Origin of the sequence: Spirillospora sp. NPDC048911 (assembly GCF_043198015.1) — a bacterium.
Classification (GTDB): Bacteria; Actinomycetota; Actinomycetes; order Streptosporangiales; family Streptosporangiaceae; genus Spirillospora.
The window spans coordinates 155,857-213,251 of record NZ_JBICUD010000003.1; the positions used below are offsets into that span (position 1 = coordinate 155,857).

Annotated in this window: 48 protein-coding genes, 3 pseudogenes and 1 CRISPR repeat array (1 of these 52 running past the window's edge); of the genes and pseudogenes, 27 read left to right on the forward strand and 24 right to left on the reverse strand. The window is 69.1% G+C overall.

The genetic code is table 11. The features are described from left to right. Positions 1-57 precede the first annotated feature (57 nt). Positions 58-1,359: direct repeats of the CRISPR family, unit length 37 nt; unit sequence GTTGCGATCCTCACCGGTCCCGGAGGGCCGGTGCTGC. Between the two features lie 124 nt (positions 1,360-1,483). After that, entirely contained in the window at positions 1,484-1,624 is a 141-nt protein-coding gene (locus ACGFNU_RS14940) for a hypothetical protein (RefSeq protein WP_392593786.1), read from the reverse strand. A gap of 127 nt (positions 1,625-1,751) precedes the next feature. Then, positions 1,752-2,480: pseudogene (locus ACGFNU_RS14945) on the reverse strand (IS256 family transposase); the annotation flags it as partial. A 45-nt stretch (positions 2,481-2,525) separates the two neighbouring features. Here ACGFNU_RS14945 and ACGFNU_RS14950 point away from each other — a divergent pair. The 3 genes from ACGFNU_RS14950 to ACGFNU_RS14960 all read left to right on the forward strand — a co-directional run bounded on the left by ACGFNU_RS14950 (position 2,526) and on the right by ACGFNU_RS14960 (position 5,847). Then, positions 2,526-3,317 carry an IS30 family transposase gene (locus tag ACGFNU_RS14950; protein ID WP_392593788.1) on the forward strand — a complete coding sequence of 264 codons (792 nt, stop codon included), beginning with the start codon at positions 2,526-2,528 and terminating at the stop codon, positions 3,315-3,317. A gap of 543 nt (positions 3,318-3,860) precedes the next feature. Further along, positions 3,861-5,312 carry a group II intron reverse transcriptase/maturase gene (gene ltrA, locus ACGFNU_RS14955; RefSeq protein WP_392593789.1) on the forward strand — a complete coding sequence of 484 codons (1,452 nt, stop codon included), beginning with the start codon at positions 3,861-3,863 and terminating at the stop codon, positions 5,310-5,312. 181 nt (positions 5,313-5,493) lie between these two features. Then, a complete protein-coding gene (locus tag ACGFNU_RS14960; protein ID WP_392593790.1) occupies positions 5,494-5,847 on the forward strand; it encodes an IS30 family transposase in 354 nt (117 codons plus the stop codon). A gap of 29 nt (positions 5,848-5,876) precedes the next feature. On the opposite strand, the pseudogene ACGFNU_RS14965 reads toward ACGFNU_RS14960, so the two are convergent. The 4 genes and pseudogenes from ACGFNU_RS14965 to ACGFNU_RS14980 form a co-directional block, all read right to left on the reverse strand. Further along, positions 5,877-6,331, reverse strand: a pseudogene (locus ACGFNU_RS14965) (transposase); the annotation flags it as partial. Positions 6,332-6,522: 191 nt separating this feature from the next. Further along, positions 6,523-8,307, reverse strand: a complete 1,785-nt coding sequence (locus ACGFNU_RS14970; RefSeq protein WP_392593791.1) for a tyrosine-type recombinase/integrase — start codon at positions 8,305-8,307, stop codon at positions 6,523-6,525. Positions 8,308-8,531: 224 nt separating this feature from the next. After that, positions 8,532-11,246 carry an ATP-dependent RecD-like DNA helicase gene (locus ACGFNU_RS14975; RefSeq protein ID WP_392593793.1) on the reverse strand — a complete coding sequence of 905 codons (2,715 nt, stop codon included), beginning with the start codon at positions 11,244-11,246 and terminating at the stop codon, positions 8,532-8,534. After that, on the reverse strand, positions 11,243-11,719 hold the full coding sequence (locus ACGFNU_RS14980) for a hypothetical protein (RefSeq protein WP_392593794.1): 477 nt from the start codon (positions 11,717-11,719) through the stop codon (positions 11,243-11,245). Before ACGFNU_RS14980 ends, ACGFNU_RS14975 begins: the two co-directional genes overlap by 4 nt. A 245-nt stretch (positions 11,720-11,964) precedes the next feature. Here ACGFNU_RS14980 and ACGFNU_RS14985 point away from each other — a divergent pair, with 245 nt between their 5' ends. Then, on the forward strand, positions 11,965-12,609 hold the full coding sequence (locus ACGFNU_RS14985) for a class I SAM-dependent DNA methyltransferase (RefSeq protein ID WP_392593795.1): 645 nt from the start codon (positions 11,965-11,967) through the stop codon (positions 12,607-12,609). Between the two features lie 380 nt (positions 12,610-12,989). Here the strand turns inward: ACGFNU_RS14985 and ACGFNU_RS14990 are convergent, their stop codons facing one another. Further along, positions 12,990-13,193, reverse strand: coding sequence for a DUF397 domain-containing protein (locus ACGFNU_RS14990; protein WP_392593796.1), 204 nt, complete (start codon positions 13,191-13,193; stop codon positions 12,990-12,992). A 42-nt stretch (positions 13,194-13,235) separates the two neighbouring features. Further along, a complete protein-coding gene (locus tag ACGFNU_RS14995; RefSeq protein ID WP_392593797.1) occupies positions 13,236-14,108 on the reverse strand; it encodes a helix-turn-helix domain-containing protein in 873 nt (290 codons plus the stop codon). Between the two features lie 320 nt (positions 14,109-14,428). Here ACGFNU_RS14995 and ACGFNU_RS15000 point away from each other — a divergent pair, with 320 nt between their 5' ends. The 6 genes from ACGFNU_RS15000 (at position 14,429) to ACGFNU_RS15025 (ending at position 20,034) form a co-directional block, all read left to right on the forward strand. Beyond that, positions 14,429-15,115, forward strand: coding sequence for a hypothetical protein (locus ACGFNU_RS15000; RefSeq protein WP_392593799.1), 687 nt, complete (start codon positions 14,429-14,431; stop codon positions 15,113-15,115). A gap of 135 nt (positions 15,116-15,250) precedes the next feature. Beyond that, positions 15,251-15,427: a hypothetical protein gene (locus tag ACGFNU_RS15005; RefSeq protein ID WP_392593801.1), complete on the forward strand. Its 177-nt coding sequence runs from the start codon at positions 15,251-15,253 to the stop codon at positions 15,425-15,427. 578 nt (positions 15,428-16,005) lie between these two features. Further along, positions 16,006-17,307, forward strand: a complete 1,302-nt coding sequence (locus tag ACGFNU_RS15010; protein ID WP_392593803.1) for a hypothetical protein — start codon at positions 16,006-16,008, stop codon at positions 17,305-17,307. A 173-nt stretch (positions 17,308-17,480) separates the two neighbouring features. Further along, a complete protein-coding gene (locus ACGFNU_RS15015; RefSeq protein WP_392593804.1) occupies positions 17,481-17,876 on the forward strand; it encodes a class I SAM-dependent methyltransferase in 396 nt (131 codons plus the stop codon). A 399-nt stretch (positions 17,877-18,275) separates the two neighbouring features. Then, a complete protein-coding gene (locus ACGFNU_RS15020; protein ID WP_392593806.1) occupies positions 18,276-18,815 on the forward strand; it encodes an RNA polymerase sigma factor in 540 nt (179 codons plus the stop codon). 64 nt (positions 18,816-18,879) lie between these two features. After that, complete coding sequence (locus ACGFNU_RS15025; RefSeq protein ID WP_392593808.1) at positions 18,880-20,034, forward strand: hypothetical protein; 1,155 nt, start codon at positions 18,880-18,882, stop codon at positions 20,032-20,034. 581 nt (positions 20,035-20,615) lie between these two features. On the opposite strand, the gene ACGFNU_RS15030 is transcribed toward ACGFNU_RS15025, so the two are convergent. Beyond that, a complete protein-coding gene (locus ACGFNU_RS15030) occupies positions 20,616-20,951 on the reverse strand; it encodes a hypothetical protein (RefSeq protein ID WP_392593810.1) in 336 nt (111 codons plus the stop codon). Between the two features lie 303 nt (positions 20,952-21,254). Here ACGFNU_RS15030 and ACGFNU_RS15035 point away from each other — a divergent pair. Next, a pseudogene (locus ACGFNU_RS15035) lies at positions 21,255-21,994 on the forward strand (IS5 family transposase). Positions 21,995-22,524: 530 nt separating this feature from the next. Next, the gene (locus ACGFNU_RS15040; protein ID WP_392593812.1) at positions 22,525-23,259 is read left to right on the forward strand and encodes a class I SAM-dependent methyltransferase; all 735 of its coding nucleotides are present in this window, start codon (positions 22,525-22,527) and stop codon (positions 23,257-23,259) included. A 170-nt stretch (positions 23,260-23,429) separates the two neighbouring features. On the opposite strand, the gene ACGFNU_RS15045 is transcribed toward ACGFNU_RS15040, so the two are convergent. Both ACGFNU_RS15045 and ACGFNU_RS15050 read right to left on the reverse strand, forming a co-directional pair. Next, a complete protein-coding gene (locus ACGFNU_RS15045; protein WP_392593813.1) occupies positions 23,430-24,098 on the reverse strand; it encodes a response regulator in 669 nt (222 codons plus the stop codon). Continuing rightward, positions 24,086-25,294, reverse strand: coding sequence for a sensor histidine kinase (locus ACGFNU_RS15050; RefSeq protein ID WP_392593815.1), 1,209 nt, complete (start codon positions 25,292-25,294; stop codon positions 24,086-24,088). The genes ACGFNU_RS15045 and ACGFNU_RS15050 overlap by 13 nt, the downstream gene beginning before the upstream one ends. A 228-nt stretch (positions 25,295-25,522) precedes the next feature. Here ACGFNU_RS15050 and ACGFNU_RS15055 point away from each other — a divergent pair, with 228 nt between their 5' ends. The 7 genes from ACGFNU_RS15055 to secY all read left to right on the forward strand — a co-directional run bounded on the left by ACGFNU_RS15055 (position 25,523) and on the right by secY (position 33,019). Further along, positions 25,523-25,762: a hypothetical protein gene (locus ACGFNU_RS15055; RefSeq protein WP_392593817.1), complete on the forward strand. Its 240-nt coding sequence runs from the start codon at positions 25,523-25,525 to the stop codon at positions 25,760-25,762. Beyond that, positions 25,759-26,538 carry an ABC transporter ATP-binding protein gene (locus ACGFNU_RS15060; RefSeq protein ID WP_392593819.1) on the forward strand — a complete coding sequence of 260 codons (780 nt, stop codon included), beginning with the start codon at positions 25,759-25,761 and terminating at the stop codon, positions 26,536-26,538. Before ACGFNU_RS15055 ends, ACGFNU_RS15060 begins: the two co-directional genes overlap by 4 nt. Positions 26,539-26,541: 3 nt before the next feature. Further along, positions 26,542-29,067 (forward strand): FtsX-like permease family protein, encoded by a 2,526-nt coding sequence (locus ACGFNU_RS15065; RefSeq protein WP_392593821.1) that lies wholly within the window; start codon positions 26,542-26,544, stop codon positions 29,065-29,067. 213 nt (positions 29,068-29,280) lie between these two features. Further along, entirely contained in the window at positions 29,281-30,138 is an 858-nt protein-coding gene (locus ACGFNU_RS15070; RefSeq protein WP_392593823.1) for a helix-turn-helix domain-containing protein, read from the forward strand. Positions 30,139-30,240: 102 nt separating this feature from the next. Continuing rightward, complete coding sequence (locus ACGFNU_RS15075) at positions 30,241-31,059, forward strand: SAM-dependent methyltransferase (protein WP_392593825.1); 819 nt, start codon at positions 30,241-30,243, stop codon at positions 31,057-31,059. Between the two features lie 136 nt (positions 31,060-31,195). Beyond that, on the forward strand, positions 31,196-31,675 hold the full coding sequence (locus ACGFNU_RS15080) for a hypothetical protein (RefSeq protein WP_392593826.1): 480 nt from the start codon (positions 31,196-31,198) through the stop codon (positions 31,673-31,675). Between the two features lie 66 nt (positions 31,676-31,741). Continuing rightward, entirely contained in the window at positions 31,742-33,019 is a 1,278-nt protein-coding gene (gene secY / locus ACGFNU_RS15085) for a preprotein translocase subunit SecY (RefSeq protein ID WP_392593827.1), read from the forward strand. Here the strand turns inward: secY and ACGFNU_RS15090 are convergent. Beyond that, entirely contained in the window at positions 33,016-34,386 is a 1,371-nt protein-coding gene (locus ACGFNU_RS15090) for an SPFH domain-containing protein (RefSeq protein WP_392593829.1), read from the reverse strand. The genes secY and ACGFNU_RS15090 overlap by 4 nt on opposite strands. A gap of 158 nt (positions 34,387-34,544) precedes the next feature. Between ACGFNU_RS15090 and ACGFNU_RS15095 the strand changes: the two genes are divergently transcribed. Next, positions 34,545-35,603: an NAD-dependent epimerase/dehydratase family protein gene (locus ACGFNU_RS15095; RefSeq protein WP_392593830.1), complete on the forward strand. Its 1,059-nt coding sequence runs from the start codon at positions 34,545-34,547 to the stop codon at positions 35,601-35,603. A 15-nt stretch (positions 35,604-35,618) separates the two neighbouring features. On the opposite strand, the gene ACGFNU_RS15100 is transcribed toward ACGFNU_RS15095, so the two are convergent. The 10 genes from ACGFNU_RS15100 to ACGFNU_RS15145 form a co-directional block, all read right to left on the reverse strand. Further along, the gene (locus tag ACGFNU_RS15100) at positions 35,619-37,064 is read right to left on the reverse strand and encodes an aldehyde dehydrogenase family protein (protein WP_392593832.1); all 1,446 of its coding nucleotides are present in this window, start codon (positions 37,062-37,064) and stop codon (positions 35,619-35,621) included. 32 nt (positions 37,065-37,096) lie between these two features. Further along, positions 37,097-38,176: a C45 family autoproteolytic acyltransferase/hydolase gene (locus ACGFNU_RS15105; protein WP_392593834.1), complete on the reverse strand. Its 1,080-nt coding sequence runs from the start codon at positions 38,174-38,176 to the stop codon at positions 37,097-37,099. Then, entirely contained in the window at positions 38,173-38,826 is a 654-nt protein-coding gene (locus ACGFNU_RS15110; protein ID WP_392593835.1) for an FMN-binding negative transcriptional regulator, read from the reverse strand. Before ACGFNU_RS15110 ends, ACGFNU_RS15105 begins: the two co-directional genes overlap by 4 nt. Before the next feature lie 13 nt (positions 38,827-38,839). Continuing rightward, entirely contained in the window at positions 38,840-39,838 is a 999-nt protein-coding gene (locus ACGFNU_RS15115; RefSeq protein WP_392593837.1) for a P1 family peptidase, read from the reverse strand. Continuing rightward, positions 39,835-40,584 carry an ABC transporter ATP-binding protein gene (locus ACGFNU_RS15120; protein WP_392593839.1) on the reverse strand — a complete coding sequence of 250 codons (750 nt, stop codon included), beginning with the start codon at positions 40,582-40,584 and terminating at the stop codon, positions 39,835-39,837. The genes ACGFNU_RS15115 and ACGFNU_RS15120 overlap by 4 nt, the downstream gene beginning before the upstream one ends. Continuing rightward, positions 40,581-41,567, reverse strand: a complete 987-nt coding sequence (locus tag ACGFNU_RS15125; RefSeq protein ID WP_392593841.1) for an ABC transporter ATP-binding protein — start codon at positions 41,565-41,567, stop codon at positions 40,581-40,583. Before ACGFNU_RS15125 ends, ACGFNU_RS15120 begins: the two co-directional genes overlap by 4 nt. Beyond that, positions 41,564-42,394, reverse strand: coding sequence for an ABC transporter permease (locus tag ACGFNU_RS15130; RefSeq protein ID WP_392593843.1), 831 nt, complete (start codon positions 42,392-42,394; stop codon positions 41,564-41,566). The genes ACGFNU_RS15125 and ACGFNU_RS15130 overlap by 4 nt, the downstream gene beginning before the upstream one ends. Further along, positions 42,394-43,359 carry an ABC transporter permease gene (locus ACGFNU_RS15135; RefSeq protein ID WP_392593845.1) on the reverse strand — a complete coding sequence of 322 codons (966 nt, stop codon included), beginning with the start codon at positions 43,357-43,359 and terminating at the stop codon, positions 42,394-42,396. The genes ACGFNU_RS15130 and ACGFNU_RS15135 overlap by 1 nt, the downstream gene beginning before the upstream one ends. A gap of 3 nt (positions 43,360-43,362) precedes the next feature. Further along, complete coding sequence (locus ACGFNU_RS15140; protein ID WP_392593847.1) at positions 43,363-44,973, reverse strand: ABC transporter substrate-binding protein; 1,611 nt, start codon at positions 44,971-44,973, stop codon at positions 43,363-43,365. 70 nt (positions 44,974-45,043) lie between these two features. Then, the gene (locus ACGFNU_RS15145; RefSeq protein ID WP_392593849.1) at positions 45,044-47,002 is read right to left on the reverse strand and encodes a primary-amine oxidase; all 1,959 of its coding nucleotides are present in this window, start codon (positions 47,000-47,002) and stop codon (positions 45,044-45,046) included. Positions 47,003-47,123: 121 nt separating this feature from the next. On the opposite strand from ACGFNU_RS15145, the gene ACGFNU_RS15150 reads away from it, so the two are divergent. From ACGFNU_RS15150 to ACGFNU_RS15165, 4 genes are all read left to right on the forward strand, one after another. After that, positions 47,124-48,119, forward strand: coding sequence for a LacI family DNA-binding transcriptional regulator (locus tag ACGFNU_RS15150; RefSeq protein WP_392593851.1), 996 nt, complete (start codon positions 47,124-47,126; stop codon positions 48,117-48,119). Between the two features lie 491 nt (positions 48,120-48,610). Next, complete coding sequence (locus ACGFNU_RS15155) at positions 48,611-48,928, forward strand: acyl carrier protein (RefSeq protein WP_392593853.1); 318 nt, start codon at positions 48,611-48,613, stop codon at positions 48,926-48,928. Between the two features lie 83 nt (positions 48,929-49,011). Continuing rightward, the gene (locus ACGFNU_RS15160) at positions 49,012-50,559 is read left to right on the forward strand and encodes a long-chain-fatty-acid--CoA ligase (protein ID WP_392593854.1); all 1,548 of its coding nucleotides are present in this window, start codon (positions 49,012-49,014) and stop codon (positions 50,557-50,559) included. Continuing rightward, positions 50,556-51,458 carry a BTAD domain-containing putative transcriptional regulator gene (locus tag ACGFNU_RS15165; RefSeq protein ID WP_392593856.1) on the forward strand — a complete coding sequence of 301 codons (903 nt, stop codon included), beginning with the start codon at positions 50,556-50,558 and terminating at the stop codon, positions 51,456-51,458. Before ACGFNU_RS15160 ends, ACGFNU_RS15165 begins: the two co-directional genes overlap by 4 nt. Positions 51,459-51,534: 76 nt before the next feature. On the opposite strand, the gene ACGFNU_RS15170 is transcribed toward ACGFNU_RS15165, so the two are convergent. Both ACGFNU_RS15170 and ACGFNU_RS15175 read right to left on the reverse strand, forming a co-directional pair. Beyond that, complete coding sequence (locus ACGFNU_RS15170) at positions 51,535-52,374, reverse strand: thioesterase II family protein (protein ID WP_392593857.1); 840 nt, start codon at positions 52,372-52,374, stop codon at positions 51,535-51,537. Positions 52,375-52,376: 2 nt separating this feature from the next. Further along, positions 52,377-55,451 (reverse strand): type I polyketide synthase, encoded by a 3,075-nt coding sequence (locus ACGFNU_RS15175; protein WP_392593859.1) that lies wholly within the window; start codon positions 55,449-55,451, stop codon positions 52,377-52,379. A 149-nt stretch (positions 55,452-55,600) separates the two neighbouring features. Between ACGFNU_RS15175 and ACGFNU_RS15180 the strand changes: the two genes are divergently transcribed. The 3 genes in view from ACGFNU_RS15180 to ACGFNU_RS15190 are tightly spaced (at most 7 nt apart) and all read left to right on the forward strand, a layout consistent with a single transcriptional unit that may run on beyond the window. Continuing rightward, positions 55,601-55,801, forward strand: a complete 201-nt coding sequence (locus ACGFNU_RS15180) for an MbtH family protein (protein ID WP_392593860.1) — start codon at positions 55,601-55,603, stop codon at positions 55,799-55,801. Positions 55,802-55,808: 7 nt separating this feature from the next. Beyond that, the gene (locus ACGFNU_RS15185) at positions 55,809-56,213 is read left to right on the forward strand and encodes a phosphopantetheine-binding protein (RefSeq protein ID WP_392593861.1); all 405 of its coding nucleotides are present in this window, start codon (positions 55,809-55,811) and stop codon (positions 56,211-56,213) included. Continuing rightward, positions 56,210-57,395, forward strand: the beginning of a protein-coding gene (locus ACGFNU_RS15190; protein ID WP_392593862.1) for an amino acid adenylation domain-containing protein. It continues 1,976 nt past the right edge of the window; the window shows 1,186 of its 3,162 coding nt (coding positions 1-1,186); it begins with the start codon at positions 56,210-56,212; its stop codon lies off the right edge, out of view. Before ACGFNU_RS15185 ends, ACGFNU_RS15190 begins: the two co-directional genes overlap by 4 nt.

The following is a 57,395-nucleotide window of genomic DNA, read 5'->3' on the forward strand; positions in this document are numbered from 1 at the left end:
CGGAGGGCCGGTGCTGCCCGAAGCGTCGGTATTCGAGCCGTTCCGGTGGCTGGCGGAGTTGCGATCCTCACCGGTCCCGGAGGGCCGGTGCTGCCCGAAGCGTCGGTATTCGAGCCGTTCCGGTGGCTGGCGGAGTTGCGATCCTCACCGGTCCCGGAGGGCCGGTGCTGCCCAAACGCCGTACCCTCGCGCCGGCGGCCGAGACGGGTTGCGATCCTCACCGGTCCCGGAGGGCCGGTGCTGCCTTAAACGCGCGGCCGAGCTGCGTCGGCAGGCCGACGTTGCGATCCTCACCGGTCCCGGAGGGCCGGTGCTGCCCCTTGGGCTTCTTGGCGGGCGCGGCCACCTTGTTCGTTGCGATCCTCACCGGTCCCGGAGGGCCGGTGCTGCGCGGACGTCGACGGGGTCGAACTCCTCGGCGCCGTAGTTGCGATCCTCACCGGTCCCGGAGGGCCGGTGCTGCGCCTGCTGCAGGTTCATGCTCCGCTCGCGGAACTTGTTGCGATCCTCACCGGTCCCGGAGGGCCGGTGCTGCCGATCAGCGGACCATGGTCAGGATCCGCGGCACGACGTTGCGATCCTCACCGGTCCCGGAGGGCCGGTGCTGCCCGGACGGAACCGTTCACGCTGCGTGGACCGACGATGTTGCGATCCTCACCGGTCCCGGAGGGCCGGTGCTGCGCGTACACGCCGCGCAGGAAGCCTTGGGGGGCGGCTCGTTGCGATCCTCACCGGTCCCGGAGGGCCGGTGCTGCCTCCAGAAGGTTTCGGTCGACGGGTGGACGGCCGACGTAGTTGCGATCCTCACCGGTCCCGGAGGGCCGGTGCTGCCCACACCCACATGCCGGACAGGTAGCCGGCGCGCGGGATGTTGCGATCCTCACCGGTCCCGGAGGGCCGGTGCTGCCCGAGAATCTCGGCGACCTTGGCGAGCTCCACTGCCGAGTTGCGATCCTCACCGGTCCCGGAGGGCCGGTGCTGCCCACGAACATGCCGCGAACATGCCATGCACAGGCAAGTTGCGATCCTCACCGGTCCCGGAGGGCCGGTGCTGCCCGATCATGCCGACACCCCCTTGGAGGGCGCGGAAGTGGTTGCGATCCTCACCGGTCCCGGAGGGCCGGTGCTGCGCTCCCCAAGGAGGAGGGTCTCTACCCGTCCCCCGAGACGTTGCGATCCTCACCGGTCCCGGAGGGCCGGTGCTGCCACCGCGTCGGGGCGGAAAGATAGTCACTGCGGTCGTCAGTTGCGATCCTCACCGGTCCCGGAGGGCCGGTGCTGCCTCACATACCTGCACCTGGAGCGGCAGGTCGCCAGCGAAGGTTGCGATCCTCACCGGTCCCGGAGGGCCGGTGCTGCGGTCTATCACCAGGGAAAAGCACCGCCTGAACCATACGCGACCACTACCTCACCGCAGATTCATCACCCTTTGACTGTTTTCCACTTCGGAGCCCCAGGCGTGTCGCGTGCGCAATTGAGGTTCCTAACCAAAGCCATCAAGAACCTCTACACCGTCGCCGCCAACGTCCGCACCATGCTCCGCGAAGCCACCACCGCAGGCGAAGCCAAATTCATCCAACGCCGCACCGACCGCTACCAACTCGACCCTGACCTCATCGACCAAGCCCTCATCCACCTTCAGAAGGCCATCATGTATGACCCATTCACACGAACCCGGCCTCCCCAGTCGGGACTGTCAACTTAACGGCTGATCTTGGTGGTTGAACGGTCAGTGGACGGCGGGGGGCCAGGCGGCCCTCGAAGGCGACTTGGAAGGCGTTGAGGGCCGGTTTCCACCGCTGGGTCCAGCGTTTGCGGCCCTTGCCGGTGGGGTCCAGGCTCATCAGGGCCATGTAGATGCACTTGAGGGCGGCTTGCTCGTTGGGGAAGTGCCCGCGGGCGCGGACGGCCTTGCGGATGCGGGCGTTCACCGACTCGATCGCGTTGGTCGAGCAGATCACCCGGCGGATCTCGGCGTCGAAGGCAAGGAACGGCACGAACTCGGCCCAGGCGTCCTCCCACAACCTGACGATCGCCGGATACTTGCCTCCCCAGGCCTCGGCGAACTCCAGCCACCGCTCCATCGCCGCCGACTCGTTGACAGCGGTGTAGACAGGCTTGAGCGCACGGGCGATCTTGTCCCAGTCCTGGCGGCCGGCGTAGCGGAACGAGTTGCGCAGCAAGTGGACCACGCACGTCTGCACGACCGTGGCCGGCCAGACGGCCTCCACCGCCTCCGGCAGCCCCTTCAGCCCGTCACAGACCAGCATCAGCACGTCGGCGACGCCCCGGTTCTTCAACTCGGTGAGCACATGCAGCCAGTATTTGGCGCCCTCACCACCGTCACCAGCCCAGATCCCCAGAATGTCGCGGTGGCCCTCGACCGTCACGGCCATGACCACGTAGATGGGGCGGTTGGCGACCTGCCCATCCCGGATCTTGACGTTGATCGCATCGACGAACAGCACGGGATAGACACGGCAGTATCTAGCGAACGTCGCGAATCCTGACCAGAGGAGATCGCGATGCCTAGATGGGCGTGGAACAAGGCTGCGCCGGAGGCCAAGCAGCGCTACTTCGAACTGATCCGGCAGGGCTTGTCCGGCTCGAAGGCGTCGCTCGAGGTCAGCGTGTCGTTGAGCTGTGGGTCGAACTGGTTCATCGACGCTGGCAGCGTGTCGATGATCGAAAAGCCGATTAGCAGTCGGTACTTCAGCCAGGACGACCGCATCGAGATCGCCGACGGCCTGGCGGCCCGCGAGCCGGTCAAGTCGATCGCCTCACGGATCGGTAAGACCCACCAGAGCGTGTACCGCGAGATCGCCCGGAACAAGAAGCCCGACGGCACCTACCAGCCGTGGTACGCACACAACCAGGCCTACCTGCGGCGTGCTCGCGTCAAGGAACACCGCGTCTCGGCCGATGATCATCTGCGGGATGTGATCGCCGCCAGCCTCGCCAAACACTGGTCCCCAGGCCAGATCAGCCGCTGGCTACGCAGGCGCTGGCCCCACCGGACCACTTGGCACCTGTGCGCTGAGACGATCTATGCGGCCGCCTACCGCGGCCTGTTCGGACCGATCGACCGCCAGATGCTCCGCACCGGACGCACCTACCGTCACAAGCGCAGCCGGGGCCGCAACCGCGACGGTGCACTGCGGCAGCTGACCAACATGCGCTCCATCCACGACCGCCCCACGATCGTGGAAACCCGCACCCAGATCGGCCACTGGGAAGGCGACCTCGAGCGCCACGAGGCGCCATGTAACCGAGCGGAGGTGGAAGGACTCCGCCGCTGCGCTGTCGCAGCAGCGTAGCGAAGCTGGGGGCAGGCTGATCCAGGAAACGCTGGTGAGGCTGGTGAGCAGCCCCGACAACGACGGGACGGGCCAGTACTACCGGATGGTCCGGGTCCGGCAAGCGAGACGGGAAGGTGGACGAGAGGAACCAGCGTTGTCACGCCCCTTAAGTTTCCCGCCAGCTCGAAATCCGGTGGATCTGGGCTGGATCGCGGTGCGCACTCGTCCCTCATTACGGGCGGGGAACTCCCGGGCCGGTTTCAGGTCGCCGGCAGGGAGGCCACGGTGAAGGTCTGCGGCGTAGTCGTGGCGATACCGCAGGGGCATAGCTGGCCACCTCACCCGACGACCGGTTCATGGTGAACGTGGGAACTACCCCCGGGTTCCCGTCTCCGTCCGGGCTTTCCAGGCTGGGCGGAGCGGGTTGGCGCGTTGTCCGCCGACGATCTGGGGGGTGGGGCGGAGGGCCCGTAGTAGTCCGAGCCGGGGAAAGCCCGTGCACATGGCGAAGGGGTCCAGCGAGTTCATGCACGCGAGGCACTGCAAGGGACGGAGACGCTGGTGAATACCGGTGAACCGTGGCCCGACCCGTTCTGGGCGGGGCGACGGGTACGACGGATGCAGGCCAAGCTGCACCAATGGGCGACCGAAGATCCCGGTCGTCGGTTCGATGATCTGTTCAACCTCATTCATCACCCGGACTTCCTCGCGGTCGCGTGGGAGCGGGTGAGTGGCAACAAGGGCGCACGCTCGCCGGGCGTCGACCGAGTCATCCCGGCCGACATCTCCAGCGAGGCCGACGTCACGGCGTTTCTGAACAGCACGCGCGAGCAGCTCAAGGCCCGCGCGTTCGCCCCGCTGCCGGTCCGGGAACGCATGATCCCCAAGACCGGCTCACCGGGGAAGTTCAGGCGCCTGGGCATCCCGTCCGCGATGGACAGACTCGTGCAAGCGGTTCTTGTGCTGGTGCTGGAACCGATCTTCGAGGCGGACTTCAAGCCGGTCAGCTACGGTTTCCGCCCGAAGCGACGGGCTCAGGACGCGATCGCCGAGATCCACGCCTTCGGCTCCCGGAACTATCACTGGGTGTTCGAGGCCGACATCACGGCGTGTTTCGACGAGCTGTCGCACTTGGCCATCCTGGACCGGGTGCGGCGGCGGATCGCAGACAAGCGGCTCCTTTCCCTGGTCAAGGCCTTTCTGAAGGCGGGCATCATGTCCGAGGCCGGGCAGGTCCAGGGGACAGCATCGGGCACGCCACAAGGAGGGATCGCCTCGCCGCTGCTGGCGAACATCGCTCTTTCGGCGCTGGATGAGCATTTCTGCGCCAAGGACGAGCACGCCACGAGGTGGCAGCGAGAAAAGCACCGCAAGAACGGCGGAGCCCACTACCGGATCATCCGCTACGCGGATGACTTCGCGATCATGGTATGTGGGACCAAAGCTCACGCGGATGCTCTCTGGGAAGAGGTCGCCGACGTTCTCGCCCCGCTGGGTTTGCGTTTGTCGGAGTCCAAGACCCGGGTGGTCCACCTGGACGAGGGGTTCGACTTCCTGGGGTTCCGCATCCAGCGGCGCACCAAGAAGGGTACGAACAAGAAGACCGTCTACACCTACCCATCGAAGAAGGCTCTGCTTTCGGTGATGGCGAAGGTGCGGGCACTGACGAACAGATCACGACACCTGACGCTCGAAGCTCTGCTGCGCCAGCTCAATCCGGTGCTGCGGGGATGGTGCACCTACTTCCGGCACGGGGTCTCGAAAGCGACCTTCCACTACCTCGACTCCTACGTCTGGTTTCGGGTCACGGCATGGCTCCGCAAACGACATCTCGGGATCACCTGGAAGGAGCTCTACCAGCGGTTCCTGACCGGCAGGCCAGGCAACCGCCCGGCAGAGAAAGGGATCGTCATGTTCGACACCATGCAGGTTGAGGTCACTCGCTACCGATGGCGCGCGAACAACATCCCAACACCATGGACGAGCATTCTGGAGGCCCCCGCCTCCAGCTGACACGGGGACTCGTGGAGCGCCGGATGCGCGGAGACGCGCTCGTCCGGTGCGGAGGGCGGGCCGGGGAAACGGACCGGGAGAAATCCCGGAACCGCGCCCCGGCCCGACCCCTACATCATCGGTGCCGGCCAGCGCTCCGCGATCGCCACCCTGGTCGAGCGCAAGACCCCGTCTCACCATCTTGGTCCCGATCCGCGGCGACCACACCGCCCAACGCGTCGGCGATGCCCTCATCACCGTCCTCGCCCGGCTGCCCGCATCGCTACGACGGACCCTGACCTGGGACCAGGGCAACGAGATGTTCCACCACGAACGCATCGAGACCGCCGCCGACATCCGCATCTACTTCGCCGACCCGCGCTCGCCCTGGCAGCGCGGCAGCAACGAGAACAAGGGAACCGACCTCGGCCAGGCCACCGACCAACAGATCCGCCACGTCGCCGACGAACTCAACGACAGGCCACGTGCCTGCCTCAATGACCGCTCCCCAGCACAGCTCGTGCGACGATGGCGACATCAACTCATGACCACCTAATTCGCAACGATCGATGGAAACCGCCCACGGTCCAGCGGCCGGTTCTGCCACTCGGCCATCCCGTCCATGACCTTGTCGGTGATGGTGGAGATGGTCTGCTTGGACACCGACGCGCCGTACACCTCGGCCAGGTGCGCGCTGATTTCCCCGTGCGTCAGCCCCTTCGCGCTCAGCGACAGCACCATCTCCTCCACCCCGACAAGCGGCGCTGCCGCTTACGCACGATCTGCGGCTCGAACGTGCCCGCGGTATCGCGTGGCACCCTCACCTGCACCGGACCCACATCGGTCAGCACGGTTTTGCCCCGAGTGCCGTTGCGGCTGTTACCGCTGTTGCGCCCTGCCTGGTCGTGCTTGTCATAGCCGACGTGGTCGGTGATCTCGCCCTCCAACGCCGACTCCAGCACCCGCTTGGTCAGCTGCTGCAGCAGGCCGCCCTCGCCGGTCAGCTGCAGACCTTCACGGCGGGCCCGATCCACCAGCATCGCGATCAGCTGCTCATCACTGGCCGTGCCCTCCACCGGATCCGCCGGGGCCTGCGGCTGGCTGTCCACCTCACGCTCGTCCACGGGCGAGGACTCCACGACGGTCTCGATCATCTGACATCACTTTCCTTGATCATCAGATCCGCCGTTAGTTGTACAGACCCCCCAGTCGTTGCGTCTTGGCTGGTCCATCAGGTTCCGCCCTCGTCCGGCGGTGCCGCCGACCGGCGTGGGCGGAGCAAGCCGTCCAGTGAGGTGGCCATTCCAGCGTCGATGTCCGGCACGAGATGGGAGTAGATCGCGCTGGTGACGGTCACGTTGGCGTGGCCGATGCGTTTGGAGACCGACTCGATGCCGTGCAGCGGGATCAGGGCGGTGACGTGTGCGTGGCGGAGCCGGTGTGGGCTGGGGTCCTTGGACAGTCCGCGCTGGCGCGCGATCGCTTTGACCTTGCTCCAGCGGTGCTCGTGGAAGTTCGCGTTCCGCCAGAGCCAGCCACCCCGGTTGCCGGGGGCGGGGAAGAGGAGATCCTTTGGTTTGCGGCTCGCCATCCGGGCGACGAGGATCTTTGCCGCGTCGACGCCGATGGCGATCGTCCGGAAGGCGTTCTCCGATTTGCCCTCGACGGTGGCGATGTAGGGGCGGCGATGCTCGTCCTCCCTGACCACCTGGGCGATGGTCAGCAGCCCGCCTGTGATCTCTCCCTGGTCGTCCCGGTGGATCCACACGTCGCAAGGGCGGAGTGCGGTGAGCTCGCCCCACCGGATTCCGGTGCCGAGGATGAGCGCGGTGACATCCCCTGTGTCAAGGTCCACCGCGTACGCGCAGTCCACCCACGCTTGAAACTCGTCAGTGTGAAGGACGTGATGAGCCTTGATCGGGCGGCCCTTGCGCGCGGGGAGCTTGACCCATCGGCATGGGTTGACGCCGCAGTAGCCCCGGAAGATCGCGTACTCGAAGACCGGAGCGATCAGCGTGCCGTGGATGTTAATGATCGTTTTGGGGGCGTAGTGCCTCTTGGTCTTCTTGCCGTAGGTTTTGGCACGCATGTGATGGACCCAGGCCTGCCAGATATCAGCGTCGACGCATTCGTCGATTGGCAGGCGGCCCAGCGGGCCGGCTACAGCGCCTCCTGGTAGCACCACCATCGCGGGTGCGATGTGAGACTCGTAGGCCCGACGGTACTCCGCCAGCGTGCGGGGTTCGGCGTCGACAAGGGTGGCCAGGTACTCCGCCAGCACCTTGCCGAAGGTCGGCATGACGGTCTCGGGCTCTTCGGCCGCAAGCAGCTTGTGGCCCCGGCAGCCCTTCGGATAGCCCTCCGGGCGTCGCTGCCCAGCTAGCTGCACCAACGCGGCGAAGTTGAGGGCGTCGGTCTCGGAGTCGCAGGTCTCGCTGTCCGTGCGGCCCGTGCTGAGTCCGCACTCGCGCCAGCGAACCCGCCATGTGACCTTGCCTGACTTACTTGTACGGCGGTCGATCGTTGCCACTGTTCCCCATTTCGGGTCGTGGCTTGCCGTCTCCCCACGGCTCCCCGGAAGCCTGGTGTGTCCACCGTGCGTCCATGACCTTGATACACAAATGGCCGTCAACCTGCCAGTGCAGGTCAGCGGCCATTTGATCTTGTGGAGGTGGCGGGAATCGAACCCGCCTGCCCTCGTAGCGCGGGGGATCTCCTGGATACCGAACTTGGAAGGTCCAAAATCCCGGGTCCCACGCCAGCGAGGAGGAAAGGGCCAACCGTCGATCTCGGCGTAGAACGACCAGACATCGAAGTCCTTAACGCCATTACTTCCGTTCACGTAGTGCAGCGCGGCCCCCTGGCACAGAGCACGACATAGAAGACGGCCGGAGTACCGGCCGGAGCCTCGCGGATTGCGCCGGAACAGCTCCGCCTCGGCGTCAGCGGCCAACTCTGCCAGACGCAGCAGGTCCTCCCTATCGATCGGCGCCAGCGACCGATCCAGATTCTCCACGGACACTCCGGCATCCTGCCGCACGAAAAGACCGATTCACCAGTCGTTCAGTATGCACTCGATGGTCGACCGGACAGCGCACATCCCGTCCGGCCATCAGCTGAGCCCGACATGCGGCATGAGCGGATGTTCCTGCTGGTGAACGTCGCAGTGACGTCCCCGTCCTAGGCTTCGTACCTCGTCCTTCCAGTGTCCACTTGTGCCCTGCCTGCGTGCTCCTTGACTCACGGAGAACGCCGAGGTCCAGCGACTGGTGTAAGTGCACGGCGGCTCGACAGGAGCGCGACGTCTTTCGGGCTCGTGCTCCGCTGAAGACTCTTCAGCACAGACTGCTGGGTCTCTGGTGTCCAGAAAATCTTGAGGCTCTCCCGTGCCCGAGTGACGGCCGTGTAGAAGATGCTGTGTGTGATGTCGTCCTCGTTGGCGTCGGTGATGACGATCTTCACTGAGTCGTACTCGAGGCCCTGCGCCTTGTGGATTGAAACGGCGTAGGCGACCTGGAAAGGCACGGAGGTGTTGAGCGAATCGTCGTCCTCATCGCTGATGTCGTGGTCGTAGACGGAGAAGCGCACGGTCGAGCCCTCCACCCACTCCAACTCTCCGCCGCTGACGTCGACCTCGGTGAGCGGCCGATCCAGCTCGACATCGAACCGGATATGGCCTGGGGCGTCGTCGATGTCGACGATCCGGCCCTTCAGGTTGTTGTAGATCACTGGCCGGAACCGCTCGGTCTCATGAAACAGGACAGGATCGCCGACCTTGTAGGTGGAGACACGCCAGGACGTCGCCGGGTTCGGGTTGCCGCTCTGAAGGAAGCGGTTGAGGTTGTTGATGCCGTACAGCCCGTCGTAGTTCAGGCACAGGATGATCTCGTCCTGGCGCTGAGGCTCGAACAGAGACTTGTCGAGCACGGTCGAGTAGCCGTTGCGGGCGATGGCCTCGGCGATATCGTCCTCGAGGTTACGCACCTTGCCCCAGAAGCCCAGGAGCGACTCGCTGGTAGTTCGGAACGGCGTCGTCAACTCGAACACCGAAGTGCTTGGGATGAACGAACGGATGATGCTGAACCAGTTGCCGAACTGGATCGACTCGATCTGGTAGACGTCGCCGACTAGGACAAGCAACTTGAAGGACGTCTTCTCCAGCACCTTGAGCAGGTCAGCGTTGCTGACGGTGCTGCACTCGTCGATGACCAGAACGTCGTACTCCAGATCCGAGGCGGTCTGGTAGATCTGGCTGCTGATCGTCCGGATGGTCGAGCCCTGAGCAGTGACCCTGCGCTTAAGGTTGTCGATCGCCGGGTTGGTGTGAGCCAGGAAGAGCTTGGTCTTGTCGTTGAAGTAGTTCGCGATGTGATCGACCATCGTTGACTTGCCGGTGCCGGCCGCGCCGTAGACCAGGGCCACCTTCGACTGACTGAACAGGCGCTTGAGCGCGTCCCTCTTGGCCTCGTCGTCGATGCCGCGAGGCGCCTCGTCCAGCCAGCGCTCGACGGCTACGGTGTAGCCGTCGATTCCGGACGAGGCATATTTCTGGAGCTTCTCGACGATGGCGACAGTGCCGTCCTCGTCGCCGCGGACGAAGACGTGGCCCTTGTCCTGCACCAGTTGGCGCCCGGTGTGCTTGTAGTAGAGCAAGCCGTTGTAGGTGGCGATCAACTTGCCGACGTCTCCGAACTCCTCGAGATCGGCGACGGACGTGTAGAGCATTCCGTGGCGGTCGACATTGTTCCGCACTCGCCGAGCGAGCAACTCGTGATTTCGGCCGGTCGTGTCAAGGCTCTCAACGAGGTCCCAGTAGCGCGGGTTGTGTCCCGGTAGCGAGGTGCAGAAGGGCATCTGGTCGAACGGGATGCAGCCGTAGAGCAGGTTCAGCTCGGACAGACGGCCGCAGCTCTCCCAGTTGTGCTGCGGCCTGAGAACCTGGTTGTGCATCCGAAGCATGAGGTAGCGGATGACGTTGTGTCCCGGAGCGGCTGACCGCACGATGCGGCGCGCCTCGTCCAGCACTGGGAAGATTTGCGCCTTGGTGGCACCGACCGTGCCCTCAGCCTTGGTCGCCGCGTACTTGTCGTCGGGCATGTCGATGAGGTCGAGCAGGCTGCCCGAGCTCACAGTCAGGCCCCGCATCAGGTAGCCGTACTCGACGGAATTGGTCCGGACTTTGGTGGTGATGCCCAGGAGGCGCGCGAAGTTGTCGAACTCGCAAGGTCGGATCGACACCTCCCAGTCGCGGATGATCGTGATTGGCATCGTCTGGTCAAGGACGTCGATCGAGTCACGTTGGAGCGTCAGCATGGCCGAGTACTTGTCGGTCATGTCGATGTCGGTGAACGCGATGAGGCGGTCGAACTTGCTGACCTTGTTGACGGCTCGGTAGAAGGTGACCTCGTAGTAGATGCGTCCGCCGACGAAGAACGGACGCGTCTTGTGGATGTAGTAGCGAGCTTGCGCTCCACCTCTCGATCCCGTCGAACGCAGCGCCCCGATCTTGGCAGCGATCTTCTCGTGATACTCACGCAGCGACGGGTCGAGATCGACCGGGAACGACTCCAGGTTTGCCAGCACGGCGATCCCGCAATTGTCTCGTAGCAGGGTGCGGATGCGCAGGAGGTACTCGTAGTACTTGAGCATCAGGCGCTCGGAGGCGTCCCCATCCAACGTGTAGTGCGACGCACTGCTCTGGATGAGCTTGTGGAACTTCCCGAGGAAGTTCAGCTTGCCCTTGGCCTTGACGAAATCGAGCCCTGGACCGATTGCCGCGTAGTCGTACTCAGCGTCATCCCTGCCCGCGTGCAGACGGACGGCGACGCCTTCGACCAGGTTCCGGAGCTGAGCAAGGACGTTCTGGGACAGCAGAGCGCGCTGATCCGTCAGCGAGTCGATGTTCCGACAAATCGCCTCATCCGTGCTCTGGATGTGCTCGACGACCGTGGTCATGAATCTTCACCTCTGTGCTCCGCCAACCGACCCGTCGAGTGCCTGCTGATCTGCTCCAACTCACGCCTGTTCGGCACAAGTGCGGTCAGCACTTCGGCCGCCACTGCGAGCAGATGCCCGGACCCGCGGTGTTCGCGCAGCCGCAGCAGGGCCAGGCAAGCCGGCGCTGCCGGGGCCGCGGCGGGTTCGGGCAGCGCCTGCCAGGCAGCGACCGACAAGGCACAATCCCACGCCGGGCGTACGAGGCGCGGCGCGAAGAAGCCGCATACCGCCACAACGACATCCGCATCGACAGTGCCCAGCACGCCCGCACCCGCTCCGACGTAGAACGCCCACCGGTCCAGTCCGAACCGCTGCCTGGCCTTGGCGAAGGCTGCCTCGTGTCCGGAAGCCGCACCCACCTGGATGACCGCCTTCTTAGCCAAGCGCGCCGACTTCTCAGGGGTCAGCGCAGGCTCATCAGCAATCGCCATGCCCAAGAGGCTGGCAGGCCCCCACAGGCGGAGCAACGCCATTCTGCAGCGGGGTGGGCCGCTTCTCGCGCCCCCAATCACAATGTGCCACACGTTGTTACCTTCCGTAACACGCACTCATTGGGGCCGGAGGGACACTCAAGATTGTCTTCAGGTGGATGGTCTGCAGCATGAGCGGATATGGTGCGCTGTTCGCTCGGCGGCAACATCCACGACGACTCAGATAGAAGGGCTACGGTCCTTGGATGAGCTGGTTGACCGATACCCGCAACGCCTACGACGCCATTGCGGCCGGCTACGCCGACGAGACCCGTGACCTGCTCAACAGGTTGCTCCACGTTCGCGCGGGGGTTGTGCTGTTCGCCGACCTGGTCCGCGCGATCGACGGCGGGCCCGTCGCCGACGTCGGCTGCGGACCGGGGCACACCACCGCCCTGCTGCGGGACCTGGGCGTGGACGCGTTCGGCATCGACCTGTCACCCGCGATGATCGAGACCGCCCGCCGCGAACACCCCGGCGCGCGGTTCGAGATCGGGTCGATGACCGACCTGGAACTCGCCGACGGCTCTCTGGCCGGTGTGCTGGCGTGGTGGTCGCTGATCTACATCCCCGACGAGGCGGTGCCGGGCGTGCTCGACCAGTTCTACCGGGTGCTGCGGCCGGGCGGGGTGCTGGCCGTGGGATTCCACGTAGGCGACGAGTCAATGCTCGAGACGACCGGTGACGACCAGTCGACGCAGGCGTACGTGTACCACCGCCAGCCGTCCCGCGTGGCCGACTGGCTCCGCCAGGCGGGCTTCGCCATAGAAGCGCAGCACCTGCTGAGTCCCGACGAAGCCAAGCCGGGCGCAATCCTGTTCGCCCGCCGACCGGTGGCATCACCCCGGTAACCTCCGCCAACCGGACTTCCCCGCCTGCCAGTCAGTGCGTCCGACCGGCGGCAGAAGAGTGCGTCGGGTCGCGGCCGTGAGCATCGGCCTGTCTGGTCGGCTGTTGGCAAGTGCCTGGAGCGAGCACAGCGACCGGGCAGTGCGTGACCAGGCAATTGCTGTGTGAACGACTTCTGCATGGTTTCCGATCACGCCGGCCCGGTCTGCTGGGGATCTGCTCGGATCAGTGTGATGGCAGCGCCGACCGGGGTCACACTGCCGAGTTTCGATGGACAGCGTTGAAACCACCATCGTGTCGGCTTCGTTCACGCATGCTCGCTGTCCGGAAGTGACCGACCCGGGCTCCCTCATGACATGAGGGAGCCCGGCTCAGCGATGGGTCACACGTCGTACGTGCCCGCCTTGACGCTCGTCAGAAAGGCGTGCCAGTCGGTTGCGAGGATGCCCAGGATAGGACCGGACGGCTGCTTCGAATCGCGGATACCCGCACCTTGACGCATCGGTGCGACCTCGACGCATTCGCCGTTGACCTCGCTCCTAGCGCTCTTGCGCCAGGTCCCTGTGACGTTATCTGCGCGTTGCATTGCTTGCCCCTCTAGTGGTTGGGGGCAGAGTGGTTGATCGGTTCAGCTCCAGGTGTGCGCCGCGACCCGCTCGATGAGCCGGACGGACTCCTCAGGATCGAGGGCCGATTCGGCAAGTCGTTCGAAGGACAGCTCGTACCGGTAGGTATCGGCTTCCTCCTCGTGGTAGTAGGAGCCGCTCAAGTTTTCCAGGTAGGCCACATCAGGGTAGATGCGGCCGAGCTCACCTAGCCGGGAGAACTTGAAGAGCGTGAACGACCCTGTTCCGATCGGATGTGGTCCGTTCAGGGGCAGTACCTGGACGGTTACGTTGGGCAGGGCCGCCATCTCGACGATCTGACGGAGCTGGTCGCGCATCACCGCGTCATCGGTGAAGCGGCGAATGAGGACTGACTCCTCGATCACCGCCCAGAACCTCAGCGGATCCTCGCGGGTGAGCGCCTCTTGCCTCACCAGGCGAGCCTTGGTGCGTTCCTCGATCTCGCCTGGCGGCGCGACAGTGATCGCCCTCAGTCCCTGGCTCACGGCCCGCGAATAATCGGCGGTCTGCAGCAGGCCAGGTACCACGATCGGTTGCCAGGTCCATACAGACGCCGCTTCGGCCTCCAGACCGAGGTGAGTGGTCACTTGCTCGGGCAGACCTTCGAAATGCTCCTCCCACCAGCCCTTCTTGGCAGCGTCCCGCGAGAGCGCCAGGAGGTGCACCTGCTGATCTTCGGGAACGCGGTAGAGGACTAGCAGAGCGCGGACATCCTTCTCATGCGGCGTAACCTGCGCTTTCTCCAATCTGGAGATCTTCGATGTCGACCATTGCAGGCGCTCGGCGGCTTTGGCGCCACTGAGACCCGCACCCTCCCGCAGGCGGCGCAGTTCACTTGCGAGCCGCAGACGCCGGACGGTAGGGCTGTGTGGCATCGTGATCTCCTCCCACCCAGCCCGTATGACATTCCCAGCGCAAGGATGCCGCAATCGTCTCCGGGAAGTGCGGAAAACCTTCCGGCGAGTCCCCCGAGGTTGGTCCCGGCGGGAATTGCAACGGGACACTCTACGGGAAACTATGACGATAGCTGCAAATCGTCCCGCGCTCCAGAGGGGGCACCTTGCCCTAGCAGTCGGCGCGGGGAGGTTGGGCATCGCCACCCGACGGCAACGTATGGGAGGGGAACGGTGATGCGCGATTTGAACCTGTGGGGCAAAGCGACGGTCGTGCACTGTCGAGTCCAGGTGGTCGATCCATGATCGCGCCTGAGTTGGGCTGGCGCCGACTGGCACGCGTCATCACAGCGGGACTCGCCTCTACGGCCACTCAATGTGCCTGCCTTGACTACCGCTATGTTCTCGCCATCGACGTCGAAAGCTTCAGCACCCTCAGCGCACGTGACCAGGCCACCGTGCAGCAAGACCTGCACCGGCTGCTCAATCAGGCCGCCGAGCGAGCCGGGCTTGACCGGAAGAGATGGCAGCGGCAGCCAGGCGGAGATGGCGAGCTGGCCGTGTTGCCGCTCGGCACCAACGGCCTGGACCTTGTGGCGGACTTCCCGCGTGAACTCGCCCGCGCTTTGGCCGAGTCCAACTCTCAGCGCCCGCGGGACAGCAGGATCCGGCTGCGCGTGGCCATTCACCATGGAACGCTGGCTCCTGGGTGTCTGGGTCCGGTCGGACAGGCCCCCATCGTGGTCAGCCGGCTGCTCGACGCGGCTCTCCTGCGGCAAGCGTTGACCCGGCGTCCCAACGAGGAACTCGTCCTGATCATCTCCGCCGGACTCTACGAGGACGTGATCGAAACCCGCTTCTGCGGACTCGATCCGGCAGACTTCGATGCTGTCGACGTGCGCGCCAAAGGGGTGAGCTATGCGGCTTATATCTACTCCGGCTGCGCGTTCAACAGTGACACGGCCCCCGTAAGCGCCGCCGAGCCGTGACCGCAGTTCCATCGTCACGGTGGTGAACCATCCCGAGTTTTGACGACTCCAGTCTGCCCGGTCTGGCGTACGAGCATTCGGTCAGCGGCATGAGCAGACGTTGCCAGGCAGGGCTCGGCTGAGGGCGCTGCGGTCATGACCGACGAAGAACGCCTGCAGAGGATGATCGATGAGCTCCGGCAGATGCGCAAGCAGTGCGAACCCAAGTCCAACCAGAACCCGAGGTACCTGCGGTATTCCAACGCAGTCACCGCGCTCCGGTGGATAATCGGTGATCTCATGAAGGAGCGTGGCGAGAACAGTCGCGGTTGAGTTCGCTCACCTCCCGTGCGGATGGATGTTGGGGCCTCGATTACCGACAGTGCGTCCCACAAGGGGTCCACCCGCCTCCGGTCGGCCTCCAAGCGGAGTTCGGGCCCGCCCTGACCGGCGGCGGTCCGCTGCCGTGCCGCTACCTTGAGCAGCTACACCTCGTCGTCATGCGCTGCCCCAATGCGCTCGATATCCCGCGCGGCCCACGCCGCGAGGAGCAATACGGTCTCCACAGCCTGGGTACCCGAAGCCCTCTTCACCGTCCGCGCATAGGGCAGGCTCCCAGGCGCGGCGTTCGGCGACCAGGTCAATACCAGTGTCGACGCTGATGGCTTGACCAGGCTGCACCGACGACGCATGGTCGCTCACGGCTGGCTGTATGAGACACGGGTTTGGGGGCGGCGCGACGCGCCCAGGGACCGCTCCGTACACCTGACGAGGCGCCCCCCGATACTCACCAACTGGGATGGTCCTCGGGATCAGCCGGACGAAGGTGATCACGACTGTGGCCGTCCGTCCGGCGGCCAGCACCGGCCTACCGTTGATCGCAGGGCAGAAGGACGGCGGAAGGTCACGGCGTGGATACCGACATCATCCCGCTCGGTGAGCGCTCACTGCGCAGCATTCTGGACCATGTTCTCGCCGTCGGAGACGAAGCCGAGACGAGCTATCTCGAGGTCAAGAGCGCCCTTGACCCGACCAGCAAAGCAGGCGTGGCAAAGGTCGCGAAATTCCTCCTAGGGGCCGCCAACCGTCGTCCGCAGGAGGCCGCGCGCCACTTCCGCGGCCACGCGGTCTTGGTCATCGGTGCACAGAAGGGCAGCGCGCAGGGGATCCCGCGCGGCGTCGAGGCCCACGAGCTCGAAGATCGGCTCCGGCCTTACCTCGGACCGCAGTTCCCCGCATTCGAGTTCGGGCGAATCAGCGTCGATGACGAGCGCGAGGTGCTGTTCATGATCGCGCAGCCTCCACAGGACGGACAGCCGATCTTCCCGTGCCACAAGAACTTCCAGGGCGAGGACCGCCGAGACAACCTCGAAGACGGGGCCATCTACGTGCGAGGAGCCAGCAACACTCGGCCGGCTCGGGCTGGCGAGGTCCTGACCCTCGTCGAGCGGGCCCGTGGCGGCGGCAAGTCACCCATCGACCTCGGCGTCGAGGTCGTCGGGTCGATCGGCCGAGTCGACCGCATCGATGAAGTGCTGGAGCAGTTGTACGAGTTCGAGGAGGAGCAGTTCAGCAAACCGCAAAACCCGACGACTAAGAAGTCTTCACCGGCATTCTCGGCAGCGAGCATCTTCGGCCGGACTCAGCCGTTGTCGCCGAAGGAGCGGGCGGAGCGCCTGGGCGCATGGCGGAGCGAGAAGCGCACGTACATCGCGCAGGGTCGCGAGCACTTCCTCGGTGTCGGCCTGCCGGGCGTGGGTATCCGGGTTGTCAGTCGAGACCGGTTCGTTGCCAAACCCCACCTCATCGTGACCTTCCACGGCTGCGAAGTTCTCGACCACCGCGACGCCGACGACGCCGACTACAGAAAAGTCGTCGAACCCGTGGCGCGGCAGCAGGACCCCTACGGCATCGGATTCGACGCCTCCGATTACCGGATCATGCCGCGTGACTACCCCGTAGCCTGGAGCAATCGCGGCGACGATGCCGAAGTCGTCCTGACCTGGGAGTCGTTCCGCCCCAACGTGACGTGGGAAAGCGGCCAGGACGACTACGTGATCCTCGCACGGAATCCTCAGGCGGGCGCGGTAACCGTGACGTGGGTCTTGACCGAGGATGGCAACAACACCGTCACTCAAGGCGAACTCGATGTTCCAACAGGTGATCTCACCGACGCCGCCAAACTACTCAAAGCGTTCTTCGGAGACGTGTGACGACTGTTTTCGACGAAGCGAAGCCGGGCGCAGCCCTGCTCGCCGACCCGCAGTACCGCCCCCAGCTACCTCCACAGCCAGGCCTGCCCGCCTGCCGGTCAGCGCGTCCGACTGGCGGCATGAGCGGACACGGTGTGCGGCTCGTTCAGCGGCGACGTCTACGACTCAGATGGTTGAAGGGCTACGAGGTCGGGTCGATGACCGATCTAGAGCTCGCCGACGACTCTGTCGCCGGTGTGCCCGCGTGGTGGTCACTGATCTACATCCCCGACGAAACGGTGCCCGACGTGCTCAGACAGTTCCACCGGGTGCTGCGCCCGGGCGGAGTTCTGGCCGTGGGATTCCACGTAAGCGACGAGTCGATACTCGAGACGGCTGGTGACGGCGACCAGGCGACGCAGATGTACGTGTACCACCGTCAACCGTCCCGCGTGGCCGACTGGCTCCGCGTGGCCGACTGGCTCCGCCAGGCGGGCTTCAGCATCGAAGCGCAGCACCTGCTCAATCCCGACGAAGCCAAGCCAGGCGCAATCCTGTTCTCTCGCCGGTCCGCGACACCGCCCCGATAACCTCCGCCGACCGGACCTGCCCAACCTATCGGTCCCAAAAATCTTGTAGGGCGACCCAACCTCGAGCGGCTCCGAGTGACGGTAGGGGGCAAAGAACCGGTCCGAGGTCGCAAGGAGGTCTCCCATGGTGCCGGAGTCCGGCGAATCGTTCGCCATCGTGGCGGTAACCGCTGTTCGCGGGCTTGGGCTGCTGGCGGCATTACTGTTCAAGTCCCGGACTGCCGTCGCAGCAGAACGAGAATGTCACTCAGGGGTCATCCCAGCCTCGGAACGCATGCCACTGGGAGCTCACGCCGTCGAACGTCACGCCGATAGCGGCTGCCGAATGGTGATCGTTTCTCTGCCTGCAAGCCAGCAGGGCCCCTTCCAGCCTCAACGCCAACCGGTCGGGAAGGTGCTATGACACCGGATCCCAGTGACCCGGAAGATTCCGATGACTTCGAGAGAGAGTTCATCACGTTCTACAACGCCCACGCGAGGCAGCTACACCGGTATCTGTGGCACGTGGGTCACGACGAGAACCTCGCCGAGATGGCTGCTCAAGATGCCTTCGTGGCCGCATGCCAAAAGTGGGCGGTCATCCGTCAGTATGACAAGCCCAAGGCATGGCTGTACAAGGTCGCTCACTGGTGTCTCAAGAGTCTTCAACGCAGTCAGTACACCTATCTGACGAGCGCCGACCTTCACGAGCTTCCCCAGCCGATCTCCACGGATGATCAGGTGGAACTGCGTGAGACCGTACGCTGGGCTCTCTCGCAGCTGCCGAGACGCCTGCGTGAGGTGACCGTCCTGCACTATCTATGCGACTTCAGCGTGGATGACACTGCCAAGATCCTTTGTATCGCACCCGGCTCGGTGAGGTACTACCTGCACAACGCTCGAAAGCAATTGACTGACTTGCTCAAGTACGAACGCGGGGAGGAGGACGACAATGCCTAGGCCCCGAGGCCCTCGGATCCCGAACGTGCAGATGCCCGCCGCAACGAGACGGCACACCTCGCTAATGGCGGTCGACATCGCCGGCTTCGGTGATGCCCGTCGGGCTGCGGACGTTCAGCTGTACCTACGCCGTAGCATGTACCAGATCCTCGACGGGGCGTTCAACGCCACAGGTCTCGACCGGACGAGCAGTCATCTCGAAGACCGGGGCGATGGAGTCCTTGTTGTGCTCCCGCCAACGGTGCCCCCCGAGGTTTTGCTCGATCCGCTCACGGTCCACATGGTGAGTCTGCTGCGACAGCACAACCGACGGCACAGCGCAGGGGCGCAATTGCGGCTCCGGATGGCGGTGCATGCCGGCCGGATCCACGCTGATGAACATGGCGTCTCTGGCCGGGCTGTGATCGACCTCTTCCGGCTCTTGGACGGGGCGGCGTTCCGGCGAGCGGCCGGTATGTCTACCACCGATCTGTCGGTCATCGTGTCCGACCAGATCCACAGCGAGGTGATCAGCACCGCTTGGCCGGACGTAGTCGACCTTCAGCAGATCACTGTGACGGTCAAGGAGACCAGGACCCGAGCCTGGATCTGGATCCCTCCGCAAGGACCTGCCGAGGGCGGCGGTTCAACCGGCAAGCAACCGACCGGCCTGCGCGCACTCTTGCGCACCGTGGACACAGTGGCCACGGACGCCAAGGCAGGAGCCGACCAAATGATCGCTGCCGCGCGACAGCTAGCCGATGACCCACGTGAGACAGCGCGGATCGCCGCCCTCGCTGAACTCGGTGACACCGCCACCGCGTTCTACCGGCTGGCGGAACTCGCCGAGCGTGAGGGAGATCTGTCAACCGCGGAAGAACACTTCCGGCGCGCGGCCCAAGCCGACTACGACGACGCCGCCTATCGTCTCGCCAATGTGCTCTATCGACGCTCCCGAGGGCCGGACGTTGCACCAACGTCAGCCAGGTCGGAGCGCCTCGCTCTGCGCGAGGAGGCCGAGCAGTGGTACCTCCAGGCTGCCCAGTCGGGGATTCCTCAGGCATGGCGAGCACTCGGTGATCTGTACCGCGACAACGGACGCCTGGATGAGATGGAACGCTGCTACAACCGAGCAGGCGAGACCGAGTCAATCCCGTCTACTCCTTCGGCCACCCAAGAAGACCTTGCTGTTCCAGGTGATGTGGATGGCTTCGGCGACCTCGTTATTGGAACAAGATGATCCGCTGACCGCAGCTACTTCAGCCTCGGAACCCCCGTTCAGAACTAGCTAGCGAAGCTGAATGGTGGTGATGATTCGGACGGAGCGGAGCCAGGGAGGCCAGAACAACGAGAGGCCCTTCCGGAGGAACACGACCAGGTACGTCGCGTTACCAGAGAGGATCGGCTCCTAGATGCAGACTAACCATGACTCTCTGCCGGAAGAAGAGCCGCGTTGGAGACAAGAACAAGATCTCGCAGAGCGTGAACACCAGCATGCCGAGAACCGACCATGCAGGCCGTGGTTCACCACGACCACGGCTGTCGCGCTCATCGGTACCGCCGCTGCAGTGATCCAGGTCATCCTGGCGCTCCTCCAGTATTTGGCCTCCTGACCGACTACGGCGCCGCTTCACTCCACATCACAAAGGCCGCCAAGGCCCAGCTCTGGACCTATCGAAGGACGGAGCGGGGAATCGCCACCCCGAACGTTCGGTCGTCGGCACGTCCGCGCGGGACTCAAGATCGCCACCGAGCGCCCTGGACGCGGCATGAGCGGATAGCAATAGACCGTTGTACGACAGACTGCCGGTACAGCCTCGATCAGGCCTCAGGGAGAACGGTGAGGGCATAGGCCGCGAGCGCGCGAACTTCGCGCCACTCCGGGGCCGACCGCAGCGCCTGATGGGTCCACAGATGGGCGTTCGCTTCGCCGCTCATCCGCTCCAGAGTATGGTCCAGATCGACCAGCACGCCGCCAGCAGGACCGAGAGAGTCGGGATTCGTCCTATGGACGGCGAACAGGTCGTCGAAGTCCAGCGCTAGTTCGTCCGACAACCCGTTCAAGCCGAGATGGTGCAAGTACTCGATCTGCTCGTCCGCGGCCGATGCCAGCCGAACCACTGCCGCCCGTAACGCCTTACTCGCCCGAGCATCCATCCCACGATGGTCTCAGGTGATACCGGTCAGTGCCCTCAACTCGGCACGGGTGCTCTCGGCGAGCGACCGGGCTGACGTACAGAGAGGTAGGAACCGTTACGACGATCGCGCTCCGTCATCGGCAGAAGCGGATGTCATTCTCGGCACCCGGTTACCGCCTCCCTTAGAGGTCATAACAAAATGTGCATGTAGCGCGACGTGTCGTGATGGTGGGTGTGCTCTGGAGCAGTGCGCAAGGGTGAGCAACCGCCGTGGATCGTGCCCGACAGCCTGTGGGAGCGGATCGAGCCGCTGCTGCCGAAGGTGGAGCGCCGCACGCGTTACACCGGCCGTAAGCGGTTGGATGACCGCAAGGTGCTGTGCGGCATCTTGTTTGTGCTGCATACCGGGATCCGGTGGGAGTTCTTGCCCCAGGAGTTGGGGTTCGGGTCGGGGATGACGTGCTGGCGGCGGTTGGCCGAGTGGCATCGGGCCGGGGTGTGGGAGCGGCTGCATCGGCTGCTGCTGGCCGAGTTGCACGCCGCCGGGCAGCTGGACTGGTCCAGGGCGGTGATCGACAGCTCACACGTACGAGCGCTCAAGGGCGGCCCAAAACCGGGCCGAGCCCGGTCGACCGTGGCCGGCCGGGCTCCAAGCACCACGTGCTGACCGACGGCCACGGCATCCCGCTCGCCCTGACGCTGACCGGCGGCAACCGCAACGACGTCACCCAGTTGATGCCGCTGCTGAAGGCGATCCCGCCGGTCCGGGGCCGGGTGGGACGGCCCCGCCGCCGACCCAAGTGCCTGCTGGCCGACCGCGGCTATGACCACGACAAGTACCGGCGCCTGGTGTGGGCCAAGGGCATCAAGCCGGTCATCGCCCGGCGGGGCACCGCGCACGGCTCCGGCTTGGGCGCGCACCGCTACGTCGTGGAGCGCACCATCGGCCTGCTGCACTGGTTCCGCCGCCTGCGCATCCGCTGGGAGATCCGCGACGACATCCACCAAGCCTTCATGACCCTGGCCGCCGCCATCATCTGCTGGCGACGCCTCGTCCGCTAATTCTGTGAGGACCTCTTAGCCTTGCCAAGGTCGTTTGACGGAACTAGATCAGACCGACGTAGATCGACTGGCCTTGTTGCCTGGAGGGCAAGAGGCCGTCGAACTCGGAGCCACGGCCCACCAACGGTCACATCATGGGTCACCGAGAGTGACGGACATTGGAACGGGCTCTCTCCATGATCTGGAGACGACTGGGAGATCATCTGTGCGCTGGAGGGGGCTCGACGGCGCTGAACGGAGCTCAATGGAGGCGTGTGAGCTGCACAGATTCCTCACAGGGCAGGTCAGGGGTGATCGTGGATTACCTTGACACGGTAGAGGCCACTGGTTCAATCCCAGTATCGCCCACCACTGTTTTCCGAGGTCAAAGCCTCGTCCCAGCAAGACCTGGACGGGGCTTTCGCCGTCTCCTGGAGATCATCCGCCGGTGAGCGCTACCGTGCCGGGCTCATTCCCCCGCAACTCGAGCAGGCTTGGACCAGTGCGTTGTAGCCGGCCTCCGAGCGGCCGGTTCGTGGCAGAGTGGCGGGATGTCTGGCGCGCGGTACGGAATGGATGCGCCCTACGGGTTCGGCTTCGTGGGCCTGGTCGTGCTGGGGTTCTGGGTGACCGGGCTGGTGATGGCGGTCACCACCGATCTGGCCGCCGCGCTGCCCGCGCTGGTCTCCGGCACCCTGCTGGCGGGATGCCTGGCCCTGAGCCTGCACGCCACGCTGCGCGGCAAGTTCCTGGTCTGGCGGGACGTGCTGGACGAGCTGGACCTGCGTGGCGACGAACGGCTGCTCGACCTCGGCTGCGGACGCGGCGCCGTCCTGCTGGCCGCCGCCCGGCACCTCCCGCAGGGCCAGGCGGTCGGCGTGGACCTGTGGCGCGGACGGGACCAGTCCGGCAACACCCCGGCGGCGACCCTGCGCAACGCCCGCGCCGAAGGCGTCGCCGACCGCGTCCACGTGCATGGGGGTGACCTGCGCAGACTCCCGTACGCGGAGGCAAGCTTCGATCTGGTCGTGTCCAGCCTCACGGTGCACACCATCTTCGGCGCGGACGCCCGCGCCCAAGCGATCGCCGAGGCGTACCGGGTGCTGCGGCCGGGCGGCCGCCTGCTGATCGCCGACCTGGCGCGGACCCCCCGCGAGTACGCCGCGGTGCTGGCCCGGCTCGACGCCCAGGACATCCACGTGCGCGGCCTCGGCTGGCGCGCGTGGTGGGGCAGCCCATGGGTCCCGACCCGCCTGCTCACCGCCCGCAAACCAGCCACCCCCTGAACACTCCTACCAGCACCAAGCCACCTGACCGGAAGACGCGAGTGGTGTGCGAGCAGGTCGTCGCCGCGCTCCGCCCCAGCAGCGCGGCGTGACATGAGCGGACGGCTTTCCAGCTCGGTTCGGTGCAACACTGTGGGAAGGAGCTTTCTCGTGTCCGGTGAGACCACCTTTCACACAGTTGATGTTTTGGGGTGGGTTTCTTCTAGATAGCGGAGGACGGCTGTCACTCTGCGGTCCGCGCGATCGGTGGGTGCCAGGTCGAGTTTCGCGAAGATGTGGCGGATGTGCTTGTGGACGGCGCCTTCTGTGACGAAGAGCCGTTCGGCGATGGCGGTGTTGCCCAGGCCTTCGGCCATCAGGGAGAGCACGTCCCGTTCCCGGGCGGTCAGGCGTTCCAGCGCGCTGTCGGGGCGGCTGCGCGTGAGCAGCTGCGCGACGACCTCGGGGTCGATGGCGGTGCCTCCGCCGGCCACCCGGTGCAGCGCGTCGAGGAACTGCTCGACGCGGCCGACTCTCTCCTTCAGCAGGTAGCCGAGCCGGTCGGCGCCGCCGAGGAGCAGTTCGCCGGCGAACGCCTGCTCGACGTAGGCCGACAACACGAGGACTGCCAGGCCGGGGTGGCGGCGCCTGGCCCGGACCGCCGCTTTGATCCCCTCGTCGGTATGGGTGGGTGGCATCCGGACGTCGACGATGGCGACGTCGGGCTCGTGGGCGTCGACGGCCGCCAGGAAGGCGTCCGGAGCGTCGGTGGTGGCCACCACGTCCAGCGACTCCGCGCGCAGCAGCAGCGCCAACCCCTCGCGCAGCAGCGGGTCGTCCTCGGCGATCACGATCCGCATGGCAGTTCCACCTGGAGGGTCGTCGGCCCACCGCGTGGGCTGGTCATGGTGAGGCGGCCGTCGTGGGCCTCGATCCGGCCGCGGATGCCGGCGAGCCCGGAACCTTCGTGTTCGTCCGCGCCGCCGACGCCGTCGTCCTCGACTCGCAGGGACAGCCGGTCGCCCTGGCGGCGCACGGTCACGGCGGCGTGCCGGGCCCGGCTGTGCTTGGCGATGTTGGTGAGCGCCTCGGCCGTCACGAAGTAGGCGGTGGCTTCGACGGAGACGGCGCAGCGGCCGGGAACGTCGACGTCCACCCGGCAGGGGACCCCGCAGTCGGCGGCGAGTCCGGCCAGCGCTCCGGCGAGTCCCCGGTCGGCCAGAACGGGTGGCAGGATGCCGCGCACGACCGTGCGGAGTTCGGCGAGTGCCTGTTCGGCGGCGTCCTGGGCGCGTTCGAGGATCGCCTCGGCGGTGGCGGGGTCACGGGCCAGCGCGCGGCGGGTCGCGCCGAGCAGCACGGTGACGCCGACGAGCCGGTTCTGGGCCCCGTCGTGCAGGGAGCGTTCGATGCGCCGCAGTTCCGTCGCATGCGCGTCCAGCGCCGCGGCGCGGGTGGCGGACAGTTGAGCGATCCGCAGCGACAGGTCGGTGTCGGGCGTCAGAAGCCGCCGGCCGGGCCATGCCTGCAACCGGGCGAGGCCGGGTCCGAGGCCCACGAAGACGACGGCGAACGCCAGGCCCAGAAGGGCGACCGCCAAAGCGTCGGACTCGTCGCGCACCTTCCAGAACACCAGGGTCGGGGCGGCCTCCTCGGCGGGCAGCCACCGCCACCACAGCGGGTAGGTGACGTCCTGCACGGCGTTGATCGGCAGTGTCGCACCGACCAGGCTGAGGAACAGGCCGAACGTGCCGTGCGTGAGCAGCCACCGCAGCTCACGCCGGACGGTCCGGTCCGCGATGGCGGCACGGACGCTCGCCGGCGCCGGGCCCGGAGCGATGATCTCCGGACCCCACCGGGACAGCCGCGCGCGCTCCCGCCCGGCGACGGCCCGTACGACGCGCGGCAGGGTGGGCCCCAGGAGCAGGCCCACCCCGACGGCGCACGTGAGCCCGACCAGGATGAGCCACACCAGGGCGGCCAGCGCCAGCATGGCGGTGCCGAGGCCGCCGACGATGTGTTCGAGCGCGTCGATGACGGCGCGGGCGCGCGCCACCACATCACCTCGCCGAGCCCGTTGGGCAAGGGCCGGTTCCGGCTCGTTCGCCGCCATTCGCACCTCCTGGGGCAAGGACCCTAGAACAGCGGCCGATCTCTGTCAGGCGGTCGGCGGCGGAGTACAGCCTGCTGTACCAAGGACGACGCGCTGGCGGGATCGTCAGCGGCCGTCGCGATTCCTAGCGTGTTGCCTCGTCGATCGGACCGCTGATTGAGGAGTACGCGAATGACGGACCCCTATGACATCTCTCCGGCGCCGCCGTCCGCGCCCTCGGCCCGGCAGGCCGCGAGTCCGGGGAGAGCGGTGCCACGGCCGATGTTGTGGGTGCTGCTGGTGATCAGCCTGGCCGGCAACGTGGTGACCTCGACGGCCGGCGTCAACCTGGCCGTCAGCAGCGCGTTCGGGCTGGCCACCCTCGCCTGCGCCACCGCTCTGATCGTCCAGCATCGCCGGAGCCGGCGATGAGGAGGGCCACCGCGCCTGCGCGGGTCACGGAACCCGGAGACCGGCAGGTGGCGCCCCCGGCACCCGCCGTGGTGCTGGAGCAGGTCACCAAGACCTATCCGGGTGGCGTCCGCGCACTGGACGAGGTGTCGGTCACCGTTGAACGCGGCACGTTCATGGCCGTGATGGGGCCGTCGGGGTCCGGCAAGAGCACGCTGATGCACTGCGCGGCCGGCCTGGACACTCCGACCAGCGGGGACGTGTTCATCGACGGCACCGCGACCGGCGGCCTGAACGAGACGCGCCGCGCCGAGATGCGCCGCGAGCGCGTCGGGTTCGTGTTCCAGTCCTACAACCTGGTGCCGTCGCTCAGCATCGCCGACAACATCACGCTGCCGCTGCGGCTGGCGGGCAAGGCGCCCGACCGGGACTGGCTGCGGGTGCTGGTCGAGCGGGTGGGGCTCGCTGATCGGCTGAACCGTCGTCCCGCCGAGCTGTCGGGGGGCCAGCAGCAACGGGCCGCGATCGCCCGGGCGCTGGTGGCCAAGCCCGCCGTGGTGTTCGGGGACGAGCCGACCGGCGCGCTCGACCTGCGCACCGCGCGCGAGGTGCTCGACCTGCTCCGCGATCTGGTCGACGGCCTCGGGCAGACCGTGGTGATGGTCACCCACGACCCGGCCGCCGCCGCGCGGGCGGACCGGGCGCTGGTCATGACCGACGGGCGGGTGCGCGCCACGCTGGACATGCCGACCGCCCCCGAGCTCGCCCAACTGGTCACCACGCTGGAAACGGAGTAGCCGATGTTGTACCTGGCGTTGCGCATGGCGCGTCATCGGATCGCCGCCCTGCTCGCCATCGCGTGCGCCACCCTGGGCGGCGCGACGTTCATCACCGGCATCGGCGTGCTGGGCGAGTCGGGACTCCGCTCGCACGCACCGATTTCCCGGCTCGCCCAGGCAGACGTCGTCGTCTCCGCGCCCCAGACGTACCAGCCGAAGGGTGACCTGCCCATCGCCCTGCCCGAGCGCGCGCGGGTGCCGGGCGATCTTGTCGGCCGGCTCGCGCGGCTGCCGGGCGTCACGGCCGCGATCGGCGACGTCAGTTTCCCCGCCGCCGTCATCGACCGGCGCGGCGCGCCGGTCCCGGCCGGGGATCCGCGCGCCGCCGGGCACGGCTGGTCCTCCACCGGGCTGGTGGATCGCGGGCGCGTGACCGGCGCCGCACCGGCCGGTCCGCGCGAGGTCGCCTTGGACGAACGGACCGCGGCCGCGGCCGGTGTGACGCCGGGCGGCCGGGTGCCGGTGGTCGCCGCCGGTCACCGGGCGACGTACCGCGTCTCGGCCGTGGTCGGGTCCACCCGGCCAGGGGTCTTCTTCGCCGAGTCCACGGCCGCGCGGCTGGCCGGCCAGGGCGGCGGCAGGGGCCGCGTCGATCTCGTCGCGCTGCGCGTCGCGCCGGGGTCACGCGAGTCGGTCATCGCGGCGGCCCGCGACCTGGCCCGCGAGCGCGGGCTGGTCGTGTCGACGGGAGCGGCGCGGGGCGACGTCGAGGCCCCTGACGCGATGGCGGGACGCAGCGTCCTGCCACTGCTGGCGAGTTCACTCGCCGGGGTCACGCTGCTGGTCGTCGGGTTCATCGTGGCCGGCGCGCTGGCCGTCTCGATCGGAGCGCAGAAACGGGACCTGGCCCTCATGCGCGCCGTCGGCGCCACCCCCAAGCAGATCCGCCGCCTCACCGCCGCGCAGGCCGGCCTCGTCGCGATCGCCTCGCTGGTTCCCGGTGTTCCGCTCGGCTATGTGCTGGCCGAACAGTTCCGGCGGTTGCTGGTGTCGGCCGGCATGCTGCCCTCTTCCCTGCCGCTGACCTTCAGCCCTCTCCCGGCGGTGGCGGCGGCGCTCCTGCTGATCGCCGTCGTCCAGGCGTCCGCCTGGTGCGCGGCGATCCGTGCCTCCCGGATGCCCGCCACCGAGGCGGTCGCCGAGTCGCGCAGCGAACCCCGCCATCCCTCCACGCGCCGCGCCTTCGCCGGATTCCTGCTGATCGTCGGAGCCGCCGTCCTGTCCGCCGGGCCGCTGCTGGCACGGTCGCAGGCCGGTGCCGCGGTGACGGCCCTCGCCGGCATCCTGGCCACCGTCGGCCTCGCCCTCGCGGGCCCGGTCCTGGTCAGCCGGGTCGGCCAAGGGCTGGCCCGAAGGCTGCCCAGGGGCGTGTCGGCACCGTCCTGGCTGGCCGTGGCCAACAGTCGCGGATACGCCCTGCGCGTCGCCGGCGCCGTCACCACCCTCGCCATGGCCGTGGTGTTCACGTTGACCTACGGCCTGACGCAGACCACCGTGCTGAAGGCCACCTCCGCCGACGTCGACGCCGGTACGCGGGCACAGCTCACGATGACCGCGCCGGGTCTCGGCGGGCTGCCCGACGACCTGCCCGCCGCGGTGCGGGCCGCGCCCGGGGTCCGGGCCGCGGCCCCGGTCACCACCACCACGGTCATCTGGTCGTACCGGATGCTGGGCGATGTCGAGACCGACTCGCACTCCGCGCTGGTCCTGACGCCGGCCGCCGCGTCCGTCCTCGACCTCGGCCTGCGGGACGGCAGCCTGGCGCACCTGACCGGCGACACGGTCGCCGTCGACGCCGGCGCGGCCAGGGCACGGAAGGTCTCGACCGGCGACACGGTGAGCCTGGTCCTCGGCGACGGCGCCCCGGTCAGCGCCAAGGTCGTCGCGACCTATTCGCGGGGGCTCGGCTTCGGCCCCGTGGCGCTCTCGCGCGACCTCGCCGCCGGGCACACCACCACCGGGCTCGACCAGAGCATGCTGATCCGCACCGACGGCAGCGAGACGGCGCGCCGCGGCCTCGCCGGCCTCGCCGCGGCCCGTCCGGGCCTGGTCGTGGACGCCGGGAACGCGCCGGACACCGGCGACGGTGTCCCGCCCGAGCTGTGGATCAACGTGGCGGTGCTCGCGGTGCTGCTCGGCTACCTCCTCCTCGGCATCGCCAACAAGCTCATCGCGAGCACCGTCCAGCGCCGCCACGAGATCGCCGCTCTCCAGCTGATCGGCGCCACCCCGCGCCAGATCCGCTCGATGATGCGGCGCGAGGCGACGCTGATCTGCGTCCTCGCGCTCGGCACCGGGCTCCTGCTGTCGGCCGTCCCCCTCGCGCTCCTGGCCGTCGCCTTCCTGGACCGGCCGTGGCCCGCCGGGCCGATCTGGCTCGCCCCCGCCGTCGCCGCCGTGGTGGCCGGCATCGCCTACCTCACGATGGAGATCCCCACCCGCCGGGCCCTCCGCGTCCCACCCGCACAAGCGCTCACCCGCGCCTGACGATGACGGCGAACGTGCCGCGATGCCGTCGGACGGGCTTTTGCGCCAATCCCGGCTTTGCGGTGTGAGACGCTGGAACCGCCAGCCGGAACACAACCTGAGGGTCGGTGGGGATTGAGCGCGCCTCAGTCGGATGATGATCTGCCGGGTGACGATCTGCCGAACAATAACGCGCCGGATGCCGGCGGTCCCGCGTCGGTCCGGCTGGACAACGTGACCCATGGCAGTCCCACCGTCCTGCGGATACTGCTGGGCGGGCAGTTGCGGCGGCTGCGGGAGGACAGCGGGATCACCCGCGACGACGCCGGCGAGGTGATCCGCGGTTCCGGCTCCAAGATCAGCAGAGTGGAGCTCGGCCGGGTCGGCTTCAAGGTGCGCGATGTGGCCGATCTGCTGACCTTGTACGGGGTGACCGGCGCCAGGGAACGCGAGGCGTTGCTGGAGCTCGCTCGCCGAGCCAACGAACCCGGCTGGTGGCACCGGTACGGTGACCTGCTCCCGCCGGGATTCGAGCCTTATGTCGGCCTGGAAGAGGCGGCCTCGGCACTGCGGGTCCACGAGACCCGGTGGGTTCCCGACCTGCTGCAGACCGAGGACTACGGCCGCACCGTGATCTCCGTCAGCCACCCCACCGCCTCGGCGGAGGAGGTCGAACGGCGGGTCAGCATGCTGATGCGCCGCCAGGAGCTTCTCGCCCGCCAACGGTCACCACAGGTGTGGGTGGTGATCGATGAGCCGGCTCTGCGGCGTCGGATAGGCGATGACGACGTCATGGCCGCCCAGCTGTCCGCACTGCTCGCCGCCATTGAGGCCAGAAGGGCCGTCGTCCAGGTGGTGCGGCCCGTGCACAGCGCGATCGCCGCGTCGATCGGACCGTTCACCTTGCTGAGATTCGCCGAACCCGCGCTGCCCAGCATCGTCTATCTCGAGCACCAGACCAGTGCGCTTTATCTGGACAAGCAGCCTGACCTCGAGGTCTATCAAAGGTGCTGGGATCGGCTGTCGGTCAACGCCGAGCCGCCCGCGGCGACTCCCGCCATCCTCACCCGGCTCTTGGACAATCTCCGCTGAGCCTCCGGCAATTCTTCCCCTATTCCCGGGCGCGTTTGCAGATGATTGACACGAGGGTCAAACTGGCCACAGGACCCCCGGAACCGCGCGAAAGGCACCTCAGTGACCGGCAGCTCACATTCGTCCCGGCAAGGCCCGGAAATCCCGATCGACACCACCGTGGCGCACCCGGCCAGGGTGTGGGATTACTGGCTCGGCGGCAAGGATCACTACCTGCCCGACGAAGAGCTCGGCGATCAGCTCAACCAGGCCATGCCCGAAGTGGTGATCTGGGCGCGAGCCGACCGCGAGTTCCTGGGCCGTGCCGTGCGTTACATGGTCACCGAGGCCGGCCTGCGCCAGTTCCTGGACATCGGCACCGGCATCCCCGCCGCCGACAACACCCACGAGGTCGCGCAGCGGCTCGACCCCAACTGCCGTGTGGTGTACGTCGACAACGACCCCATCGTGCTCGCGCACGCCCGCGCCCTGCTCAGCATGACCTCCGAGGGTGCCACCGATTACATCGATGCCGACCTGCGCGACCCCCAGGTGATTCTGGACGCCGCTCGGCGGACATTGGACTTCTCCCAGCCGGTGGGGATCACGCTGCTGGGAATTCTGGAGTTCATCACCACCGACGATGCGTACACGATCGTGCGCGAGTTGCTGGACGCGGCGCCCTCGGGCAGCCACCTGGGGATCTCCAGTCCCGTCCTGGACGTCAACACCCAGGCGATGCAGAAAGTAGTCCAAAGCTGGAACGACAGCGGCGCAACCCCCGCGGTGCTACGTACCCGGGCCGAGCTCACCCGCTTCTTCGAGGGCACCGAACTGCTGTCGCCCGGCCTGGTCTCGCTCCCGCAATGGCGGCCCGACCCCAGCACCCTTTACGCCAACAGGGAGATCGGATTCTTCTGCGGCGTCGGCCGCAAACCCTGACACCTTTTGATACGCCGATTGACGCACCGACCGGCTGACCACTCCGGTGGACGGGGACGGCGGTGCCGCTTATGGTGAGCCCTTGAACGGGGTGTTCTCAGCCCGTTCCAGAGCTCACGGGGTGAGACGACCGGCCATGACGGAATCGGGGCACGGAGCGGGCGACCACGTCGTCCGCCGTCAGCGTGTGCTGATGCTCCTGGCCGGGTTCTTCGGCTTCGCGGTCGCCAGCACCATCTCGGTCTTCCCCGGGACGTCGGGTGTCGCCGACCTCGTCCGGACGGGCACGGCCGCCGCCGCGAACTCGGTGACCACCCGTACCTCCGCGACGAAGGCCGCCACCCCCCAGCATCGCGACAGGGGCGCCGCGAAGGCGTGGCGGACCACGTACGGTCCCGGCGCCGTCCAGTGGGCGATCTCGCGGGCGCACGACACGACCGTCGCGTCCGACCACCACGACGTCGCCGTCCTCCGGCCGCCGCACGCCCCCGGCGTGGCCGGCTTCTCCATCCCGGTCGTGGCCGGCGGCGAGTCGGCGCTCCCGGCCGTCGCCCGTTCCACCGTCAAGGTCCGCGGACCGCCTCCAGCACGGGTTTTCGACGCTTTCAATTCCTGACCGCGGTGTCCCTGCCGGGCGCTGCGGCGTCACCCGTGTGGAGGCATTGCCATCTCTCGCTTCGCCATGGCGTTTCGCACGCCCGAACTCCGTAAGAAGATCCTTTTCACGCTGCTGATCATCGTCGTCTTCCGGCTGGGCCAGAGCCTGCCGACCCCGAACGTGAACGTGCCCGCGCTCAAGGCCGCCGCCGACGCCGCCGAGCGGGACAGCCGCCTGTTCGGCATGCTGGACCTGTTCAGCGGGGGCGCGCTGCTCAAGCTCTCGGTGTTCGCGCTCGGCGTCTTCCCGTACATCACCGCGAGCATCATCCTGCAGCTGCTCACCGTGGTGGTCCCGCGCCTGGAGGCCCTCCGGCGGGAGGGCCAGGCCGGCACCACCAAGATCACGCAGTACACCCGCTACCTCACCGTCGCGCTCGCCGTCCTGCAGGGCGCGAGCGTGGTGGCCATGGCGGCCAGTGGACGCCTCTTCCGGAACGTCTCCGGGAGCGGGGGCGTCCTCTACCAGACCACGCCGTTCGCCATCATCACCATGGTCATCTGCATGGTGGCCGGGACCGCGGTCGTCATGTGGCTGGGTGAGCTGATCACCGAGCGCGGCATCGGCAACGGCATGTCGATCCTCATCTTCACCCAGGTCGTGGCGGTCTTCCCCGGTCAGCTCTGGGGCATCTTGCGGGCCAAGAACGGCTTCGTCTTCACGCTGGTGATCCTGGTCGGCCTCGCCATCATGGCGGGCGTCGTCTTCGTCGAGCAGGCCCAGCGCCGCATCCCGGTCCAGTACGCCAAGCGCATGGTGGGCCGCCGCATGTACGGCGGCACCGCCACCTACATCCCTCTCAAGGTCAACCAGGCCGGCATCATCCCGGTCATCTTCGCCTCGTCGCTGCTGTACCTGCCGATGCTCGCGACCGACCTCTGGCCGGAGAACACGCTCCTGCGAGAAATCGCTCCCTACACCCGGCAGACCGACCCCTGGCACATGGCCGCCTTCTTCGGCCTCACCGTCTTCTTCACGTTCTTCTACGTCTCGATCACGTTCAATCCGACCGAGGTGGCCGACACCATGAGGAAGTACGGCGGCTTCGTCCCCGGGATCCGCCCGGGCCGTCCCACCGCCGAATATCTCGACCACGTCCTGACCCGCGTCACGACCGCGGGCTCGCTCTACCTCGGCCTCGTCTCACTGATCCCGATGGTCGCGCTCACGCTGCTGAAGGTCGGTGACGAGTTCCCCTTCGGCGGAACGAGCATTCTCATCGTCGTGGGCGTGGCGATCGACACGCTCAAGCACATCGACGCACAACTCCAGCAACGCAACTACGAGGGCTTTCTCCGCTAGGACGGGTCGTTGGCGGCGGTGCGCAGGGCGGCCACCACGGCGGTCAGCTGGGTGATCAGGCCGGCGACACCGGTCTGGTCGGCGCCGCTGATCGTCACCGTGCGCAGCTCGTCGGGCTTGGGCAGCTTCGCCATGATCTCCGGTAGCCCGGCGATCAGCCGGGCCTGGACGCTGGCCGGGGTCCGCTCGTTCTCGATGGAGGCGCGGGCCCGCTCGCGTTCCAGGTCCAGGAGGGCCTGCTCGTGGCGGGCCTGCGCGCGGGCGCGGGCCTGGGCGAGCTCACCGTCGAGCTCCAGACGTTTGAGCTCCTGCTCGCGTTCGATCCGGAGCCGTCCCGTCTCGGCCTCCTCGGCGTGCCGCTCGCGTTCCATCCGCAGCGCGTGGCGCGTGGTCTCGGTCTCCAGCTCGGCGACCTGCCGGGCGTCGTCGTGCTCGCGGTTGGTGCGCCGCAGCCGTTCGGCCGTCTCGGTGTCGAACCGCTGTGCCTCGTTGCGGGCCCGGAGGCCGGCCAGGTCCCGCTCGTGCTCCAGGCGCTGGGTCTCCTTCAGCCGGTCGGCGGCCATCTCGCGCTGCGCGATGGCCGCCTCGGTCTCGAGCTCGGCCAGGCGCGCGATCTGGCCCTGCTCGGCCCGGTAGGGCTTCTGCAGGTTCTCCCAGAGGCGGGCGGAGCTGACCACCGCCTCCTTGATCTGGACGGTGACGATCCGCAGCCCCAGCCCCTGGTCGCTGTTGTCCTCGCCTTCGGCCACCGCCCGCAGCCGGGCGGTGAACTCCTCGATGATGGGCTGCTTGTCGCTGAGGACGTCGCGCACGCCCATGGTGGCGACCTTGTCCTTGATCGCCGCCTCCGCCTGCTCCCTGAGCTGGAGGTTCACCAGCCGCATCGGGTCGGCCGCGTCGCTGAAGTCCAGCTTGCGGTACGCCGTGCCGAAGTCCTGGATGATCCACTGCACGTAGCCCTGCACCAGCACGCCCTGCAGCTCGCGGCAGATGCAGTAGGCGTTGATCAGGATGGTCTGGGTCGCGCCCGGCACCACCAGGAAGGAGTCGGTCGCCGGATTGAACCGGAAGGAGACCCCGAGCCCGATGTGCAGAGGTTTCTCACGGCCGCGCCGCGTGTGCACCACGAAGGCGTTCGGCGGGACGAGCACGTTCTTCCAGCGCCAGAAGCCGCTGATGCGCACGTCCACCGGGCCCGGGGTGACCCCCCGCTCTCGCTTGGCCGGCGGCCCCGGCGCGGGCTGCGCCATGCCGGGCGCGGCCGGTGGCCCCGCGCTCCGCCTGGCCTTGAGATCGTCCTCGAGGACGGCCTGCTGCGCGACCACCCGTTCGAGATAGGTGTTGCCGCCCTCACCGCTGGCGCTCATCGGCTTCTCCTCACGGTCGCCGCCGAGTCTGCCCACGGCGCCCGCGAGCCGCAACCGAAATCACGGCGGTCCGGTCCACGGGGACCGGCGCCGCGTCACGTGCCGGGGCGGGCGTACATTCCTCGATCAAGTCGGTCGGACGGCAGGAGGAGGAGCGGGTGGGCGAGAGCGGGCAGGTCGTACTGGTCACCGGGGGAAGCGGGTTCGTCGGCAGCCGGCTGGTGCAGGAACTGTTGGAGCGCGACTACCGCGTTCACACCACGGTGCGCCGGCTGGGGGACGCCGCGAAGGTGGCGCCGCTGCGTGCCATGCAGGAGCGTTTCCCTCGACGGCTGGAGCTCTTCGAGGCGGATCTGCTGGACGACCGGGCCTTCGACCAGGCGATGCAGGGATGCCAGGTGGTCTTCCATGTGGCCTCGCCGTTCCTCATGCCGGAGAAGATCAAGGACGGCGCGCGTCAGGTCGTGGAGCCGGCTCTGACCGGCACGCGGAACGTCGTGGCCGGCATCGAGCGGACGCCGACGGTCGAAAGGCTGGTGTTCACCTCGACCGTCGGAGCCGTCTTCGGCGACTACGCCGACGTCCGGGAGATGGAGAACGGCGTCCTGACCGAGAAGTACTTCAACACCACCAGCACCGTCGAGAACAACCCCTACCACTACGCCAAGACCGTCGCCGAACACGCCGCCTGGGACGCCGCGAACGCCCAGGACCGCTGGCGCATGGTCGCCGTCAATCCGGGCCTGATCCTCGGCCCGTCCCTGACCCCGGCCTCGGAGTCGGGCAGCCTCTTCCTCCTCGACGAACTGTTCAAGGGCTACTTCTTCTACGGCGCTCCCGACTTCTCCTTCACCGTCGTCGACGTCAGGGACGTCGCGGCGGCCCACATCGCGGCCGCCGAGAAGCCCGACGCCCACGGCCGCTACATCCTCGCCGCCCCGCGGATGGTCTCCTTCCTGGAGATGTCCAGGATCCTCAAGGAGCACTTCCCGCGAAATCCGCGGCTGCCCGCGCACAGACTGCCGCACTGGACGGTCCGCGTACTGGGGCCCGCCTTCGGGCTGAGCCCGGACTACATCCGCAAGCACCTCGGCATCAGGTTCACGGTGGACAACCGCCGAAGCACCACCGAACTGGGCCTGGCCTACCGCCCGTTCGAGGAGACCATCATCGACCACTACTCGGCGTGGCGTGACCAACGCAAAAGCAGGCGGTAGCAGCCGGGTTCAGGGTCAGCCAGGTTGTCCCAAATACACGGTGACGGTGTGGGTGTAGAAGTCGCGGGCCGCGCGGCCCTGCTCCTTGGGGCCGTGGCCGCTTCCCTTGACCCCGCCGAACGGAACCCAGGGGAAGGTCCCGGCGGATTCGGAGTTGATGTGCAGGACGCCCACGTCCAGGTTGTCCACGGCCTTCAGTGCGGCGCCGAGGTCGCTGGTGAAGATGGCGGCCGACAGGCCGTGGTCGCTCAGGTTGGCCAGGCCGAACGCCTCGGCGGGGTCGCTCGCGCGTACGGCGCCGACGACCGGGCCGAAGAGCTCGCGGCGCCAGAAGCCCAGGCCGGTGCCGGGAAGGTCGAGCAGCGTCGGCGGGCTGAACCAGCCCGCGGCGCGCTCGGCGTCGGTGTACGGCTCGGCTCCGGCCAGCGGTCGTGCGCCGTCCCCGATCGCCTCCTTGACTCCGGCGGCGACGCGGTCGCGGGCGGTGTCGCTGATGAGCGGGCCCATCTGGACGCCCTCGGCGAGGGGGTCGCCGACGCGCAGGGCCACGGCGCGCTCGGCCACGCGGGCCAGCAGATCGTCGGCGACGGCGTCCTGGACGATCAGCCGCGACGTGGCGGTGCACTTCTGCCCGGTCGAGTTGTACGCCCCCGCGACGACCTGCGCTGCGGCGTGGTCGAGGTCGGCGTCGGCCAGGACGATCGAGGCGTTCTTGCCGCCCATCTCGGTCTGCACCGGCTTGGCCAGCTCGCCGCAGCGGGCGATGACGGCCCGCCCGACCGCGGTGGAGCCGGTGAACGAGACCGCGTCCACGCCCTGGTGGCCGACGATCGCCGCGCCGGTGTCGCCCTCCCCGTAGACCATGTTCAGCACGCCGGCGGGCAGGCCCGCGTCCGTCAGGGCCTGGGCCAGGCGCAGGGCCAGCAGCGGGACGAGTGACGACGGCTTCCACACGACCGTGTTGCCGTAGGTCAGCGCGGGCGCGATCTTCCACGCGGGGATGGCGATCGGGAAGTTGAACGGGGTGATGACCCCGGCCACCCCGATCGGCTTGCGGACGACGAGGATGTTCTCCCCCGCGCGGGGCGAGGGGTAGATCTCGCCGCTGTCCCGGTCGGCCTCGGACGCGTAGTAGCGCAGGATGCGCGCCGCGCCGCGGACCTCGGCGACGCCCTCGGCGAGGGTCTTGCCCTCCTCGCGGCTCAGCTCGCGGCCCCATTCCTCCGCGCTCGCCTCGATGATGCGGGCGGCCTCGGTGAGGACGGCGGCGCGGGCGTGGTGGGGGGTGGCGGCCCAGCCCGGCGCGGCGGCGGCAGCGGCGGCGATCGCGGCCTCCGCCTCGGCCGGGGCGGCGAGCCGGCCGCGCGCCACGATCTCGTCGGGGCGGGCCGGATTGGTGTCGGCGAACTCGGCGCCCGATCCCTCGATCCAGCGGCCGCCGACCAGGTTGAGCAGGTCCACGCGTTCTCTCTTTCTTCCCTCGAAGGCTTCCGTCAGAAGGTCTGCCAGGTGGCGGGGGTGACATCGCACGGCCCGCCGCGGTGGATCTCCAGCCGGCCGGCCGCCACGTCCAGGCTGATGGTGGCCAGCGAGTCCCAGCGCTGGTCCGGCGGGTCGGCGGGGCTGGAGTGGGCGCACACCGGCGCGCCCTCCGGCGCGTGGGCGATCATCGCCTTCGCCCGTCCGGTCGGGTCGGCGTCCCAGAGCTCTCGCGCGCGGTCGGTCAGGTGGGCGTACCGCGCGTACGTGCCGGGACGGTCGATGCCCAGCCGTTCGCCCGGCACCAGGGCCGGGTCGAGGAAGTGGTTGGTGTGCAGGAGCAGCCCGTCCGGACCGGGCGCGACGACGCCGAGCCCGGTGGGCGCGACCTCCAGGCTGCGCGCGTCGGCGTGCGTCCCGTCGTAGGTGACCACGGTGACGACGCTGGAGGCGGAGGTGCGGGCGCCGCGCACGATCGCGACGGCCGAGTCGAGGTCGTGCGCCTCGTCCAGGACGCGCCGTGCCAGCAGGTGGACGGGGACGCCGATGTCGTCGCCGTCGGCCAGGTGCTTGAGGATGTTGAAGTGCACCCCGAGCCCGGCGTCATTGACACCGATCTTGGCCAGCACGCCGAACTCGGTGAACGTCCGTACCCGGCGGCCGGGGCGCGCCTCGTACTCCCACAGCACGCCCACCTCGCGCATGCTCGCCAGCCAGTCCCAGGTCTGCAGGGTGCGCGGCGGCCCGCCGGCCGGGAGGACGACGGACGTGGAGCACTCGCCCTCGCCGTCGTCGCGCAGCGCGGCAAGGATCTCGGTGCGCGCGTTGAGGGCGGCGATCTGCCAGGTCTCCAGTCCGGCGCCGGCGGCCAGCCCGGCCATCTCGGCGGCGAGGCCGGGGGCCCATTCCGTTGTGCGGTCCAGGGCGCGGACGGCCCAGGCGCGGACCTGCGCGTCCGTGGCGCCCACGGTCGCGAACAGCTCCGCGTAGCCGTCGAAGGCCGCGCGCGTCTCGGCGCTCCAGCGCGCGCCGAACTCCTCGCCGCGCGCCGCCGGATCGGTCTTGGCCGAGATGTGGGTGGGAAAGGGGGTCATGCTCGTTCACTCTCTCGCGCGCCGCCGATCCGGCCCATCAGCTCGGCCAGTTCGGGGTCGGCGTCCGGCCCTTCGGAGAAGGCGGCGTGGATGCGGTCCCAGGGCGAGATCCTGTCCTGGCTCAGTTTGAAGATGCTCCGCTGCTCGCACACATGGAAGCGGAACGCCACCACGCCTCCGACGATCGAGCGGAACCTCTCGCGGGACTTCTCGCTCGGCGTCCAGCTCGGCGACCGGGACCCTTCGACGACCGCGACGGTCCGCTCGACGACGTCGAGGAGTCCCTCCTCGTCGGTGATCAGCTCGATCGTCCCGTTGAGGTGGACAGCCGCGTAGTCCCAGGTCGGCACCGAGGGGTCGGCGCCGTGCATGGACGGCGAGACGTATCCGTGCGGCCCGGAGAAGACCAGCAGCGCCTCGGGCGACGACTCCATCTGCGACCAGTGCGGATTGACCCGCGCCAGGTGCCCGAGCAGCGTCGTCCCCTCGAACGTGTCTCGCACCTCGGCCGGGTGCTCGATGATGACGGGGACGTGGGTGGCCACCGGGACACCCCCTGGAGCGCTGACCACCAGCGCGAACGGGTGGTCGCACACGAGATCGAACGCGTGCCGGGGATCGTCGGCCGTGAACCGGGGGAAGGCGAACATCAGCGGGCCGGCCTCACTCTGCCGCGCTCAGGATGGCGTCCCAGGCGACCTCGGAGGCCAGCGCCCCGAGGCCGGTGGACTTGACGCCGGTCAGCTCGACCTCGTCGGTCGTCAGCGCGAACAGCACGTCGCCGTCGGTGGCGGTGTGGAACGGCTGGATGCCGCGGTGCATCGAGCTGTGCACCTGGCGCGCGAGCTGGTTCAGGTCTCCGTCGGGCAGCCGCACGTTGGTGACCAGCACGGTCAGGGTCGTGTTGCCCATGACGTCCGTGCCCGGCGCCGGGTTCTCGATCATCTCGGCGTAGTCGGCGCCGGGGTGGCGGCGGACACCGGTCGCGGCGTCGCGGTTGCCGCGCACCACGGCGCCGTCGCGGTCGACGATCACCCCGACCGAGTTGACGACCGTGGCGACCAGCACCTTGGCCGTGCCGAACTCCCCGTACGCCGCGCCCTGCCCGGCCAGCTCGGCGCGCCCGAAGTCGGCCTTGCCCGCGCTCGCGGCGGCGCCCGCGCCGCACCGCCCGACCGGGAAGCGGCCCTCCTCGGCGAGGCGCAACGCCTCGGCGCCGAGCGCCACGTCGGGGTGGATCGCGTTGTCGCGGACGGAGAAGTCGTAGATCACCGCGCCGGAGACGGTCTGGAGGTCGTCCCAGTGGGTGCGGTTGCGGCGGCGGGCCAGCAGTTCCTGGCTCACTCCCGCCGCCGCGGCCAGCCCGTACACCGAGCCGCCCGCCAGGCAGATGGCGTGGTTGAACGCGTAGCCGCCGCTCATGCCGACCGCCCCGCCGCGCGCGTCCACCGCGGTGCGGGCTCCGGCGGGGACGTGCACGACGGTGCAGCCGGTCGGGCCCTCGGCGTACTCGGCGGTGCCGACGAGCACGCCCGGGATGTCGAACGGCACCGCCGCGCGGCCCGGGCTGGACTGCGGCTTCGGCTCCGTGCCGGCGTTGCTCGCCACGTCCCGCGCGTACGCGGACACGATCGCCTGGCGAGGCTCGTACGGGGTGGTCAAAGTGCCTCCAGCAACTGTTTCGAGTACGGGTGGGACGGGCCCCGGTAGAACACGCCGGTGTCGGCCGTCTCCACCACCTGCCCGGCCCGCATGACCGCGATGCGGTCGGCGACGTAGCGGACCGCGCCGAGCTCATGGGAGATGAACAGGGCCCCGAAGCCGAACTCGGCCTGCAGGTCCTTGATCAGGTTGAGGATCTGCACCTGGACCGAGACGTCCAGGGCGCTGACGGCCTCGTCGAAGACCAGGAACTCCGGCCGGGTGACCAGCGCGCGGGCGATCGAGACCCGCTGCCGCTGGCCACCCGACAGCTCATGGGGATAGCGGTCGGCGAAGGAGCGTTCCAGCCCGACCTGTTCCAGCACGCCGGTGGCGCGGCCGATGGCCTCGGCCTTCCCGGGCCCGCCCAGCACGATCAGCGGCTCGGCGACGCTCTGCCCGACCCGCATCCGCGGGTTGAGCGACCATTGCGGGTGCTGGAGGACGGCCTGCATCCGCCCCGCGAGCGCCCGCCGCCGCTTGGGGAAGGGCGCGCCGTCGAAGCGGACCGTCCCGGACGTCGGCCGCTGGAGGCCGAGCACGACCCGGCTCGTGGTGGTCTTGCCGGAGCCCGACTCGCCCACCACGCCCAGGGTCTCCCCCGCCGCGACGTGCAGCGAGACGTTCTTCATCGCGTCCAGCCGGCGCCGCGCCAGCGGCGGGCCGGAGGTGAAGGTCACGGTGACCTTGTCCAGTTCGAGGATCATCGTTTCACCGCCGGCACGATCTCCCCGGCTCCGTCGGTCTCCTCCGCACGATGGCACAGGACGTCCCTGCCCTCGATCCGTACCGGGACGGGACGTTCCTCGCCGCAACGGGCGTCGGCCATCGGGCAGCGCGGCGCGAACGCGCAGCCCGCGGGCTCCCCGACCAGCACCGGCGGCCGCCCGGGCACCGGCTCCAGGCGCTCGCCGCGCCCGGCCTTGCCGGGCGCCGACCGCGCGAGGGCCGCGGTGTACGGGTGGGACGGGCGGGCCAGCACCTCGGCGGCGGGACCGTCCTCGACGACGCGGCCGCCGTACATGACCGCGATCCGGTCGCAGCGGCGGGCCACGGCGGGCAGGTCGTGGCTGAGCCACAGGATCCCGGTGCCCGCCTCGGCCGCCAGCCCGAACACCACGTCCAGAACGTCCTCGCGGACCTGCGAGTCCAGGGCGGCGGTCGGCTCGTCGGCGACCAGCAGGCGCGGCCGGGCGGCCATCGCCATCGCGATCGCCACCCGCTGCGCCATGCCGCCGGAGAGCTCGTGCGGGTAGGCCCGCGAAACCCGGTGAACGTCGGTCAGCTTCACTCGCTCCAGATGAACGGCGAGGTCGTCACCTTTCGAGCGTCCCTTGACGGCCCTCTTGATCTGGGCACCGACACGCATGGTGGGGTCGAGGTGGGAGATCGGGTCCTGGAAGACGAACCCGAGCCGCTCGCGGCGGACGCGGCGGATCTCCTTCGCGCCGAGCTCCAGCAGGGATTCCCCCGCGACGGCGACCGTGCCATCCCGCACCTGAGCGGCGCGCGGCAGCAGGCGTCCCACAGCCGAGCCCAGGGTGGACTTGCCCGATCCGCTCTCCCCCACCAGGCCGACGGTCTCGCCCTCGGCCACGGTCAGGTCGGCGCCGTCGAGGGCGCGCACCGCGCCGCCCCCGGCACCGGGGTACTCCACGACCAGCCCCTTCACCTCCAGCAACGGACTCATACCAGTGACCTCGTCTCTCTCGGCTCCAGCCGGTCGCGCAGCCCGTCCCCGAACACGTTGATCGACAGGATCGCCACCACCAGCACCGCGCCCGGCCCGGACACCAGCCACGGCGCGGCCACGAGGTAGCCGGTGCCCTCCGCGATCAGCGAGCCGAGCGAGGCCTGCGGCGGCTGCACCCCCAGCCCGAGGAAGCTCAGCCCGCCCTCCACCGTGATGCCCACCGAAAGCGCGTACGTGCCCTGGACGGCGACGGTGCCCGCCACGTTCGGCAGCACGTGCCGGCCCAGCACCCGCGGCAGCCGGGCCCCGCTGATCACCGCCGAGGTCACGTAGTCGCGCCCGGCCACGCCCGCCGCGGCGCCCCGGACCAGCCGGGTCATCAGCGGGATCGTGACCAGCACGATCGCCGCGAGCGCGGCGGGCCGGCCGGGCCCCATGACCGCGGCCACCAGGATCGCCAGGATGATCGCCGGGAACGCGTACAGCAGCTCCACCAGCCGCATCACCAGGCCGTTGACCACGCCGCCGCGGTACCCGGCCAGAACGCCGAACCCGGTGCTGACCACCGCCGTCACCGCGACCGCCAGCGACGACAGCAGCAGCGTGGTGCCGATGCCCTCCAGCACGCGCGGCAACATCGCGCGGCCGAGGTCGTCGGTGCCCATCCAGTACCCGGGTCCGGGCGGCTGGAGCCGGGGGCCGACGATCGCCTCCGGGTCGCCGGCCAGGCCGGTCAGCGGGACCAGCGCAAGCACGACGAGGACCAGCAGGCAGGCCAGCCCCGCCCGCGACAGCCGGTCGAGGCCCGCGATCGCCGTCCTCATCACTTGCCTCCCGCCTCGGTGCCCAGCCGCGGGTCGATCAGCCCGACGGCCAGGTCGACCAGCATGTTCATGACGATGAACACCGCGGCCGCCAGCAGCACGCTCGCCTGCACGACCGCGTAGTCGCGCCGGGTGATCGCCTGGACGATGAACGACCCGATCCCCGGCAGGTTGAACGCGTACTCCACGATGAGCGCGCCGCCCAGGAGGTAGGCCGCGATGGTCGCGGTGAGCGTGATGACCGGCGCGGCGGCGTTGCGCAGCACGTGGTGCAGCACGATCGACGCGGGCCGCTCGCCCCGCGCGACCGCGGCGGTGACGTGCGGCTCGACCAGCACGTTCAGCACCGCGTCCCGGGTGGTGCGGGCGGTGGCCGACAGCGCGAAGATCGACAGCACCAGCGCGGGCAGCGCCATGCCGCGCAGGTTGCCGGCCGGGTCCTCGGTGAACGGGACGTGGCCGCCCGCCCGCAGCCCGAGCGAGTACCGCGAGAACAGGAAGACCGTCAGCGCCGCCAGCACGAACTCCGGCACGCTGACCCCGAGCCCGCTCAGCAGCCGGCCTACCGCGCCACCGCCGCCGGGTCGCGCCCGGACGGCGGTCAGCACGCCCAGCGGCACGCCCGCCAGCAGCGCCACCGCGATGGCCAGCAGGGTCAGCTCCGCCGTCACCGGCAGCCGCGCGCCGAGCTCGTCGGTGACGGGCGTCCGGCTGATCATCGAGGTGCCGAAGTCGCCGGTGCCGACCGCGCTCAGCCAGTGCCAGTACTGCGCCGGTATCGACTGGTCGAGCCCGTAGCGTTCGGCCAGCGCGGCCTTCTGCTCGGGGGTGGCGAACGGGCCGAGGACGGTCTCGGCGAACCCGCCGGGCATCATCCGGACCGCGGCGAAGATCAGGATCGACACGCCGAGCAGGGTGGCGGCCGAGACCAGGGCCCGGCCGCCCCACCACAGCAGCAGCCGCATGCCTCAGCCGACCTTCTTCGCGCGGAAGTCGGCCACCAGGCGCAGCAGGTTGCCGTAGCCCTCGGTCGCGTACAGGCCGGGGCTGACCATGTCGGCCCGGTATCCCAGCGTCGCCGGGCGGGTCACCAGCGGGATCATCTGCGCGTCCGCGTCGACCTTCGCGCAGACGGCCGACAGGGCCTGCTTGCGCCCGGCTCCGGCGGCGGCCCTGCCCGCGGCGGCGATGAGCTTGTTCAGCTCCTTGTCCGGCCGCGTGAACGCGGCGTTGAAGATCGCCTGCTCGGGGTTCCACCAGCGCATCGTCATCGCCGGGTCGGTGTAGCCGGCGAACCAGGACAGGCCCGCGTCGAACGTGGGCTTGGCGGCGTAGACCTTCCCGGCCCAGCTCGCCTCGTCCATCTGCTCGATGTTGACGGTGACGCCGATCCGCTTGAGGTTCTGCTGGATCACCTGCGCCACCGCCGGGGCCGGCCGGGTGGAGTAGATGCTGAGGGTGAACGAGAGGTTCGGCGCGCCCGCCTGCTTGAGCAGCTCGCGGGCCTTGTCCAGGTCACCGGAGGCCGACGGCAGGGCCTGGGGGTCGCAGGCGTCCGGCAGTCCCGCCGGGGTCACGGCGGTCGGCTTGCCGAGCCCGCCGGTGGCCACCTGGGCGATCTGCCCGCGGTCCATCGCCAGGTTGAGCGCGGTCCGCACACGCGGGTCGGCGAGCTTGGAACCGGGCTTCCTGGTGTTGGTGAACAGGTAGTAGTAGTCGGTGGTGGCCTGGTCGGCGACCTGGACGTTCGCGGCGCCGCGGAGCGTGGTGCGCGAGTCGACGTTGCCGAGCACCGCCATCGACGCCTGGCCGTTCTGCAGCGCGGCGACCCGCGCGGCCTCGTCGGCCGCGATGCTGATCTCCAGCCCTTCCAGCGCCGGCTTGCCCTGCGACCAGTACTTGGCGTTGCGCTTGAAGCTCCACGACACGTCCTGGCGGTGCGCGGCGACGGTGAACGGGCCGGTGCCGAGCATCTCGTCCTTGGGCTTGACCGAGCCGTCCTCGATCTCCTTCATCGGCAGGACGGCCGCCGGAACGTTGGCCAGCGCCGACAGGAACGGGGTGTAGGGCTCGCTCAGCCTGACGGTGACGACGCCGTCGCCGGTCTTGCGCACCGAGGTGACCGGCCCGAGCTGGCCCGACCACACCGACTTGGCCTTGCGCAGCCGCTCCAGGCTGCCGGCCACGTCGTCGGCCGTCATCGCGCGGCCGTTCGAGAAGGTGACGCCCTCGCGCAGGTGGAAGACGTAGGTCTTCGGGTCGGGGGTCTCCCACCGCTCGGCCAGCAGCGGCTGGATCGAGAAGTCCGGCCCGACCGTCACCAGCGTCTCGTAGACGAGGGACATCAGCTGCCAGGACGTCGCCACGTCGGCCATCTGCGGGTCGAGCCCGGTCGCCGCGCCGGTGTCGACGTGCGTCTGCAGCTTCAGGACGCCGCCCGCGGGGAGCGCGGTGTCGGCGACGGCCGCGTAGCCGTTCTTGCCGCCGGCGTTCCCTGCCGTGGTCGTCTCGCCGGCCGTGCAGGCCGCGGTGAGCATCAGGGCCGCGGCGCCGCAGGCGGCCAGTTTCGCGTGGCGCATGAGCACCATCTCCAGAGGATTCGTGCGAACGGGGTCAGTGGCGGGTGGGCGTTCAAAGGCGGGTGGGCGTTCAGTGGCAGTGGCACGCCTCGCCGCCGCCGCAGCAGGCCGAGGCGCTCGGCGGGACGTCCAGCGTGGGGTTGCGGTCGAAGAAGCCGGCCGGCTTGAGCGTGAAACCGCAGGTGTCGACCGGCATGATCGGCCAGTCCTCCAGGCGGGGGAAGTGGGTCAGGCCGAAGGTGTGCCACAGGACGATGTCCTGGCCGTCGATGTCGCGCCCGGCGGCCGCGTACGCCGGCAGCCCCGCCCCGCCAGGATGCTGGTTGGGCAGATCGCCGGCCGGGTAGCGCTCGGCGGGGTCGTGCCGGGTCACCCACAGGTGGTGGGCCGCGAAGCCGGCGCGGGACGCGATCGGCGACCCCGGGTCGGCCATGAGGGCCGGGCCCGCCTCCGGGTGCAGCGCGTACCCGACGGGCTCCCCCAGCCGGTTGGTGACCGACGGGTTGACGACGTGCCAGGCCCGGTTGCGGACGGGGTCGGCGTCCCGCCGAGCCTCGTGCTCGGTGCGCAGCCTCGTGGCGGCACGGCCGAAGGCGTTGCCGTACGGGTTCCCCTCCCCGCTGGGGATGGGGACGACGTCCACCTCTTCGACGGCGTTCTCCAGGCCGTCCACCATCATGTCCAGCCGCGCGCCGAACAGGTGCTGGTGGTACGGCGCGGCGAGGCCCGGGGCGAGCTGCGACGCGTACGGCGCCACCCGCTCGTCGTAGGCCCCGGTGAAGACGATGCCGGTGGCCTTGACCTCCAGCTCGATCGTGCCGTCCAGGTAGAGGTACCAGTAGAAGCCGTAGTCGTAGTTGCCGACGGTGACGAAGAAGGAGATGACCAGCCGGCGCTGGCGCCGGGTCTCGCTGGAGCCGTTGGCCGGATCGGTGTGCTTCCAGAGGACGCCGTAGTCCTCCTCGTGCATGCAGATCGCGTTCGGCAGCACCATCGGCCGACCGTCGTCACCGGCCACCGTGACGTCGAAGTAGGTGATGTCGCCCAGGCAGTCGCAGCCCAGCTCCAGCGCGTTGGCCAGCCGCCCGAGCTGGTATTCGCCGGTGTCGAAGTAGGTCTGCCAGAACCGGATCGGGCCCGGGTCGGCATACGGGACGATCATCTCGGCGACCGAGGCGCGGTAGACCACCGGCCGCGTCCGGCCCTGGTCGTCGAACCCGACCTGGTGCAGGACCAGGCCCTCGCGCATGTCGTAGCCGAGCCGCAGGCTCCACTTCTCCCAGGTGACCAGGGGCCCGTCGACCTGGAAGCTCGGCCCCTCGGGCTGGGTGATCTCGATCGGCTTCTGCGTGGTGCGCGGCGGGCCCGCGACCTCGGGGAGGTGGTAGTCGCCGGACTCTTCCGGCACCGGCTGCGGTCCGGTGTCGACGATCTCCAGGACCTCCCCGGCGATGAGGTCGACGAACGCGACCAGCCCGTCGATCGGGTACGCCCACGGCAGGCTCTCGGGCGTGGGCTGCCGGTGCGCCAGCACCCGTGCCAGCCGGCGGCCCGGCTCGGCGGGGAGGCCGAAGTGGCCGGCCGACAGGGCGGCGAGGTAGACGGTGTCCTGGTCGGTGATCCCGCGCGCCGCGAGCGCCTTGGCCCAGCCCTCGTCCTCGCGCAGGACGCGCCGCACCAGCGCGTGGTCGCCGGTGAGCAGCGGGACCTGCCCGTCGGTGACCGGGTCGAGCGGCCTGCGCTCGTCCACCCGGCGGTCCCCGATGGAGACGATCACGTCCTCGGCGGCGCCGGTCGCGGCGTCGATCAGCAGGACGCGCGCCCGCCGCGCGGTCTCGGCCCCGCTCAGGACGGCCTGCTTGGGCGGCTCCTCCAGCCCCACGTAGGCGATCCTGGTGGTGCCGGTGGCCACTCCCCCGGCCGCCAGGATCTCCTGGATGTCGCCGAACTCCTGCGGGCTCAGCGGATCCAGCGGATGGGAGCGGTCGCCCGCGCCGAGCATCCGCCCCGTCGAACCGTGGGACCCCATCGTTTCCTCCGATCATGCCGGAACGTTCCGGCAGTGGGAGCACGGTAGGGGATGCCGGAACGTTCCGGCAAGACCCCCGCCCCGGATCACCGGGCCCCGCCGGGACGGTTACGATGACGCCGTGTCCCCGACCCGCCCCGTCACCCTCCTGACCGTCGCCGAGCGCGCGGGCGTCTCCAAGACCACCGCCTCGGACGCTCTGCGGAGCTCGGGACGGGTCTCGGCGCAGACCCGCGCCGTGGTCCTGGAGGCCGCCGCCGAGCTCGGCTACGTCCCCAACGGCTCGGCCCGCCACCTGCGCCGGGCCAGCACCGGCGCGATCGGGCTGCACGTGCCCGAGGTCCTCACCCGCTCGGACTACTACATGCGGTTCGTGTTCGGGGTCGTCGAGGCGGCCGCCGCCCACGACCACGACCTGACGCTCATCACCTCCGGCCCGTCCTCGCGGGTGCCCCGCGTCGACGGCCTGATCCTGGGCGACCCGCTCGACGGCGACCCCGTCGTCGAGCGGCTGATGCGCGCCGGCCTGCCGACGGTCACCGGCGAGCGTTTCCGCGGCGACGGGACGGCCGACGGCGTGGTGGTGTCCGATCACGCCGCGATGCTGGGCGAGATGCTCGACCACCTGCGCGAACGCGGCGCCTCCCGGCCCGCCCTCATCGTGGCGGGCGGCGAGAGCGACTGGGCCGCCGGCATCCGGCGCGGCTACGACGAATGGTGCGCCCGGCACGGCGCGGCCTCCGTCGTGGGCACGGTCCCCTTCGACGTCTCCTACGACGAGACCCGCGCCGTGGCCCGTGCGCTGCTGGCCACCGACCCCCGCCCCGACGCCCTGATCTGCGCGCCCGCCGGCTCCGCCGCCCAGCTCCAGCCGGTCCTGAGCGAGGCCGGGCTCCGGGCCGGCACCGACCTGCTGCTCGCCTCCTGCGTCGAGGGCCCGAGCATGCGCGCGGCCGATCCGCCGATCACCGCCGTCGACCTGCACCCCCGCGAGGCCGGCGCCGCCTGCGCCGAGCTGCTCTTCGAGATCCTCAACGGTGACGCCCCGCCCGGCAGCGAACGCTCGCACCCGATAGAGCTCATCGTCCGCGCCTCGACCCGCGGCGCCACGGCGTAGACCGTACGAACTCAGATCATCCGTCCCCGGGGCGTCGCGCGAATCTACTCCGTGACCGCCAACACCAGAGAACACCCGCAGACCGAGGCCGGGACGTTAGCCCGCTCGGGGCCGCTCACGGGGGCGGAACCAGCGGCCGTATCCGGTCATTGAGCGCCGGCATCGAACCGGACGGCCCCGGCATCCGTGAGCCAGGAGATGGGCCTGGCCAACGGCGTCCCCCGCGCAGGCCGATGAGCAGTGGCGGAGACGAGGGCGGGGGGCTCTTCTGTTGCGCTGGGAATTACGCCGGCCTGACACGGCCCGCCCATCGGCACCTTCGCACCCCCGCGCGTGCGTGAGCCTGCGATCAGGCGCTCCCCAGGTCCCACGCGGGTGTGAAGTGGGCTCAATGCGGCGTCAGTTCGGCGTCAGCAACTCGGGTTAGGTTCCCTGTAGAAAGTGAGAAAGCAATGCCGGAACGCTAAATGTTAATAGAGAAGAAAGAGAATATGCTGGCGATCGAGAGGCTGCACGAACTCCCACCGTCCGAGCGGCGCGGAGAGCTCGAAGAACTCGTCATCACGGAATTCAAGACGACCCTGATGATGACGGAGGACGACGAACTCCCGCTCGATATGAGCTATTTCGAGCTCGGTTTCACCTCGCTCGGACTCACGGAGATCAAGGAACGACTCGAAACGCAGCTCGGCCGCCCGGTGAGCACGAATGTGCTTTTCAACAGCCCGACCATGGAACGGCTCCTGTCTTATCTGGCCGACGAGGTCCTCGCGGACCTCTTCGGCTCCCTGTCAATGCCGACAGATTGAGGAGCGGGCCGGTCAGTGCCCCGCTCCAGTGAATCACTGCCGCTATCGGCCTAGCGGGCAGCAGAGGAAAGGGACGCCAGGTCGTGAACAACCCGAATCCGCAGACGCTCACCGCCCGGTCCGCCGAGCATGCCCGGCGGCGCCCCGGCCATCCGGCCGTCCGGTGCGAGGGGCGCGAGGTGACCTATGCGGAGCTGCACCGCCGCAGCAACCAGACCGCGCACGCGCTGCTCGCCGAGGGACTGCGCCGGGGAGCGCGGGTCGCCTACCTCGGCCGCGAGTCCGAGCACTACTTCGAGATCGCGCTCGGCTGCGCCAAGAGCGGGACCGTGCTCGTGCCGATCAACTGGCGGCTGACCGCGCGCGAGGTGGACCACGTGCTGCGCGACTCCGGCGCCGAGCTGCTGTTCGCCGAGCGCGAGTTCCGGCCCGTCGCCGACCGGCTGCGGCCCGTCCTGCCCGCGCTGCGCACGATCATCGAGATGGACACTCCCGGGTCGCTCGCCGACGGCTTCCTGGGCTGGCGGGCCGGTCATCCCGAGACCGATCTCGATCCCGGCACCGGGCGCGACGACGCCGTCGTGCAGATGTACACCAGCGGGACGACCGGCCTGCCCAAGGGCGTCGTGCTGGCCCACCGCACGTACTTCACCCTGATGGACCACATGACCCGGGCGGGGCTCGACTGGTACGACTGGCACCCCGAGGACCGCTCGATGAGCTGCTTCTCCAGCCTGCACTCGGCGGGCATGGGCTGGTTCATGGTCGGGTTCGCCGCCGGCTGCACGAACGTGGTCATGCGGATGTTCGTCCCGGAGGAGGCGGTGAAGCGCGTCCACGAGGACGGGATCACGGTCATGCAGGCGGCTCCGGCGATGTTGCGGATGCTGCTGGCCGAGCCCGGCGCCACGCCCGAGGCGTTCGCCTCGCTGCGCAAGATGATCTACGGGGGGTCGGCGATCGCACCGGCGCTGCTGCGCCGGTGCATGGAGCGGCTGGACTGCGAGCTCGCGCAGATGTACGCGGCGGCTGAATCGGGCAGCGTGGTGACGTGCCTGGCTCCCGCGGAGCACACGCCGGACAATCCGCGGCTGGGCTCGGTCGGGGTGCCCTGCCCGGGCAACGAGGTGCGGATCGTGGGCCGCGACGGGGAGATCCTCCCCGCCGGCCGGGTCGGGCAGATCCACGCCCGGACCCCCGCCCTCTTCATCGAGTACTGGCGGCGGCCGGAGGCGACCACGGAGGCGTTCGCGGACGGCTGGCTGCGCATGCCGGACGCGGGCTACCTCGACGAGGACGGCTACCTGTTCGTCCTCGACCGGCTGGACGACACCATCATCGTCGCCGGCCAGAACATCTATCCCGTCGAGGTCGAGATGGCGCTGGCCGAACACCCCGCGATCGCCGAGGTCGCCGTCGTGGGCGTGCCCGACGAGCGCTGGGGCCAGGGCGTCAAGGCCGTGGTCGTGTTCCACGGAGACCAGCGGGCGACCGCGCGGGACCTCAGGGTGTTCCTGCGCGGCAGGATCGCCGACTTCAAGATTCCCACCCGGTACGACTTCGTGGCCGGACTGCCCCGCAATCCGACCGGCAAGATCCTGCGCCGGATGCTGCGCGCGGAAGCGCGATGAACGGGAGCGCGCCGGACAGCGAGGTCCGGACGCACCAGATCGGGGGTCCCCATTCCGGCCATCGCCGCGATGGGGAGTTCGCTGAGAAATCGGCAAAGGGGGAGCTTCACTTGATCGAATTCTTCGTCCTCGGACCGCTGGAATGCCGGTCCGCCAATCGTCTCGTGAACATATCGGGAACGCTTCAGCGAGCACTGCTCGCGACGCTCCTGGCCGCCGAGGGAGTTCCAGTGTCAGTGGACTTACTGGTCGCGGAGCTGTGGGGAGACTCGCCCCCGCCGCACTGGGAGAACGCGCTGCAGGCGCATATCAGCAGGCTGCGGCGGCGGATCGACGCCGTCGCCGACGACCGGTCCACCGGGCTCATCGTCGAGCATTCCGGATACTGCCTGCAGACCGACGATGAAAAAGTGGACGCGAAAGTGTTCATGCGCAAATTCGACAAGGCCCGGCTGCTCGGCGCCACCGATCCGAGAACGGCGGCCGACGCGCTGCGCGACGCGCTCTCACTGTGGCGTGGCAAAGCCTTCGGCCTGGTGACCCAGGGATCGTTGTGCCGCACGGTCGCGCAGCGCTACGAGACCGCCCGGCTGGTGGCGCTGGAGACGCTGTTCGATCTGGAGCTCCGGACCGGGCGGCACACCGACATCATCCCGATGTTGTCGGAGCTGGTCGAGGCGCCGACGCTCAACGAGCGCTTCTGCGAGCAGCTGATGATCGCGCTCTACCGGTCCGGGCAGCAGGCACGGGCCCTCAGCTCCTATCTCCGGATGCGCGACCGGCTCGACGACGAGCTCGGCGTCGAGCCGACCATCACGTTGCGCAATCTCTTCAACGCCATCCTCAACCACCACCCGGCGCTCCGGCTGGGCGCCGACCACGCGGTGCTGCGCGCCTGACGGCATGCCCGGCCGTGCTCGGTCATGGTCGACCTCCCCGCTCCCCCCATATCGTCGAGATCATGACCGGGCACGGCTAGCGATCGCCGGTGATCCTCATCAGGCGCCGGCCGAAGTCCGACATGACGGCCGCGGCGTGCTCGCCCACATAGAAATGCCCGCCTGGATACTCCTGGTGGCCCAGATACCGGCGGCTGCGCCCCGTCCAGGCCGTCATCGCGTCCGGCTCGACCAGCAGCGGGTCCGAGCCGCCGGCGTAGGACACCAGCGGGCACTCCACCACGGCCCCGTCGTCCTCGTACTGCACCGCGATACGGAAGTCCGCGATCACCGGCGGCATGACCAGCTCCACCATGTCCGGGTCGTCCCAGAGCTCCTTCGGGAAGGCGCCGAGATCCTTGAACAGCCCGCCGAACTCGTCCATCGACAGCTTCTCGTGCCCCGGGGGAGCCTGGAAGAAGCCCTTCGGCGACCAGCCCGACATGCCGAGCAGCGACGGCGGCGGATCGCCGTCGGCTTCGAGCCGGACGGCCAGCCGGTAGGCGAGCATGGCGCCGATGCAGTGCCCGAAGAACGCGTACGGGCGCTCGTCGTCCACCGTCTCCAGCACGGCGCGATGAAGGTCGTCGAGGAGCGACTCCCAGTCGGCGGGCAGCGGCTCGGCGCGCCGGCTCTGCCGCCCGGGCAGCGTCAGCGCCTGGGCGCCGATCTCCGCGGGCAGCAGGCGGGTCCAGCCCCGGTAGGCGGCCGCCCCGCTGCCCGCGTGCGGCATCAGGAACAGACGGATCGAGGCCTCCCCCGGCGGCTGTGCGGGGCTGAACCAGCGGCCCGCCGAGACGGCCGTGTTCTCCGTCGTGCCCGTGTTCTCCGTCGTGCCCGTGTTCTCCGTCGTTCCCGTGTTCTCCGTCGTGCCCATCGTCATCCCACCTTCTCCGGCAGCCCGTCGAGGAACTCGGCGAGCGCGCGGGGCGTCGGGTTGTTGAAGATCTCTGGCGTGGCGAACGAGACCGGCAGCGCCGCGCAGAGCTCCTTGCGGATCCTGACCGCGAGGAGCGAGTCCATCCCCAGGTCGGTGAAGTCGACGTCGGCCCCGACATCGGCGAGGTCGGAGTACCCCAGCACCGCGGCGACCGTCGTGCGGACCAGCTCGGTGATCGCCGTGCGGCGTTCGGCGCCTTCCGGGACCGGCGCCGGCGGCGCCGCCTCGGTGAGGGCGGCCGGTCGCGGAGCGGCCTGGCCCGCGTCCGCCTCGACGGCGGGACGGGCTGGGGCCGCGGGGGATTCCCCCGCCGGGCCGAGCGGCAGCCGGTACGGCCTGCGATCGAACGCGTACGTCGGAAGGTTGATCTTCCGCCCAGGGCGCCCCCGGTGGAAGTCGGGCCACGAGATCGGCTGACCGGCCGCGTAGGCCTTCGCGACCGATTCGAGCAGCACCCGGCCGTCCCGGTCGGACGAGTGCATGCTGGCCAGCCAGACGTGCCTGCCGGGCGGGACGCAGCGCTTGCCCAGCGACGTCAGCGTCGCGGACGGGCCGACCTCGACGAAGAGGTGTTTGCCGCGCCGGTCCAGCGCCCGCATGGCGGCCATGAAGTTCACCGGTTCGGAGATATGGCGGACCCAGTAGTCGGCGGAGAAGTCGCTCTTCCTGGCGACCTCGCCGGTCAGCGCCGACACGAGGGTGATCGCGGGCTCGGTGAACCGGACGCCGTCGAGCGCCTCCCGCAGTTCCTCGGTCACCTCGGCCATCAGGGGCGAATGGGACGCCTGCGACACCGTGAGGTGCGCGAACTCGATGTCCCGCGCGGCCAGCTCGGCGGTGATCGCCGCCAGGGAGTCGCGCCCGCCGGAGATGACGCATTGCTGAGGCGCGTTGATGGCGGCGACGGCGACATCCGGGTAGGCGGCCAGCATCGGGGCGACCGCGTCCGCGCCGGCCCCGACGGACACCATGCGGCCGGGAGTGCGCACCGAGTCCATCAGCCGCGCCCGCACCGTGATCAGCTTGGCGGCGTCCGCGAGGCCGAACAGTCCGGCCACCGCTCCCGCCGCGACCTCTCCCATGCTGTGGCCCGCGACGGTGGTCGGCCTGACCCCCCACGACATCCAGAGGCGGGCGAGCGCGTACTCGATCGCGAACTGGACGGGCTGCCCGTACCGGGCCAGGTCGAGCGCCTCGGCGTCCTCGGTTCCGCAGGTCCCCAGCACCATGCTCTTGATCGGGCGGCCGGCGAGCGGGGTCAGCACTTCGTCGCAGGCGTCCAGTTCCTCGGCGAACACGGGGTGCCGCCGGTACAGCGCGGCGCCCATGCCGGGGCTCAGGGGGTTCAGGCCCGAGAAGAGGAACCCGACCTTGCGGGCGCCGCCGGGCGGCCCGCCGCGCTCCACGGTGGCCAGCATCTCTTCGAGCCTGGCGGCGAGGTCGTCGGACCCGGTCACCACGCCCGACACCCGATGACGGAAATGGGCACGGCCGACGTTGGCGGTGTGGCACAGAGCGGCGATGTCGAGGCCGGACCGGCCGGCCGCCCACCCCTGGTAGGCCCGGATCTGCCCGGCGAGCGCCGGGACCGACTTGGCGGAGATGGTCAGCACGTGAGCGTCGCCGGATTCAGGCGTCCGGGTGACCGAGGGCGCCTTCCTCGGCGCCTCTTCCAGAACTGCCGAGGCGATCGTCCCGGTGAACCCGAACGAGTTCACCAGCCCGCGGCGGACGTCGGCCCGCCACGGCTCCGGCCGGGTGGGAACGCGGACCGGCCAGGTCTCCCAGGCGATGCGGCTGGAGGGCTTGTCCAGGTGGAGATGCGGGAACACGGTGCCGTAGCGCATCTGCAGCACCGTCTTGACCACGCCGCCGATGCCGGCCGCGGCCTCCATGTGCCCGACGTTGGTCTTGAGCGAAGCGACCAGCAGCGGATCGTCCGCGCTGTGCGACGGGCCGAAGACCTCGGCGATCGAGGCCATCTCGATCGGGTCGCCGAGGGGCGTGCCGGTCCCGTGGGCCTCGACGTACTGGATGTCACCGGGTTCGAGGTTCGCGCCGGCCAGCGCGGCGCGCATGAGCGCCTCCTGCGCGAGGCCGTTGGGGGCGGTGAATCCGGCGCTCTCGCCGTCCTGCCGGACCGCGGTGCCGCGGACCAGCGCCAGCACGGTGTCACCGTCCCGCTCGGCGTCGCTGAGCCGCTTGAGCACGACCACGGCGCACCCTTCGGCGCGGCCGTAGCCGTCGGCGGACTCGTCGAAGGTCTTGCATCGCCCGTCGGCTGAGAGCGCCTGCATGTCGGTGAGCAGCACGCTGCTGTACGGGTGGTGGATGATGCCGACGCCACCGCACAGCGCGAGCTCGCATTCGCGGCCGCGCAGGCCGCCGACCGCGAGGTGCAGAGCGGCCAGCGACGACGAGCAGGCGGTGTCGACCGACATGCACGGACCGCGCGCGCCCAGGAAGTAGGAGACCCGCCCCGCGACGGCCGCGTTCAGGACCCCGCCGGCGAGGTACCCGTCCATGTCCTCGGCGGCGAGTGCCCCGATCTCCCACGCGAAGTCCAGGGCGCTGGCGCCGAAATAGACCCCGACGTTGCCGCGCCGCAGCCCGGTGGGGTCGATATTGGCGTTCTCCAGCGCCTCCCATGACGTTTCCAGGGCCAGGCGCTGCTGCGGGTCGATGCAGCGCGCCTCCTTCGGGGAGATGTTGAAGAACGGGGCGTCGAACTGGTCGATTCCCGTCAGGAAACCACCGCTTGCGGAGCTTATTCGACCGTTTCCCTCACCATTGGACCCAGTGAATTCGGCGGCGTTCCACCGGTCCGATGGAATGGACATGATCGCGGACTTTCCCGAGCCGAGATACTCGGCGAAGGCGCCGAGGGTCGTGCTGCCGCCCGGCATCCGGAGGCCGATTCCCACAATCGCGATGGGCTCGTGCAGCCGCTGGAGCTGCGACTCGTACTCGCGGATGATCTCACGTGCCGCGCCAAGCTCAGCTTCGATCGTCATGCGGGCCAATATGCCAGCCGACCCTGATGCGCAGCTGTTTCACCGCTGACGGCGGCGCGTCAGAAGGCCGTCAGCGGGCGATCAGAAGCCTCTGCGAGGATCCACGAGGACGAAAAAGAAGATTGCGACAATCACCCTGGAGCGCACTCGTGGCCGATCCTTTTGAAAACGAGGAAGCCGAATATCTCGTTCTGGTCAATGACCAGGGCCAGCATTCGCTGTGGCCGGAATTCATCGACGTTCCGTCCGGCTGGCAGGTGGCGTTCGGCGGCGGCGGGCGGCAGGAATGCCTGGACTACGTCGCGGCGAACTGGACGGACATCACGCCGAGAAGCCAGGTCCCCGGGTGAGCGCGCGATGACCGACCTCATCGCTACGACGGAGGCGACGCTCTGCCGGGTCATCGCAGAGGTCCTCAGCCTGGAGCTCGTCGGCCCCGGGGACGGCTTCTTCGAGGTGGGCGGCGACAGCGTCCTGGCGGTTCAGGTCGTCGCCCGCGCGCGCGAGGCCGGCCTGGCTCTCGGCGTGCGCGACCTGTTCGACCACCAGACCCCCGAAGCGCTGGCCGCCGTGATCGACGACCGTTCCGCCGCCACCGGCGCGGACGGCGACATCGCGGACTCCACTGCCCTCGCCCGATCCGCGGCGCCGGTGGAATCGCCGCTGCTGACCTTCGCGGACGACGAGTTCGGCGAGTTCGGGGACGACGGCGCCGATCCTCACGCCGGCAGTGCCGAGGGCGAATGGGAGACCATCACATGAACCGCGCCGGCATCGAGTGCGTCCTGCCGCTGACCCCCTTGCAGGAAGGGCAGCTTTTCCACGCCGAGTTCGACGAGGCCGGCCCGAGTCTCTACAACATGTACCTGTCGGCCTTGCTGACCGGGCCCCTGGACGTCGCGGCGCTGCGGTCCGCCTGCGCGCGGTTGCTGGCGAGGCATCAATGCATGCGCGCGTGCTTCCGCCGGGACCGGGCGAACCAGACAGTCCAGGTCGTCCTGCGCGAGGTACCGCTGCTCTGGCGCCAGGTCGATCTGTCCGCCCACCCCGAGCCCGAGCGCACCGAGCGGCTGAACCGGCTGGCGGAGGCCGTCCGGACGGACCGCTTCGACCTCACGAAGCCGCCGCTGACCCGGTTCGTGCTGGTACGCCTGGCGCCCGACCGGCATCGCTTCATCCTCTGCACCTACCACGCCGTGCTGGACGGATGGTCTTCCTGGCTGCTGCTGGGCGAGCTGGCCCAGATTTACGAGCAGGGCGGGGACGACACCGGACTGCCGGCGCCGCCGCCCTACGAGGGCTATTACCGGTGGCTGGCCCAGCAGGACCGCGCCGAGGCCGAGAGCTCGTGGCGAACCGCGCTCACCGGGCTGCCGGGGCCGACCCTGCTGGCTCCGTCCGAGCCCGAACGATGGCTGGCCGACAGCGAGCGGTTCACCGTGGAGATTCCCGCCGAACTGGTCACGAGGTTGCGAGGCTTCACCCGCGGCCGTGGCCTGACCATGAACACCGTCTTCCAGGGAGCGATGGGACTGGCCCTCGGAACCGCCACCGGCCAGAGCGACGTGGTGTTCGGAGGCACGGTCACCGGCCGCTCCCCCGAGGTGCCGGGCATCCAGAACATGGCGGGGATGTTCCTCAACACGCTGCCGGTCCGGATCCGCCAGGACCTGACCCGGGCCGAGACGGCCGCCGCCATGCTGGCGCGGGTCCAGGCCGAGCAGGCGCGGCTGATCCCCCACCACCATCTCGGCCTGGTCGAGGTCCGCCGCGCGGCGGGACAGCCGGAGCTCTTCGACGCGCACCTGTCGTTCCAGAACTTCCCCGGGGCCGGCACGACGGGCGGGTTCGCCATGTCCGACGTCCGGACCGACGTCAAGACCAACTACACGCTGAGCCTCGCCGTGCAGGCGTCGGACGACGTGATCGAGATGGACGTCGAAC

What these genes read in the sequence shown, in the direction of transcription:
- ACGFNU_RS14950 (WP_392593788.1), top strand. Translation starts at nt 2,526, where the DNA reads ATGCCTAGATGGGCGTGGAACAAGGCTGCGCCGGAGGCCAAGCAGCGC.
- ACGFNU_RS14975 (WP_392593793.1), bottom strand. Translation starts at nt 11,246, where the DNA reads ATGACCACGGTCGTCGAGCACATCCAGAGCACGGATGAGGCGATTTGT.
- ACGFNU_RS14980 (WP_392593794.1), bottom strand. Translation starts at nt 11,719, where the DNA reads ATGGCGATTGCTGATGAGCCTGCGCTGACCCCTGAGAAGTCGGCGCGC.
- ACGFNU_RS14985 (WP_392593795.1), top strand. Translation starts at nt 11,965, where the DNA reads ATGAGCTGGTTGACCGATACCCGCAACGCCTACGACGCCATTGCGGCC.
- ACGFNU_RS14990 (WP_392593796.1), bottom strand. Translation starts at nt 13,193, where the DNA reads ATGCAACGCGCAGATAACGTCACAGGGACCTGGCGCAAGAGCGCTAGG.
- ACGFNU_RS14995 (WP_392593797.1), bottom strand. Translation starts at nt 14,108, where the DNA reads ATGCCACACAGCCCTACCGTCCGGCGTCTGCGGCTCGCAAGTGAACTG.
- ACGFNU_RS15000 (WP_392593799.1), top strand. Translation starts at nt 14,429, where the DNA reads ATGATCGCGCCTGAGTTGGGCTGGCGCCGACTGGCACGCGTCATCACA.
- ACGFNU_RS15005 (WP_392593801.1), top strand. Translation starts at nt 15,251, where the DNA reads ATGACCGACGAAGAACGCCTGCAGAGGATGATCGATGAGCTCCGGCAG.
- ACGFNU_RS15020 (WP_392593806.1), top strand. Translation starts at nt 18,276, where the DNA reads ATGACACCGGATCCCAGTGACCCGGAAGATTCCGATGACTTCGAGAGA.
- ACGFNU_RS15025 (WP_392593808.1), top strand. Translation starts at nt 18,880, where the DNA reads ATGGCGGTCGACATCGCCGGCTTCGGTGATGCCCGTCGGGCTGCGGAC.
- ACGFNU_RS15030 (WP_392593810.1), bottom strand. Translation starts at nt 20,951, where the DNA reads ATGGATGCTCGGGCGAGTAAGGCGTTACGGGCGGCAGTGGTTCGGCTG.
- ACGFNU_RS15040 (WP_392593812.1), top strand. Translation starts at nt 22,525, where the DNA reads ATGTCTGGCGCGCGGTACGGAATGGATGCGCCCTACGGGTTCGGCTTC.
- ACGFNU_RS15045 (WP_392593813.1), bottom strand. Translation starts at nt 24,098, where the DNA reads ATGCGGATCGTGATCGCCGAGGACGACCCGCTGCTGCGCGAGGGGTTG.
- ACGFNU_RS15055 (WP_392593817.1), top strand. Translation starts at nt 25,523, where the DNA reads ATGACGGACCCCTATGACATCTCTCCGGCGCCGCCGTCCGCGCCCTCG.
- ACGFNU_RS15060 (WP_392593819.1), top strand. Translation starts at nt 25,759, where the DNA reads ATGAGGAGGGCCACCGCGCCTGCGCGGGTCACGGAACCCGGAGACCGG.
- ACGFNU_RS15065 (WP_392593821.1), top strand. Translation starts at nt 26,542, where the DNA reads ATGTTGTACCTGGCGTTGCGCATGGCGCGTCATCGGATCGCCGCCCTG.
- ACGFNU_RS15080 (WP_392593826.1), top strand. Translation starts at nt 31,196, where the DNA reads ATGACGGAATCGGGGCACGGAGCGGGCGACCACGTCGTCCGCCGTCAG.
- secY (WP_392593827.1), top strand. Translation starts at nt 31,742, where the DNA reads ATGGCGTTTCGCACGCCCGAACTCCGTAAGAAGATCCTTTTCACGCTG.
- ACGFNU_RS15090 (WP_392593829.1), bottom strand. Translation starts at nt 34,386, where the DNA reads ATGAGCGCCAGCGGTGAGGGCGGCAACACCTATCTCGAACGGGTGGTC.
- ACGFNU_RS15105 (WP_392593834.1), bottom strand. Translation starts at nt 38,176, where the DNA reads ATGACCCCCTTTCCCACCCACATCTCGGCCAAGACCGATCCGGCGGCG.
- ACGFNU_RS15110 (WP_392593835.1), bottom strand. Translation starts at nt 38,826, where the DNA reads ATGTTCGCCTTCCCCCGGTTCACGGCCGACGATCCCCGGCACGCGTTC.
- ACGFNU_RS15120 (WP_392593839.1), bottom strand. Translation starts at nt 40,584, where the DNA reads ATGATCCTCGAACTGGACAAGGTCACCGTGACCTTCACCTCCGGCCCG.
- ACGFNU_RS15125 (WP_392593841.1), bottom strand. Translation starts at nt 41,567, where the DNA reads ATGAGTCCGTTGCTGGAGGTGAAGGGGCTGGTCGTGGAGTACCCCGGT.
- ACGFNU_RS15130 (WP_392593843.1), bottom strand. Translation starts at nt 42,394, where the DNA reads ATGAGGACGGCGATCGCGGGCCTCGACCGGCTGTCGCGGGCGGGGCTG.
- ACGFNU_RS15135 (WP_392593845.1), bottom strand. Translation starts at nt 43,359, where the DNA reads ATGCGGCTGCTGCTGTGGTGGGGCGGCCGGGCCCTGGTCTCGGCCGCC.
- ACGFNU_RS15140 (WP_392593847.1), bottom strand. Translation starts at nt 44,973, where the DNA reads ATGCGCCACGCGAAACTGGCCGCCTGCGGCGCCGCGGCCCTGATGCTC.
- ACGFNU_RS15145 (WP_392593849.1), bottom strand. Translation starts at nt 47,002, where the DNA reads ATGGGGTCCCACGGTTCGACGGGGCGGATGCTCGGCGCGGGCGACCGC.
- ACGFNU_RS15155 (WP_392593853.1), top strand. Translation starts at nt 48,611, where the DNA reads ATGCTGGCGATCGAGAGGCTGCACGAACTCCCACCGTCCGAGCGGCGC.
- ACGFNU_RS15165 (WP_392593856.1), top strand. Translation starts at nt 50,556, where the DNA reads ATGAACGGGAGCGCGCCGGACAGCGAGGTCCGGACGCACCAGATCGGG.
- ACGFNU_RS15170 (WP_392593857.1), bottom strand. Translation starts at nt 52,374, where the DNA reads ATGGGCACGACGGAGAACACGGGAACGACGGAGAACACGGGCACGACG.
- ACGFNU_RS15175 (WP_392593859.1), bottom strand. Translation starts at nt 55,451, where the DNA reads ATGACGATCGAAGCTGAGCTTGGCGCGGCACGTGAGATCATCCGCGAG.
- ACGFNU_RS15185 (WP_392593861.1), top strand. Translation starts at nt 55,809, where the DNA reads ATGACCGACCTCATCGCTACGACGGAGGCGACGCTCTGCCGGGTCATC.